The organism is Deinococcus sp. LM3, from assembly GCF_002017875.1.
Lineage (GTDB): Bacteria > Deinococcota > Deinococci > Deinococcales > Deinococcaceae > Deinococcus.
Genome location: NZ_MUFV01000001.1, coordinates 338,800 through 394,429, shown reverse-complemented (window position 1 = coordinate 394,429; position 55,630 = coordinate 338,800). Strand labels below are relative to the sequence as shown.

At 68.7% G+C, this 55,630-nt stretch carries 57 protein-coding genes (2 of these 57 running past the window's edge); 28 read left to right on the top strand and 29 right to left on the bottom strand.

Annotation, left to right across the window (positions count from 1 at the left end; all coding sequences use genetic code 11):
* Positions 1 to 1,494: the 3' portion of an ABC transporter ATP-binding protein gene (locus BXU09_RS01780; protein WP_078300194.1), read on the top strand. Its footprint begins 84 nt before the window's first position; 1,494 of the gene's 1,578 nt are visible here — the last part of the coding sequence; its start codon lies off the left edge, out of view; it ends in the stop codon at positions 1,492 to 1,494.
* Between the two features lie 334 nt (positions 1,495 to 1,828).
* Here the strand turns inward: BXU09_RS01780 and BXU09_RS01775 are convergent, their stop codons facing one another.
* The 3 genes from BXU09_RS01775 to glgP form a co-directional block, all read right to left on the bottom strand.
* Positions 1,829 to 2,677, bottom strand: coding sequence for an EamA family transporter (locus BXU09_RS01775; RefSeq protein ID WP_078304576.1), 849 nt, complete (start codon positions 2,675 to 2,677; stop codon positions 1,829 to 1,831).
* A gap of 169 nt (positions 2,678 to 2,846) precedes the next feature.
* Positions 2,847 to 3,281 (bottom strand): 4-carboxymuconolactone decarboxylase, encoded by a 435-nt coding sequence (gene pcaC, locus BXU09_RS01770; protein WP_078300192.1) that lies wholly within the window; start codon positions 3,279 to 3,281, stop codon positions 2,847 to 2,849.
* Between the two features lie 150 nt (positions 3,282 to 3,431).
* Positions 3,432 to 5,948, bottom strand: a complete 2,517-nt coding sequence (gene glgP, locus BXU09_RS01765; protein ID WP_078300190.1) for an alpha-glucan family phosphorylase — start codon at positions 5,946 to 5,948, stop codon at positions 3,432 to 3,434.
* A 113-nt stretch (positions 5,949 to 6,061) separates the two neighbouring features.
* Between glgP and BXU09_RS01760 the strand changes: the two genes are divergently transcribed.
* Positions 6,062 to 6,562 (top strand): hypothetical protein, encoded by a 501-nt coding sequence (locus BXU09_RS01760; RefSeq protein WP_078300189.1) that lies wholly within the window; start codon positions 6,062 to 6,064, stop codon positions 6,560 to 6,562.
* Between the two features lie 113 nt (positions 6,563 to 6,675).
* Here BXU09_RS01760 and BXU09_RS01755 read toward each other — a convergent pair whose 3' ends face one another.
* The 3 genes from BXU09_RS01755 to BXU09_RS01745 form a co-directional block, all read right to left on the bottom strand.
* Positions 6,676 to 6,945: a hypothetical protein gene (locus BXU09_RS01755; RefSeq protein WP_240500930.1), complete on the bottom strand. Its 270-nt coding sequence runs from the start codon at positions 6,943 to 6,945 to the stop codon at positions 6,676 to 6,678.
* Between the two features lie 139 nt (positions 6,946 to 7,084).
* The gene (locus BXU09_RS01750) at positions 7,085 to 8,173 is read right to left on the bottom strand and encodes an enolase C-terminal domain-like protein (RefSeq protein ID WP_078300185.1); all 1,089 of its coding nucleotides are present in this window, start codon (positions 8,171 to 8,173) and stop codon (positions 7,085 to 7,087) included.
* Positions 8,170 to 8,964 carry an ATPase gene (locus BXU09_RS01745; RefSeq protein ID WP_078300183.1) on the bottom strand — a complete coding sequence of 265 codons (795 nt, stop codon included), beginning with the start codon at positions 8,962 to 8,964 and terminating at the stop codon, positions 8,170 to 8,172. The genes BXU09_RS01750 and BXU09_RS01745 overlap by 4 nt, the downstream gene beginning before the upstream one ends.
* A 118-nt stretch (positions 8,965 to 9,082) precedes the next feature.
* Between BXU09_RS01745 and BXU09_RS20825 the strand changes: the two genes are divergently transcribed.
* The 3 genes from BXU09_RS20825 (at position 9,083) to cysK (ending at position 12,227) form a co-directional block, all read left to right on the top strand.
* Entirely contained in the window at positions 9,083 to 9,220 is a 138-nt protein-coding gene (locus BXU09_RS20825; RefSeq protein ID WP_168174540.1) for a hypothetical protein, read from the top strand.
* A gap of 39 nt (positions 9,221 to 9,259) precedes the next feature.
* Positions 9,260 to 11,149 carry a PRC-barrel domain-containing protein gene (locus BXU09_RS01740; protein WP_078300182.1) on the top strand — a complete coding sequence of 630 codons (1,890 nt, stop codon included), beginning with the start codon at positions 9,260 to 9,262 and terminating at the stop codon, positions 11,147 to 11,149.
* Between the two features lie 121 nt (positions 11,150 to 11,270).
* A complete protein-coding gene (cysK, locus tag BXU09_RS01735) occupies positions 11,271 to 12,227 on the top strand; it encodes a cysteine synthase A (protein ID WP_078300181.1) in 957 nt (318 codons plus the stop codon).
* A gap of 91 nt (positions 12,228 to 12,318) precedes the next feature.
* Here cysK and BXU09_RS01730 read toward each other — a convergent pair whose 3' ends face one another.
* On the bottom strand, positions 12,319 to 13,050 hold the full coding sequence (locus BXU09_RS01730) for a DUF937 domain-containing protein (protein ID WP_078300180.1): 732 nt from the start codon (positions 13,048 to 13,050) through the stop codon (positions 12,319 to 12,321).
* A gap of 182 nt (positions 13,051 to 13,232) precedes the next feature.
* Between BXU09_RS01730 and BXU09_RS01725 the strand changes: the two genes are divergently transcribed.
* From BXU09_RS01725 to BXU09_RS01705, 5 genes are read left to right on the top strand one after another with little or no spacing between them, the layout of a single operon-like run.
* Complete coding sequence (locus BXU09_RS01725; RefSeq protein WP_240500929.1) at positions 13,233 to 14,078, top strand: ABC-2 family transporter protein; 846 nt, start codon at positions 13,233 to 13,235, stop codon at positions 14,076 to 14,078.
* Positions 14,071 to 14,889 (top strand): ABC-2 family transporter protein, encoded by an 819-nt coding sequence (locus BXU09_RS01720; protein WP_240500926.1) that lies wholly within the window; start codon positions 14,071 to 14,073, stop codon positions 14,887 to 14,889. Before BXU09_RS01725 ends, BXU09_RS01720 begins: the two co-directional genes overlap by 8 nt.
* A gap of 34 nt (positions 14,890 to 14,923) precedes the next feature.
* Entirely contained in the window at positions 14,924 to 15,880 is a 957-nt protein-coding gene (locus tag BXU09_RS01715) for an ATP-binding cassette domain-containing protein (protein ID WP_078300178.1), read from the top strand.
* A 4-nt stretch (positions 15,881 to 15,884) separates the two neighbouring features.
* The gene (locus BXU09_RS01710; RefSeq protein ID WP_078300176.1) at positions 15,885 to 16,259 is read left to right on the top strand and encodes a hypothetical protein; all 375 of its coding nucleotides are present in this window, start codon (positions 15,885 to 15,887) and stop codon (positions 16,257 to 16,259) included.
* A gap of 34 nt (positions 16,260 to 16,293) precedes the next feature.
* Positions 16,294 to 16,860, top strand: coding sequence for a DUF5698 domain-containing protein (locus tag BXU09_RS01705; RefSeq protein ID WP_230271086.1), 567 nt, complete (start codon positions 16,294 to 16,296; stop codon positions 16,858 to 16,860).
* Positions 16,861 to 16,945: 85 nt separating this feature from the next.
* Here BXU09_RS01705 and BXU09_RS01700 read toward each other — a convergent pair whose 3' ends face one another.
* Positions 16,946 to 18,529 (bottom strand): BCCT family transporter, encoded by a 1,584-nt coding sequence (locus tag BXU09_RS01700; protein ID WP_240500924.1) that lies wholly within the window; start codon positions 18,527 to 18,529, stop codon positions 16,946 to 16,948.
* 249 nt (positions 18,530 to 18,778) lie between these two features.
* On the opposite strand from BXU09_RS01700, the gene BXU09_RS01695 reads away from it, so the two are divergent.
* On the top strand, positions 18,779 to 19,417 hold the full coding sequence (locus BXU09_RS01695; RefSeq protein ID WP_078300172.1) for a DNA-3-methyladenine glycosylase: 639 nt from the start codon (positions 18,779 to 18,781) through the stop codon (positions 19,415 to 19,417).
* Here BXU09_RS01695 and meaB read toward each other — a convergent pair.
* From meaB to scpA, 4 genes are read right to left on the bottom strand one after another with little or no spacing between them, the layout of a single operon-like run.
* A complete protein-coding gene (meaB, locus tag BXU09_RS01690) occupies positions 19,401 to 20,372 on the bottom strand; it encodes a methylmalonyl Co-A mutase-associated GTPase MeaB (protein WP_078300170.1) in 972 nt (323 codons plus the stop codon). The two genes, BXU09_RS01695 and meaB, sit on opposite strands and share 17 nt — an antisense overlap.
* Positions 20,348 to 20,884 (bottom strand): hypothetical protein, encoded by a 537-nt coding sequence (locus BXU09_RS01685; protein ID WP_078300168.1) that lies wholly within the window; start codon positions 20,882 to 20,884, stop codon positions 20,348 to 20,350. The genes meaB and BXU09_RS01685 overlap by 25 nt, the downstream gene beginning before the upstream one ends.
* Entirely contained in the window at positions 20,878 to 21,291 is a 414-nt protein-coding gene (locus tag BXU09_RS01680) for a hypothetical protein (protein ID WP_144011929.1), read from the bottom strand. Before BXU09_RS01680 ends, BXU09_RS01685 begins: the two co-directional genes overlap by 7 nt.
* A 37-nt stretch (positions 21,292 to 21,328) precedes the next feature.
* Entirely contained in the window at positions 21,329 to 23,479 is a 2,151-nt protein-coding gene (gene scpA / locus BXU09_RS01675) for a methylmalonyl-CoA mutase (RefSeq protein ID WP_078300163.1), read from the bottom strand.
* A 279-nt stretch (positions 23,480 to 23,758) separates the two neighbouring features.
* Here scpA and rpe point away from each other — a divergent pair, with 279 nt between their 5' ends.
* From rpe to nspC, 3 genes are all read left to right on the top strand, one after another.
* A complete protein-coding gene (rpe, locus tag BXU09_RS01670) occupies positions 23,759 to 24,433 on the top strand; it encodes a ribulose-phosphate 3-epimerase (RefSeq protein ID WP_078300161.1) in 675 nt (224 codons plus the stop codon).
* A gap of 1 nt (position 24,434) precedes the next feature.
* Complete coding sequence (locus BXU09_RS01665) at positions 24,435 to 25,163, top strand: 2-phosphosulfolactate phosphatase (protein WP_078300159.1); 729 nt, start codon at positions 24,435 to 24,437, stop codon at positions 25,161 to 25,163.
* 84 nt (positions 25,164 to 25,247) lie between these two features.
* Positions 25,248 to 26,471, top strand: coding sequence for a carboxynorspermidine decarboxylase (nspC, locus tag BXU09_RS01660; protein ID WP_078300157.1), 1,224 nt, complete (start codon positions 25,248 to 25,250; stop codon positions 26,469 to 26,471).
* Positions 26,472 to 26,841: 370 nt separating this feature from the next.
* Here the strand turns inward: nspC and BXU09_RS01655 are convergent, their stop codons facing one another.
* Positions 26,842 to 28,140, bottom strand: a complete 1,299-nt coding sequence (locus tag BXU09_RS01655) for a DUF4384 domain-containing protein (RefSeq protein WP_078300155.1) — start codon at positions 28,138 to 28,140, stop codon at positions 26,842 to 26,844.
* Positions 28,141 to 28,376: 236 nt separating this feature from the next.
* On the opposite strand from BXU09_RS01655, the gene BXU09_RS01650 reads away from it, so the two are divergent.
* On the top strand, positions 28,377 to 28,775 hold the full coding sequence (locus BXU09_RS01650) for a hypothetical protein (RefSeq protein WP_078300153.1): 399 nt from the start codon (positions 28,377 to 28,379) through the stop codon (positions 28,773 to 28,775).
* A gap of 28 nt (positions 28,776 to 28,803) precedes the next feature.
* On the opposite strand, the gene BXU09_RS01645 is transcribed toward BXU09_RS01650, so the two are convergent.
* The gene (locus tag BXU09_RS01645) at positions 28,804 to 29,580 is read right to left on the bottom strand and encodes a DUF554 domain-containing protein (RefSeq protein ID WP_078300151.1); all 777 of its coding nucleotides are present in this window, start codon (positions 29,578 to 29,580) and stop codon (positions 28,804 to 28,806) included.
* Between the two features lie 241 nt (positions 29,581 to 29,821).
* On the opposite strand from BXU09_RS01645, the gene BXU09_RS01640 reads away from it, so the two are divergent.
* The gene (locus BXU09_RS01640) at positions 29,822 to 30,025 is read left to right on the top strand and encodes a helix-turn-helix domain-containing protein (RefSeq protein WP_078300149.1); all 204 of its coding nucleotides are present in this window, start codon (positions 29,822 to 29,824) and stop codon (positions 30,023 to 30,025) included.
* 140 nt (positions 30,026 to 30,165) lie between these two features.
* Positions 30,166 to 30,906, top strand: a complete 741-nt coding sequence (locus tag BXU09_RS01635; protein WP_240501297.1) for a hypothetical protein — start codon at positions 30,166 to 30,168, stop codon at positions 30,904 to 30,906.
* Here BXU09_RS01635 and BXU09_RS01630 read toward each other — a convergent pair.
* Genes BXU09_RS01630 through BXU09_RS01615 form a run of 4 tightly spaced genes read right to left on the bottom strand, consistent with a single transcriptional unit; the run spans position 30,845 to position 34,679 of the window.
* Positions 30,845 to 31,822, bottom strand: coding sequence for a phosphotransferase (locus BXU09_RS01630; RefSeq protein WP_078300147.1), 978 nt, complete (start codon positions 31,820 to 31,822; stop codon positions 30,845 to 30,847). The genes BXU09_RS01635 and BXU09_RS01630 overlap by 62 nt on opposite strands.
* Before the next feature lie 6 nt (positions 31,823 to 31,828).
* Positions 31,829 to 33,118 (bottom strand): cytochrome P450, encoded by a 1,290-nt coding sequence (locus BXU09_RS01625; protein WP_240500921.1) that lies wholly within the window; start codon positions 33,116 to 33,118, stop codon positions 31,829 to 31,831.
* On the bottom strand, positions 33,115 to 34,032 hold the full coding sequence (locus tag BXU09_RS01620) for a DivIVA domain-containing protein (RefSeq protein WP_078300145.1): 918 nt from the start codon (positions 34,030 to 34,032) through the stop codon (positions 33,115 to 33,117). Before BXU09_RS01620 ends, BXU09_RS01625 begins: the two co-directional genes overlap by 4 nt.
* The gene (locus tag BXU09_RS01615; protein WP_078300143.1) at positions 34,029 to 34,679 is read right to left on the bottom strand and encodes an alanine racemase; all 651 of its coding nucleotides are present in this window, start codon (positions 34,677 to 34,679) and stop codon (positions 34,029 to 34,031) included. The genes BXU09_RS01620 and BXU09_RS01615 overlap by 4 nt, the downstream gene beginning before the upstream one ends.
* 301 nt (positions 34,680 to 34,980) lie before the next feature.
* Between BXU09_RS01615 and BXU09_RS01610 the strand changes: the two genes are divergently transcribed.
* The 9 genes from BXU09_RS01610 (at position 34,981) to BXU09_RS01590 (ending at position 45,002) form a co-directional block, all read left to right on the top strand.
* Positions 34,981 to 37,575 carry a POTRA domain-containing protein gene (locus BXU09_RS01610; RefSeq protein WP_078300141.1) on the top strand — a complete coding sequence of 865 codons (2,595 nt, stop codon included), beginning with the start codon at positions 34,981 to 34,983 and terminating at the stop codon, positions 37,573 to 37,575.
* A 65-nt stretch (positions 37,576 to 37,640) separates the two neighbouring features.
* Complete coding sequence (locus BXU09_RS01605; RefSeq protein ID WP_346417548.1) at positions 37,641 to 38,093, top strand: transposase; 453 nt, start codon at positions 37,641 to 37,643, stop codon at positions 38,091 to 38,093.
* 225 nt (positions 38,094 to 38,318) lie between these two features.
* Positions 38,319 to 38,468 carry a hypothetical protein gene (locus BXU09_RS20820; protein ID WP_168174539.1) on the top strand — a complete coding sequence of 50 codons (150 nt, stop codon included), beginning with the start codon at positions 38,319 to 38,321 and terminating at the stop codon, positions 38,466 to 38,468.
* Between the two features lie 227 nt (positions 38,469 to 38,695).
* A complete protein-coding gene (locus BXU09_RS20815; RefSeq protein WP_168174538.1) occupies positions 38,696 to 38,866 on the top strand; it encodes a hypothetical protein in 171 nt (56 codons plus the stop codon).
* A 67-nt stretch (positions 38,867 to 38,933) separates the two neighbouring features.
* Positions 38,934 to 39,815: a site-2 protease family protein gene (locus BXU09_RS20035; protein WP_144011927.1), complete on the top strand. Its 882-nt coding sequence runs from the start codon at positions 38,934 to 38,936 to the stop codon at positions 39,813 to 39,815.
* Entirely contained in the window at positions 39,808 to 40,593 is a 786-nt protein-coding gene (locus BXU09_RS20030; RefSeq protein WP_144011926.1) for a hypothetical protein, read from the top strand. Before BXU09_RS20035 ends, BXU09_RS20030 begins: the two co-directional genes overlap by 8 nt.
* Positions 40,594 to 41,253: 660 nt before the next feature.
* Positions 41,254 to 42,801 (top strand): NFACT family protein, encoded by a 1,548-nt coding sequence (locus BXU09_RS01600; protein WP_240500920.1) that lies wholly within the window; start codon positions 41,254 to 41,256, stop codon positions 42,799 to 42,801.
* Between the two features lie 139 nt (positions 42,802 to 42,940).
* Complete coding sequence (gene panD, locus BXU09_RS01595; protein WP_144011925.1) at positions 42,941 to 43,306, top strand: aspartate 1-decarboxylase; 366 nt, start codon at positions 42,941 to 42,943, stop codon at positions 43,304 to 43,306.
* Between the two features lie 340 nt (positions 43,307 to 43,646).
* The gene (locus tag BXU09_RS01590) at positions 43,647 to 45,002 is read left to right on the top strand and encodes an HD-GYP domain-containing protein (RefSeq protein WP_342446806.1); all 1,356 of its coding nucleotides are present in this window, start codon (positions 43,647 to 43,649) and stop codon (positions 45,000 to 45,002) included.
* A gap of 222 nt (positions 45,003 to 45,224) precedes the next feature.
* On the opposite strand, the gene BXU09_RS01585 is transcribed toward BXU09_RS01590, so the two are convergent.
* Complete coding sequence (locus BXU09_RS01585; RefSeq protein WP_078300137.1) at positions 45,225 to 46,118, bottom strand: carbohydrate kinase; 894 nt, start codon at positions 46,116 to 46,118, stop codon at positions 45,225 to 45,227.
* 218 nt (positions 46,119 to 46,336) lie between these two features.
* Between BXU09_RS01585 and BXU09_RS01580 the strand changes: the two genes are divergently transcribed.
* Together BXU09_RS01580 and BXU09_RS01575 are read left to right on the top strand one after the other, a co-directional pair.
* Complete coding sequence (locus BXU09_RS01580) at positions 46,337 to 46,651, top strand: hypothetical protein (protein ID WP_078300135.1); 315 nt, start codon at positions 46,337 to 46,339, stop codon at positions 46,649 to 46,651.
* 241 nt (positions 46,652 to 46,892) lie between these two features.
* Positions 46,893 to 47,945 (top strand): vWA domain-containing protein, encoded by a 1,053-nt coding sequence (locus tag BXU09_RS01575; RefSeq protein ID WP_078300133.1) that lies wholly within the window; start codon positions 46,893 to 46,895, stop codon positions 47,943 to 47,945.
* A gap of 30 nt (positions 47,946 to 47,975) precedes the next feature.
* Here BXU09_RS01575 and BXU09_RS01570 read toward each other — a convergent pair whose 3' ends face one another.
* The 10 genes from BXU09_RS01570 to BXU09_RS01525 all read right to left on the bottom strand — a co-directional run.
* Positions 47,976 to 48,506 carry a GNAT family N-acetyltransferase gene (locus BXU09_RS01570; RefSeq protein WP_078300131.1) on the bottom strand — a complete coding sequence of 177 codons (531 nt, stop codon included), beginning with the start codon at positions 48,504 to 48,506 and terminating at the stop codon, positions 47,976 to 47,978.
* Positions 48,503 to 49,090, bottom strand: coding sequence for a ubiquinol-cytochrome c reductase iron-sulfur subunit (locus BXU09_RS01565; protein WP_240500917.1), 588 nt, complete (start codon positions 49,088 to 49,090; stop codon positions 48,503 to 48,505). Before BXU09_RS01565 ends, BXU09_RS01570 begins: the two co-directional genes overlap by 4 nt.
* 2 nt (positions 49,091 to 49,092) lie before the next feature.
* On the bottom strand, positions 49,093 to 50,151 hold the full coding sequence (locus BXU09_RS01560) for a c-type cytochrome (RefSeq protein ID WP_240500915.1): 1,059 nt from the start codon (positions 50,149 to 50,151) through the stop codon (positions 49,093 to 49,095).
* Complete coding sequence (locus tag BXU09_RS01555) at positions 50,148 to 50,723, bottom strand: cytochrome c-type biogenesis protein (protein ID WP_078304558.1); 576 nt, start codon at positions 50,721 to 50,723, stop codon at positions 50,148 to 50,150. Before BXU09_RS01555 ends, BXU09_RS01560 begins: the two co-directional genes overlap by 4 nt.
* 5 nt (positions 50,724 to 50,728) lie before the next feature.
* Entirely contained in the window at positions 50,729 to 51,316 is a 588-nt protein-coding gene (locus BXU09_RS01550) for a TlpA disulfide reductase family protein (protein ID WP_078300130.1), read from the bottom strand.
* Positions 51,317 to 51,411: 95 nt separating this feature from the next.
* Positions 51,412 to 53,394, bottom strand: a complete 1,983-nt coding sequence (locus BXU09_RS01545; RefSeq protein ID WP_240500912.1) for a heme lyase CcmF/NrfE family subunit — start codon at positions 53,392 to 53,394, stop codon at positions 51,412 to 51,414.
* Between the two features lie 98 nt (positions 53,395 to 53,492).
* On the bottom strand, positions 53,493 to 53,972 hold the full coding sequence (gene ccmE, locus BXU09_RS01540) for a cytochrome c maturation protein CcmE (RefSeq protein WP_078300129.1): 480 nt from the start codon (positions 53,970 to 53,972) through the stop codon (positions 53,493 to 53,495).
* Positions 53,969 to 54,100 carry a heme exporter protein CcmD gene (gene ccmD, locus BXU09_RS01535; protein WP_078300128.1) on the bottom strand — a complete coding sequence of 44 codons (132 nt, stop codon included), beginning with the start codon at positions 54,098 to 54,100 and terminating at the stop codon, positions 53,969 to 53,971. Before ccmD ends, ccmE begins: the two co-directional genes overlap by 4 nt.
* The gene (gene ccsA, locus BXU09_RS01530) at positions 54,093 to 54,815 is read right to left on the bottom strand and encodes a cytochrome c biogenesis protein CcsA (RefSeq protein ID WP_078304554.1); all 723 of its coding nucleotides are present in this window, start codon (positions 54,813 to 54,815) and stop codon (positions 54,093 to 54,095) included. Before ccsA ends, ccmD begins: the two co-directional genes overlap by 8 nt.
* A 193-nt stretch (positions 54,816 to 55,008) precedes the next feature.
* Positions 55,009 to 55,630: the 3' end of a S8 family serine peptidase gene (locus BXU09_RS01525; RefSeq protein ID WP_078300126.1), read on the bottom strand. It continues 1,187 nt past the right edge of the window; 622 of the gene's 1,809 nt are visible here — the last part of the coding sequence; its start codon lies beyond the right edge, outside the window; it ends in the stop codon at positions 55,009 to 55,011.

The following is a 55,630-nucleotide window of genomic DNA, read 5'->3' as shown; positions in this document are numbered from 1 at the left end:
TTCCCCCTCGTACTCGCCAACGACGACATCTCCATGCAGGTCCGCTGGGGCAGCGTGCACGCGCTGTGCGGCGAGAACGGCGCCGGCAAGAGCACCCTGATGAAGATCGTGTACGGTATCCAGCCTCCCACCAGCGGCCAGATCGTCGTGGACGGCGAGACCGTCGACCTGACCGACCCCAGCGAGGCCATCAAACGCGGGATCGGCATGGTCTTCCAGCACTTCATGCTCGTCGAGACGCTCACCGTCACCGAGAACGTCATCCTGGGCATGGAACCCACCAGCGGCGGCGCCATCAACTACGCCGCCGCCCGGAAGCGCGTCGCGGAACTCATCAAGCAGTTCAACTTCGACCTGAACCCCGACGCCATCGTCGGTGAACTCGCCGTCGGCCTGCAACAGAAAGTCGAGATTCTCAAGACCCTGTACCGCGGCGCGCGCATCCTGATCCTCGACGAACCCACCGCCGTCCTCACGCCCAGCGAGACCGAGGAACTGTTCGACTTCCTGAAAAACCAGTACGCCGCCAGCGGCAACGCCGTCATCTTCATCAGCCACAAACTGCACGAGGTGCTGCACATCAGCGACACCATCAGCGTCATCCGCGACGGCCGCATGATCGGCACCATCCCCACCCAGGGCGCCACCACCGAACTGCTCGCCCGCATGATGGTCGGCCGCGACGTGTCCCTGAAAGTCAACAAGGCCCCCGCCCAGCCCGGCAACGTGGCGCTCGACGTGCAGAACGTCGTCGTGAAAGGCGAGTACGGCAACGCCGTGGACGGCGTGAGCTTCCAGGTCCGCGCCGGAGAGATCGTCGGCATCGCCGGCGTCGAGGGCAACGGCCAGAGCGAACTCGTCGAGGCCATCACCGGCCTGCAACCCTACCGCGGCCAGATCACCTACCTCGGCAAGGTCGCGCGCGGCGTGCGTGAAGTCGAGGCGTCCGGGCTGTCGCACGTGCCGGAAGACCGCAACGAACGCGGCCTGGTCCTCGAAATGACCACCGCCGAGAACTTCATCCTGGGCGAACAGGACCGCGCGCCGTTCGCCGGACCGCTGGGCCTGCTCAACCGCGAAGTCATCGAACAGAACGCCCGCGACCTCAGCGAGAAGTACGACGTGCGCCCCCGCTCCACCACCCTCCAGGCCGGACGGTACTCGGGCGGCAACGCCCAGAAACTCATCGTGGCCCGCGAGATGCGCAAAGGCCCCAAAATCCTGGTGGCCAGCCAGCCCACCCGCGGCGTGGACATCGGCGCCATCGAATTCATCCACGCCCGCATCGTCGAGGCGCGCGACCAGGGGCTGGCCGTCCTGCTCGTCAGCGCCGACCTGGGCGAAGTCATGAACCTCGCCGACCGCATCCTCGTCATGTACGAAGGCAAGGTCGTCGGCGAGGTTGACGCCGCGCACGCCACCGACACGCAGCTGGGCCTGCTCATGACCGGCAGCGGCGAGGCCATGAACACCCAGGTCAGCTGGCAGGAGTGACGCCGGGAGTGTAGGCCGCAAGCACTGGGCCGCAGGGGAGAGGTCCGCCCCACCCGCAAGGACCCAGGAGGAAGGCCCGCCAGCTGGAATGCTGTGCGGGCCTTCTTGTCATCAATGGTGCGGACACTGTTCAAGGGCCAGAGGGGGCAAGCATGGACACGTCTTCTGCAACGCCGTTCCTGCTCACCCCCTCCCGGCCTCCCCCCTCAAGGGGGAGGGGTCAACACGGCGTGTTCATCGCTGGTCTGCCCTGAAGGGATGAATCCGCAGGGGCGTTTCTCTCCTTCTCCGCTCAGACCCAGCGGCTTTGCAAGCCATTCCATCGGAGTCCGTGTCAGTTCACCGGTTCGGGTTCGCTGTGCGCGGTGGGTTTGCCGGTCAGGTTGATGCCGGCGCTGGCGGCGATCACGCACAGCATGGCGATCCACTGCGCGGCGCCCAGACGCTCGCCCAGGAACAGCAGGCCGCTCAGGGCGGCGATGGCCGGCTCGACGCTCATCATCACGCCGAAGATCCGGGCCGGAATGGCCCGCAGTGCCCGCATCTCCAGGGTGTACGGCAGGGCGCTGGACAGCACCGCCACGCCCAGCCCCAGCAGCAGCGCGCCGGGCGTCAGCAGGTCCGTGCCGGCCTCTGCCACGCCGAACGGCAGGGTGACGATGGCCGCCACGATCATGCCCGCCACCACCCCGGTTGTGCCGGGCACACGCCGCCCCACCGCGCCGCCCGCCAGGATGTACAGCGCCCAGAACGCCCCGGCCAGCAGCGCCAGCCCGATCCCGACCGGCGAGACCGGCGCGGCCGCCACGCCGCCCGTCAACTGCTGCCCCAGCGGCGAGATCAGCGCGATCCCCAGCCCCGCCAGGACCACCCACGCCACGTCCAGCGCGCGGCGAGACAGCAGCAGCGACAGCGTGAGCGGCCCGATGAACTCCAGCGTGACCGCCAACCCCAGTGGCAGGGTCCGCAGCGACTCGTAGAACGCGAGGTTCATCAGGCCCAGCGCCGTGCCGTACGGCACGATGGCCGCCCAGTCGGCGCGGGTCAGGGCGCGCAGGTTCGGGCGCAGCAGCACCACCAGCAGCGCGGCGGCCAGCGTGACGCGCAGGGTCGTGGTGCCGGCCGCGCCCAGCGTGGGGAACAGCGTCTTGGCGAACGCCGCGCCCCCCTGAATGCTGACCATGGCCAGCAGCAGCGCCGGAATGGGAGGCAGGCCCGGCCGGGGGCGCGCGGTGGAACGGGCGGCGGTCATGCCGGGCATTAGACCACCTGCGCCGCGCCCATCTGGGAAAGGCCCCTAGTCGGCCCGCGCCGCGCGTCTGTCCGGCCGGGACGGACCGGCAGCATCCGGTTCAGGTGCCTTCCGGCGGGTCCGGCCGCTCCGCCAGAACCGCTCCGGCCAGCCGGAAGCCGCTCAGCGCGGCGGGCACGCCCGCGTAGATCGCCACCTGATGCAGCACATCGCTCAGGTCGCGTTCGCTGACGCCGCTGCTGGCGGTGGCGCGCACGTGTCCCTCGAATTCCCGGTCGCGTCCCAGCGCGGCCAGGATGCCCAGCGTGATCATGTGCCGCTCCCGGTCGCTCAGGCCGCCGCGTCCCCACACGGCGCCCCAGGCGTACTCGGTCAGGAACCGCTGGAAGTCCGCGCCGAAGGCCTGCGGGTCGCCGGCGAAGGCGCGGTCCACGAACTCCTGCCCCATAATCTGCGCCCGCTTCTGTTTGCCGCGCGTGAGCATCTCGCTGTCCTGCGGGTCGGTCGCGGCCGGATCGTTCGTGTGGTCACTCATGCCCCACGCTACCTGCTGCGGGGGCGGCGGGGCTGTCACCCCGTGCAGGGCAGCGGGGGACAGTGGGGGAGCGTGCACAACGGCAACCCCCCGCCGGACTGGGCGGGGGGTTGCGTGTCGCTGGGCGAGCGGAGGCTCAGCTTGGTCTGATCAGGCCCACTTGATCAGGCCGGCTTCCAGGTCGTTGCTCAGGCCGTCCACGACGGGAATCATGCGCACGCCGACCGAGTACAGGCCGCTCTCGTTCAGCGGCACCTGGGCGCTGAAGGTGCCGTCGCCGTGGCTGGTCAGGGGCACGTGGGTGCGCTGGCCGGCGCGGGTCAGGACGGCTTCCACGCGCAGTTCGTCGAGGTTGATGCCCGCCGGGTTGACGGTCGCCGTGACCGGCACGGTCTGGCCGGGCTGGCTGGTGGCGGGCAGCTGGGCGTGGGCGCTGAGGGTGGTGTGCGGCCACTGCTGGCGCACCCAGCCTTTCCAGCTGGCGATCTCGCGGGCGCGGGCGCTGTCGCTGGCGGCCAGTTGCGCGCCGCGCGCGGCGATGGGCACGTAGTACTTCTGCACGTAGTCGATCACCTGACGCTGCATCGAGAAGCGCGGGCTGCACGTCTCGATGGCGCGGCGGACCGTGTGAGCCCAGGATTCGGCGCCCGCGCGCTGCCCGTAGTAGCGGGGCACGATCTCGCTTTCCAGCGTCTGATACATGCTGTAGGCGTCGGCATCGTCCTGCACGTTCAGGTCGGCGTACTCGCGTTCCTCGCCGATGGGCCAGCCGTTCGTGCCGTCGTACCCTTCGCGCCACCAGCCGTCGAGGATGCTGAGGTTGGGGCTGCCGTTGAAGCTGGCCTTCATGCCGCTGGTGCCCGAGGCTTCCAGCGGGCGGCGGGGGTTGTTCAGCCAGATGTCCACGCCCTGCACGAGGTGACGGGCGACGTGCATGTCGTAGTTTTCCAGGATCACGATCCGGCCGCGGAATTCGGGTTCCTGGCTGAGTCTGTAGATCTCCTGGATGAAGGCCTTGCCGGGGTTGTCGGCCGGGTGGGCCTTGCCGGCGAACACGAACTGCACCGGACGCTCCGGGTGGTTCACGATGCGGCTGAGGCGTTCGCGGTCACGGAACAGCAGCGTGGCGCGCTTGTACGTGGCGAAGCGGCGCGCGAAGCCGATGGTCAGGGTGTTCTCGTCGAGCAGCGTCTCAGTGGCGGCCACGTCGGCGGCGCTGGCGCCGTTGCGGACCTTCTGCTCGCGCATGCGGGCGCGCACGAAGGCGATCATGTCGCGTTTCATGTCGCGCTGCACGTCCTGAAGCTGCTGGTCGGTCAGCTGCTCGACTGCCTGCCACATCTGCTCGTCCTCGAGGCGTTCGGTCCAGTCGGCGGGCAGGACCGTGCCGAGCAGGTCGCGCATGGCCTGACTGGTGAAGGTCAGGTTATGCGCGCCGTTCGTGACGTGCCCGATCGGGACTTCCTCGGTCTGCGCGCCGGGGTACAGGAAGTTCCACATGTCGCGGCTGACCTCGCCGTGCAGTTCGGACACGCCGTTCGCGGCGCGGCTCATGTTCAGCGCGAACACCGTCATGGAGAAGGTGGGGACGAGGTGGCCGTCCCACAGCTGCTCGTGCTCGGCCAGTCGGTACAGTTCGTCGCGGCTGGTGGCGAGCTGCGCGGGCCACGCGCCGACGTAGCGGTCCATCAGTTCGTACGAGAAGGCGTCGTTCCCGGCGGGGACGGGCGTGTGCGTGGTGAACAGGGTGGAGCTGGCGACGGTTTCCACGGCGGTGCGGAAGTCCAGGCCCTGCGCCACGTACTCGCGGGTGCGTTCCAGGCCCAGCAGGGCGGCGTGGCCCTCGTTCATGTGGTACACGTCGCCGGGGATGTCCAGCAGCCTCAGCGCGCGGATGCCGGCCACGCCCAGCAGCACGTACTGCTGTACGCGCAGTTCCTGGTTGCCGCCGTACAGGCGGGCCGTGAGTTTGCGGTCTTCATCGCTGTTCTCGGGAACGTTGGTGTCCAGCAGCAGCACCCTGATGCGGCCCACGTTCAGGTTCCACACGCGCGAATGCACGGTGCGGCTGCCGATCACGACGCTCACGCGCGCCTCCTCGCCGCCGGGGGTCAGGGCGGGCGTGATGGGCAGGGTGGTCAGGTCCAGCTCGTCGTAGGTTTCGTTCTGCCAGCCGTCCTTGTCGAACAGCTGCGTGAAGTACCCCTGGTGGAACAGCAGGCCGACCGCCGTGAAGGGAATGCCCAGGTCCGAGGCGCTCTTGCAGTGGTCGCCGGCCAGCACACCCAGGCCGCCGGAGTAGATGGGCAGCGACTCGTGGTACGCGTACTCCATGCTGAAGTAGGCCACGGGTTTCATGTCGGGCACGTTCCGGGCGGCCCAGGTGTCCTTCTTGCCCATGTAGGCGTCGAAGTCGGCCATGACCTGCGCGTAGCGTTTCAGGTAGGCGGGGTCGGCCGCCACCTGTTGCAGGCGGGTCTGCGGAACCTCGAGCAGCGTGCGGACCGGGTTGTGCTGGAAGCGCTCCCAAATAGTGGAGTCCAGTTCCTGGTACAGCTCCTGCGCGCGGGGTGTCCACGACCAGTACAGGTTGTAAGCGAGTTCAGACAGCCTTGCGATGCCGGGCGGCAGCTGGGGCAGCACCGTGACCTTACCAATGACGTTCATACCAGATGAGCTTACACTAAGCCCATCTTGACCACCTAAATTCCCGGCAGGCGTGCAGCACGGCCCCCGGCGGCGGTTGTCCAGACAGCCGCCCGGCATGTCAGCATGACCCCATGACGCTTCCCGACCCCCCACCAGACACCGACTGGCCCGCCGATCCGCAGGCCGCCCTGATGGCCGAGGGCGACCGGCTGGCCCGGCACCTGACCCAGACGCTGGGCGCCACCCTGCCCGACCAGCCGCGCCTGACCCTGCTGGGCCGCAGCCTCGCCCTGAACCTCGTGAACGCCTTCGTGCCCACCCTGGAACACGTCTCGCGCCGCGCCGGGCGGCCCCTGCACGCCACGCTGAGCCTGGACGACCGGGGCCGCCCGCTGCTGATCACCGCCACGCCGGACGGCGAGAGCGGCCCGGCCCTCAGCGCCGACGACCTGCTGCGCGACCTGCTGTTCGTGCGCGGCCACCTGCACCCAACCGTGCGCGAGCACCTGCAGGGCGGCCTGCGCGGCAGCGAACATCAGGCCACCCGCGCCCTGGTCGCCTGCCTGAACAGCCGCCCCGTCCTGGACGCCATGACCCGCACCGTGCAGACCCTGATGACCACCCACCCCTGACGGTCCCGGCAGCAGAAGCCCTGACGGCTATCCGGGAAGAAGGACGACATCAGACAGCTGGCGCCTGATGTCGTCCTTCTTCCCGGTGCTTCCCGGTGCTGTGGGCGGGTCGCTCAGCGGTGCTGCTGCCGCTCTCCGTTTTCGCTGGCGACGGGCACCGGGCCCTGCAGGTGGCGGACCAGCATGACCAGCACGACGCTGGCGTGCAGGGACAGCAGCATCAGGAGTTCCAGGGTGGGCTGCATGACGTACCCGACCGCGCCGACCAGCTGAAACAGCGTGAGAATCAGCAGGCCCTGCGCCCGGCGGTCCGGCAGGCACAGGTAGACGTAGGTGCCGCCCGCCATGCTGAACATCAGCGGCAGCAGCAATGCGTTAAGCATTTCTTGATCCATACCTCATTATGTTGCGGTCATCATGACAGCGTCATGACCGCCGGCGCCGCCCGGACCTTCACAGTCGTTTCTGCGGCCGGAACTGCCTAAACAACCTGCCCCGCGCACACCCCGGTCCTCGCATCGGTCACAGGCGGTAGCGCTCCAGGCGGGCCGGGTCAATCCGGTGATCGCGGAGGCCGGTCACGTCCAGCCAGCCGTCCCGGAACTCGATGGGCGCGTTCAGCAGGTCGGCCTGCAACTTCAGCACGAAACTCAGCTCGCAGGGCTCGGTCACCTCGGCCTGGGTGGACAGCAGCGCCGCGTGCAGGGTGCCCAGGCCCGTGCTGGCCTGCGATCCCACCATGCCGCGCTTGCCGTGGGCGGCGGCCGCGCGCAGCATGTTCAGGCCGTCGGTGAAGCCGTTGCGGGCGGTCTTCACGTTCAGCACGTCGAAGGTATCGAAATCCAGTTCGCGGTCCAGGTCGGCCGGCGTGAAGCACGAATCGTCCGCCACGACCGGGAGCCGCCCCTGCGCGTGCAGGGCCGCGCGGGCGCGCAGGTTGCGGGCCGGGAGGGGTTCTTCCACGTACATCAGGCCCGCCTCGCGCATGGCGTCCAGCGCCGCCGGGGCCGACTCGGGCGTCAGGGTCTCGTTGCTGTCGGCGTACAGCAGCACCTCGTTGCCGAACTCCTCGCGTAGCGCCCGGATCACGCGCAGGTCGCGTTCGTGTTCGCGGCCCACCTTCACCTTCAGGCAGCGCACCCCGGCCTCCACGACCCGCCGCGCCTCGGTCAGCATCTCGTCCGGCGCGGCGATGCCCAGGATGAAACTCACGCGCACGCGGGTGTTCGGCCCGAGCAGCGTGTCGAACAGCGTGCCGCCACGGGCGCGGGCGCGGGCGTCGTGCAGGGCCATGTCCAGCGCGCCGCGCGCCGTGTGGTTGTTCGTCACGCTGCCACGCACGCGCTCCAGCGCCGCCGTGTCCGTGATCTCCAGGCCGCGCAGGCCCGCTTCCAGGTGCGCCAGGATGCCCAGCACGCTCGCGGTCGTCTCGCCGTAGATGGTGGGGCGCGGCGTCGCCTCGGCCAGACCCACCGTGCCGTCCGAGAGGATCACGCGCACCAGCACGTGCTCGGCGGCATTCAGGGCCGAGTGCGCGCCCCACGCCAGCGCCGAGGTCAGCGGCAGCCGGAAGGGAACGCCCTCGACCCGCGCGACGGTGGGGGCGTTCACGCCGCCCCTCCGGCCCAGGCGCGCACGGCCGCCGCCACGCCCGCCGGGTCCAGCGCCACGGTATCCAGCACCAGCGCCCGCGCGGGCGGCAGCGTCCGCAGGAACGCCTCGGCGGCCGCCGGGTCGTAGTTACGCCGCTCGGACACCACGATCCGCACCTTCGCCAGCACGTCGCCCGGCGCGAAGCCCTGGGCGGGCAACCCGGCCAGATCATCCAGTTCCGCCGGGGTGAACACGGCCTCCACATCCGCCAGCGCGGCCAGCTCCGCCCGCAGCGTTCCGCCGCTTTCGGCCGCCACCTGATCGAAGCTGTCCGCGCGGCCCAGCAGCCGCCGCACCCGCACCCCGTCCGGCGCGCCGAGCGCCACGAAGCGCCACGCCGGGAACGAATCGGCCGCGAAGCGCACCTCGTCCAGGCCGCGCAGTCCGTCGAACACCGGAGCCTCGCCCCAGTGCCGCACGTCGGCCACCAGCGACCCCAGCGCCTGCGCCATCCCGCCCGGCTGCTCCTGGCGGTAACGGGCGGTCAGCCGGAACCGTTCCTCGCGGTCCCGTACGGGCGCGCCGCCCGTGGCAGGCAGGATCATCACGGCGTCCGTCACCTCGCGCCGGTCCGGCAGGACCCGCATGGCCGGGTCCGCGCCGGTCAGGGCCGCCAGGGCCGTACTTTTTCCCACGCCGGTCACGCCGACCAGCACGGTCAGGGGCAGGTCGGACAGCCGCCGCTCGGGCGGGGCGAGGGGCGCGGCGTCGGCACGCAGGAACGGCAGGGACGGACCAGAGAGACTCACGGTTCCGAGCCTAGCCCCTGCGCCGCGTAAAGAGGGGACCAAGGTTCAGTCAAGTTGTCATGGTCGGCGCCGCACGAGAACGGCCCGGCCGCTCCATACACTCGGGAGTGGAGGCATCATGACCCGACTCAAAGGCAATTCCGGTGGCAACGGAGGCAAACTCCTGATCCTGCTGCTCGTGCTGATCGCACTGTTCCTGCTGCTGTACTTCCTGTACCTCAAGCCCCAGGGCCTGCTGGACCTCGGCTTCATCTGAACCCCAACGTGACCTTCCCCGCACTTCCCGGAGTCCCCCATGATCAAAGCTAAGGAAATCCTCGGCCGTCCCGTCATCGCCATCAGCACCGGCGAGAAGATCGAAACCGTTCACGACGTCATCTTCGACCATCAGGCCAATCAGGTGCTGGGTCTGCTGGTCGACGAGGGGGGCTGGTTCAGCGCCGCCAAGGCCGTGCCCTTCGTGCAGGTCCGCTCCATCGGCGAGGACGCCATCATGGTCGCCGACCCCGACGCCGTCACCACCACCCGCGAGGACGGCCGCCTGAAAGAGGCGCTGGACAGCAAGAGCAGCCTGATCGGCCTGACGCTGCTGACCACCGACGGGCAGAACCTGGGCCGCATCGCCGACGTGTTCTTCGACGAGCACACCGGCCGCGTGGAAGGGTACGAGGCCACCGGCGGCCTGTTCGCCGACCTCAGCAGCGGCCGCACCTTCGTGCCGGTCCCCGAGAGCGTGCAGATCGGCGCGGACACCGCCATCGTGCCGGTCGAGGTCGCCAGCGCCATGCAGGAACAGGACGACGGTGGGCTGCGCGGGGCGCTCCAGAGCGCCGGTCAGGCCGTTGCCGGGGCGTACACCGGCGCGGCCGACAGCGTGAAGGACGCCTACGAGAATATCGCCGAGGCCACCCGCGAACGCCAGAAGGAGTACGTGGTCGGCAAGACCGCCGGGGGCGACATCACCGCCGGGGACGGCCGCGTGATCGTCTCCAAGGGCGAAACCATCACCGCCGCACAGGCCGACGAGGCCGAAACCGCCGGGAAACTCGCCGCGCTCGCCACCGCCGCCACCGGCGGAGTGATCGCCGACGCCTACGGCAGCGCCCGTGACCGCGTGCAGGACACCTACGCCGACGTGAAGGACGCCACCGCCGAACGTCAGAAAGCCTACGTGACCGGCAAGATCGCCAGCAGCGACATCAGCACCGACACGGGCGAGGTGATCGTCGCCTTCGGGGACACCATCACCGCCGAACACGCCGCGCGCGCCGAACAGACCGGCCGCCTCGGTGCCCTGACGGCCGCCGCGACCGCCGGAGCCATCAGCGAGGCCTACGGCAGCGCCCGCGACCGCGTGCAGGAATCCTACGCCGACGTGCAGGACGCCACCGCCGAACGCCAGAAAGCCTACGTGACCGGCAAGACCGCCAGCCGCGAGATCGCCACCGACGCCGGTGAGGTCATCGTGCCGGCCGGCGCGACCATCACCTCCTTCCAGGCGGACCGCGCCGAGCAGACCGGCCGACTGGCCGCCCTGACCGCCGCCGCGACCGGCGGGGCCATCGGGAGCGGCGTGCAGGGTCTGCGGGAACGCGCCGCCCTGGACCCGAACACCCTGGAAGCTGCGGTGGGACGCCGTGCCCGCAGCGACGTGCGCGCCCCTGGTGGGAGCCTCGTGGCGGCGCAGGGGCAGATCGTCACGCCCGCCATCGCGGACCGCGCCCGGCACCTGGGCGTGCAGCAGGCCCTGATCGACGCCACCACCGGCGGCGCGTCCGGCCCGGCTGCCGGAACCGCCGTCGCGGGCGGACTGGCCAGCGTCGGCGAGGGCGCCGGGAACCTGATCGACCGCGCCAGGGCGTGGCTGGGCGACAAGCGCGAGCAGGCCAGTGAGGTCATCGACCAGCGCCAGCAGGAAGCCGAGGAGCAGAAGGTCCGCGACGCCCTGGGCCGCCCCGTGACCCGCGTGATCCTCGCGCCCGACGACTCGATCATCCTGAACATCGGCGAGATCGTCACCAACCGCGCCGTGCAGGCCGCCCGCGACGGGAACGTGCTGGACATCCTGGTCAGCAGCGTCAGCCGGGACATGCCGCACATCGACCCGCTGGCCAGCCGCCCCGACGCGACCGGCGAGGCCGCGCTGCCCGAACAGGACGCCCCGGACAGCCAGCCCCCCCGCTAGGCACCAGAGGAATAGGCAGGGAGCCGCGCGCCGTGATGGGTGCGCGGCTCCCTGTGCTGTGGGGCGCCCCCTGTCTGCTTCCCCCCGATTCCTGCGCCGCGCAGGGCCTATCCTGGGCGGCATGATCGAGTCGCTCATCGGCCACACGCCCCTGGTGCAGTTGCAACGCGTCACGGAACCCGGCATGGCCGACGTGTTCGTGAAACTGGAGGGCCAGAACCCCGGCGGGAGCATCAAGGACCGCACCGCGCTGGGACTGGTCGAGGACGCCGAACGGCGCGGCCTGCTGAAACCCGGCGGGACCATCGTGGAACCCACCAGCGGCAACACCGGCATCGGGCTGGCGCAGGTGGCGGCCGCCAAGGGCTACCGGCTGATCCTGTGCATGCCCGCCCAGATGAGCGAGGAACGCAAGCGCACGCTCGCGGCGTACGGCGCGGAACTCGTCCTGACCGACCCCGAGCGGCGCATGCTGGCCGCCATCGAGGAGGCCGAGGCCATCGCCGAGCGCACCGGCGCGGTCATGATGGGCCAGTTCACCAACCCCGCCAACCCCGCCGTGCACGAGGCCACGACCGGCCCGGAACTGTGGGAGCAGATGGAGGGCCGCATCGACGCGTTCGTGTACGGCAGCGGCACCGGCGGCACCATCAGTGGCGTCGGTCGTTACCTCAAGCGCATGAATCCGGCGGTGCAGATCATCGCCTGCGAACCCGCCCGCAGCAACGTCCTGAGCGGCGGCGAACGCGGCGAGCATGGCTTCCAGGGCATGGGGCCCGGTTTCGTACCTGCCAACCTGGACCGCAGCGTCATCGACGACGTGATCGCGGTGTGGGAGGAGGACGCCTACCCGCTGGCCCGTCGCCTGGCACGCGAGGAAGGCATCTTCGTGGGCATGAGCAGCGGCGCGATGGCCTGGGCCGCGCTGGACGTCGCCCGCCGCCTGGGGCCGGGAAAGCGCGTGGCGACCATCGCCTGCGACACCGGCGCCCGTTACCTGACGACCAGTCTGTTCCAGAGCGAGCAGGACACCCCGCCCGGCTACCGTCCCCGCTCACGCGAACGCACGGACAGCTGAGCGCCGCAAACTGAGGGCCGCCGACTGAACACGGGGAAACAGACGCCGGGGCGGGTGAGCGATGTGCCCACCCGCCCCGGCGCCGGTGGAGTCAGCGGCGCTGGCCGGAACCGCCGAACATGCCGATCAGGTCGTCCAGGGCGCTGCCGTCCCCGTCACTGTCCAGCGCGCGGTTCAGGGTGCCCATCAGGCCGCCGCCGGCCGGGGCCGTCTGCTGCTGCTGCCCGCCGCCCAGGACGCTGCCCAGCAGGCCGCCCAGGTCGCCGCCCGTGGAGGCCGGTGCGCGGCCGGTCTGCGCTTGAGGCTGTGCGCCGCCGCCCAGCATCCCGCCGAGCATGCCGCCCAGTCCACCGGCCGCGCCGCCACCGAGCAGGCCGCCCAGGACGCTGCCCAGGTCGGCGCCGCCACCCTGCGTTCCCTGCCCCTGCTTCTGGCGGCTCAGGTACGCCAGCACCAGCGGGGCCAGCATGCTCATGATCTGCATGGCCATCTGCGGGTCGATCCCGGCGCGTCGGCTGACGGCCTGCGCCGCCTGGGTCTGCTGCCCTCCGAACACGTGCCCCAGGATCTTCTGGCCGTCCTGCGTGTCGGGCGCCTGCCCCTGCGTGAAGGCGTCCAGGGCGCTGCCATCGTGGCGGTTCAGGGCGCCGCTCAGGGCGTCCAGGCCGCCGGGCTGCGTGGCGTTGCGGGTCAGGGCGCCCAGCAGCAGCGGCAGCGCCGCCTGCATGGCCGCCTGCGTCTGGTCCGGGCTGGCCCCGGTCTGCCGCGCGACAGTCTGCTGCGCCTGTCCCATTCCGCCGAGCATGTTGAAGATGTCCATCATGGTGTGTTCCTCCGGTTGGTGAAGTGCATTCAGCGTACCCCGCGCGCGCCCCGCCCCCGTCGGGGGTCCTTCAGGAATCCCTGACGTAGAACGCCGGTCGCTCGGCCACACGGCGTATTCCACGCCCATCCCCGCGCCTGTAGCCTGAACGCTTCCAGTTCGGCAACTGGAGGAGGGAACCTATGACCACCATGCCTGCCCCCCCCATGGGGGGCTGCCTTTCACGTCTGTCCCGGCTGGCGCTGCCCTGGGCGGTGGCGCGGCTGGGCTTCCGGCGGCAGTTCGCGTACCCGCAGGCGGCGCTGTGGGGCCTGATCACCAACGCGTTTTTCGGGCTGCTGCGCGTCGCGGTGCTGCTGGCACTCTTCGGCACCCGCCCGCAGGTGGCCGGGTACACCCCGCAGGACGCCATCACGTACACCGGCCTGACCCAGGCGTTCATCATGGCCTTCAGCCTGTTCGGCTGGTTCGACTTCATGCGCGCCGTCCACCGGGGCGAGGTCACGTCCGACCTGCTGCGCCCCGCCAGCCTGCTGGGCTTCTGGGCCGCGCAGGACGCCGGGCGGGCGCTGGGACAGCTGGTGCTGCGCGGCCTGCCGATGCTGCTGATCTTCCAGGTCATCTGGGGCCTGAACTGGCCGCCCGGCCCGCTGGCGTGGGCGCAGGTGATCCTGAGTGTCCTGCTGGCCTGGGCGCTGGGGTTCCTGTTCCGCTTTCTCGTGAACTGCGCGGCGTTCTGGTCGCCGGACGCCGTGGGCTTCGGGCGCTTCGCGTGGGCGCTGCTGGGTCTGGGCTGCGGGTTCCTGATGCCGCTGGCGTTCTTCCCGGAAGGTTTTCGCGCGGCGCTGGCCTGGACGCCGTTTCCGGGCATGCTGAACACCACCCTGGAACTCTGGGTGGGCGTCACCACGGGTGGCGCGGCGTGGGCGGCACTGGGCGCGCAACTGGGCTGGACGTTGGCGCTGCTGCTGACCTGCCAGTTCACGCTGCGCGCGGGCCTGCGGCGGCTGGAGGTCGCCGGTGGCTGACCTGAAATGGCACCTGAGCCTGTACGCGCGGCTGCTGGGCGCGCAGATCCGCTCGCAGGGCGCGCACCGCACCTCGTTCCTGCTGGACGCGCTGGGCAGCCTGCTGATCACCGCCGCCGAGTTCGCCGCCCTGGCGCTGGTTCTGCCGCGCTTCGGCGGGCTGGGCGGCTGGAGCTTCGCGGAGATCTGCCTGCTGTACGGCCTCGCGGAACTCGCGTTCGTCCTGATGGACATCCTGTTCGGGGGTTTCGACGCGCCCAACCTGTCCGCGCACGTCCGCAGCGGTTCGTTCAGCACCTTCCTGCTGCGTCCCGCCCCGCTGACGTTGCAGGTGTTCGCGTCGGACTTCGCGCTGCGCCGCCTTCCGCGCGTGCTGCTCGCCGCCGCCATTGTCGGGTACGGCCTCATGCACGCGCCGCTGGCCGCCAGCCCGGAAACGGCCGCGCTGCTGCTCGCCTCGGTGCTGGGCATGATCTGCTTCTTCGGCGGGCTGTTCGTCATCGGCGGCACCCTGACGTTCTGGACGGTGGACAGCGTCGAGGCCATGAACGTCCTCACCTACGGCGGCCGCACCCTGATCAGCTACCCCATGGACATCTACGGCGCGTGGCTGCGCCGCATCTTCACGTACCTGATTCCCGCCGCGTTCCTGTCGTACCTGCCCGCCCTGCACCTGCTTGGCCGCCCCCTGCCCGACGGTCTGCCCGAGGGGGCCGCGCTGCTCGGGCCGCTGGCTGGGCCGCTCGTGCTGGCCGGGGCCTTCGCGTTCTGGCGCGTCGGCGTGCGGCACTACCAGGGCACCGGGACATGAAACCGCTCGCCATAGACCCGAAAGGAGGCACCCCATGATTCACGTCGAGCACCTGCACAAGACCTTCACCACCCGCACCGGCCGCTTCCTGAGCGCGGGGCGGCGCACGCACGAGGCCGTCCGGGACGTGTCCTTCCACATTCCGCGCGGCGAGATCGTCGGGTACCTCGGGCCGAACGGGGCGGGCAAGAGCACCACCGTCAAGATCCTCACCGGCCTGCTCGTGCCCGACAGCGGCGTGGTCACGGTGGGCGGCCTGACGCCCTGGCAGGACCGCCGCCGCCACGTCGCGCGGCTGGGGGCGGTGTTCGGGCAGCGCACCACCCTCTGGTGGGACCTGCCGGTCATCGAGAGCCTGCGCCTGCTGCGGCACGTGTACCGCATTCCGCACGCCCGCTGGCAGGAGAACCTGGACACCTTCACGGACCTGCTGGACCTCGGGCCGTTCCTGCACACCCCCGCCCGCGCCCTGTCGCTGGGCCAGCGGATGCGCGCCGACCTGGCCGCCGCGCTGCTGCACGACCCGGAGCTGCTGTTCCTGGACGAACCCACCGTCGGCCTGGACGTGGTCGCCAAGGAACGCCTGCGTGAATTCATCGCGCATGTGGGCCGCGAGCGCGGCGTCACGGTGCTGCTCACCACCCACGACCTGGGCGACGTGCAGCGCCTCGCCGGGCGGGTGCTGATCATCGACCACGGGCAACTGCTGTTCGACGGCCAGCTGGCGCACCTGCAGGCGCGGTACGGCTCGCACCGCGAACTGCACGTGGAGTTCAGTGAACCCGTCCCGGACGCCAGCGTGCCGGGCCTGACCCTCCTGAGCAGCGACGCGGGCCGCGCCACCTACGCCTTCACGGGCGCCGCTGCGGACCCCATCGCCCGCGTCACCGCGCACGCTCCCGTCCGCGACCTGACCGTGCGCGAACCGGACATCGAGGCCACCATCCGCCGCATCTACGAGGGCGACCTGCTGCGCGCCGGGGTACGGTAGAGGCGTGACCGACGCCGACCACTCCGGCCCGCCCCCCAGCGTCAGCACCGGCACGCTGTTCCTGGTGGTCCTGACCTTCGCGGTGGCCGCCAACACCCTGTCCCTGATCCTCATCCCGGAGGACCGCGCCCTGCGGCTGGTACTCGCGGCGCTGCCGGTCGCCGGGCTGATCTGGAGTGCCGCCACCGTCTGGCGCACGCGAGCGGTCCCCGGCACATGGCCGGCGGGGCCGATCATGCTGACCCTGTGGACCGTGCTGGTGTCGCACACGACGCTGCAACTGCTCCTGGGACGGCCGGTCGCCACCTCCCAGTGGATAGGACTCGCACTGAACACGGTCGTCTGCGGGCTGCCGCCGCTGCTGTCGCGCCGCCGCTGACCCTTCTCATGGGGGCCTTACCTAGGCTGCGGGCGTGGAAGGCCTGACCCTGGACATGCTGCTGGGCGCACTGCTCATCTTCGCCCTGAGAATCGTGGACGTCTCGCTGGGCACGCTGCGTATCGGGATGCTGGTGCGCGGTAAACGCCGACTGGCGGGCGTGCTGAGTTTCTTCGAATCGCTGATCTGGCTGGTCGCGGCCGCGCAGGTGCTGGGCAAACTCGAGAGCCCCATCCAGTTTGTCGCGTACGCCGGCGGGTACGCCACCGGCACCATGCTCGGCGCGAACATCGAACGCTGGCTGGCGGTCGGGAAGGTCGTGCTGCGCGTCATCGTGCCCGTCAGCGCCCCGGACGTGCAGGACGCGCTGCGGCAGGCCGGATTCTTCGTGACCACCGTGAACGCCAGCGGCCGCGACGGCGAGGTCCGCGTGATGTTCAGCGTCATCGCCCGCAAGAAACTCCGCGCCGCGCTGCGCGTCATCGAGGGCACCTACCCCAAGGCGTTCATCACGGTCGAGGAAGTCACCACCGCGCAGCTTCAGGAGGTCGCCACCCGCGAGGACCGCCTGTCACGGCGCTTCCGGATGATCCGGAAATAGGCAGTGGGCAGCGGCCTGCCGGCACTGGACAGAAAGTGGGGCCGCCTCCGGTGGATGGAAGCGGCCCCGCCTGATCGTTCCCGGCTCAGTGGTTGGGTGGGGTTACCGGGTCGGTGGGGGAGGGGGCCGCGCTGGCGGGGCGGGGCGTGCGGTTCTCGCTCTGCAGGGCGCGCATCAGCGAGACGCACATGCCCAGCATGATCACGCTGAACGGCAGGGCCGCCACGATACTGGCGTTCTGCAGCCCGCTCAGGCCGCCGCTGAGCAGCAGCGCCACCGCGATCAGGCTCTGCAACACACCCCAGCCGAGCTTCACGCGGCCGCTGGGGTTCTCGCTGCCCTCGCTGGACAGGCTGCCCAGCACGTACGTGGCCGAGTCGGCGCTGGTAATGAAGAACGACGCGATCAGCAGGGTCGCCAGGACGACCAGCACGCCGCTCAGCGGGAAGTGCCCCAGCAGCGCGAACAGCGCGGTAGACACGTCTGCTTTCGTGGCGGCCATGACGGCGCCGTCACCGGCGAGGGATTTCTGCAGGGCGCTGCCACCGAACACGCTGAACCACGCGAAACTGACCAGACTGGGCACCAGCAGCACGCCGGTCACGAACTCCTTGATGGTCCGCCCGCGCGAGATGCGCGCGATGAACAGGCCCACGAACGGAGCCCAGGCGATCCACCACGCCCAGTAGAACAGCGTCCAGCCGCCCACCCAGGTGTTCCCGCTGAACGGGGTCAGGCGGGTACTCATGTTCACGAGGTCCTGCGCGTACCCGCCGACACTGGTGGTGAAGGTCTCCAGCAGGAAGCGCGTGGGGCCCAGCACGAACACGGCCAGCATCAGTAGCGCGGCCAGGACCATGTTGGTGTTCGAGAGAATCTGAATGCCCCGCGTCAGCCCGGTCGAGGCGCTGATCAGGTACAGGACCGTGACCACCCCGATGATCGTCAGTTGCGTGGGCACACCCACGCTGAGGCCGAAGGCGCTGTTCAGGCCACTGTTGATCTGCACCGCCCCGAAACCCAGCGAGGCGGCCACGCCGAACACGGTCGCGATGATCGCCAGCACGTCGATCAGTTTCCCGATCGGACCCTCGACCCGGTCGCCCAGCAGCGGCCGGAAGGTGCGGCTGATCAGGGCCTTCTCGCCGCGCCGGAACGAGAAGTAGGCGATGCTCAGGGCGACCACGCTGTAGATCGCCCAGGGGTGCAGGCCCCAGTGGAAGAACGAGTACTTCAGGGCCGTGCGGGCCGCGTCGGCCGTCTGCGCTTCCACGTTGCCGGGTGGGGTCAGGTAGTGCGAGACGGGTTCGGCCACGCCCCAGAACACCAGCCCGATGCCCATGCCGGCACTGAACAGCATGGCGAACCACGAGGAGCGGCTGAACTCGGGTTCCGCGTCGTCCCGGCCCAGCTTCACGCTCCCGTGACGGCTGAACGCCAGGTACACGCAGAAGATCAGGAAGGCCAGCACGGCCAGCAGGTAGTACCAGCCGAAACTCTCGGTGGTGAAGGTCATGGCGGCCGTGGCGGCGGCGCCGAATCCGTCGGGATTCAGCAGGCCCCACAGCACGCAGACGGCGATGATCGCCATGGAAAGGGACAGAACCACGGAATGAACCTCCAGGGTCAGGGTCGCGGCAGTCGGGACGTCCGGGAGTCGGGTGGGCACTGCGGGGCAGTGTGTCCGGGCGCCGCCGCGCGACGGGAAAGGCAACGGTCCGTCTGGCTTGCCCGGTGACCCTGCCGGGCCGTGGACCGGTCCGGTGTGGTTTCGTGGCGTGCCGCGCGGAGAGGCGGATGGACCCCCCTGGCTGACCGGTGGTCACGGGGGCGGCCCGTCACCTTACCCACGCCTCATGAGGGTCATGAGGCGGTTCCCTGAAGGCCGACCTGACTGACCGCGCGGTAGGCTCGGGGCATGACCGCCCCCCTGCCGCCCGCCCATTTCAACGGGAATCCCGTGCAGATCGCCCGGAACCTGCTGGGCGGCACCCTGATCCGCCACCTGCCCGACCATGAGGGCACGGTGGGAATCAGCCTCATGGGCACCATCGTGGAACTCGAAGCCTACGACTGCCCCCGCGACCCCGCCTGCACCGCCGGACGTTTCCACGCCGCCCGCAGCGCCGACATGGCCGTGCGGCCCGGCCAGTGGCTGTTCTGGACCGCGCACGGCCATCCGCTGCTTCAGGTCGCCTGCCGCGAACAGGGCGTGGCCGCCAGCGTCCTGATCCGCGCCCTGCAACCCACCCACGGCCTGGCTCAGATGCTGAACTTCCGGCCCGTCACCCGCGAACGGGACCTGACGAACGGCCCCGCCAAACTGGTCTACGCCCTGGGCCTGGACCCCGCGCAGATCACCGGGCGGCCCGTGAACGCCCCGGAACTGCACCTGCTGCCACCCCCCGCCCCCCTGCCGGACGAGCAGGTGGAGGTCACGGCCCGCATCGGTATCCGCGAGGGTCGCAACCTCCCGTGGCGCTTCACCATTCGCGGCAACCCCTGGGTGTCGCCCGCCACGCCCAGCATGGACCTGAGCGTCAGCTCCGGGGAGTAGGGGCAGGGCCACCCAGCAGCGCCGCCACGCCCTGCACCGCCGTCAGGCGACCCTCCGCCACTTCCGCGCGCAGCCCCTGCAGCCGCGCCGGGTCGAGGCCCGTCTGGAACGCCCGCCACGCCGCCTCGCGCAGCAGCTCGTCAAACCACTGCGCCGCCTGCCCCTGGCGTTTCACGCGCAGATCGACCGCCTCGCGGTAGGCCTCCACGGCGTCCCACACCCCGTCCAGGCCCTCACCCGTCAGCGCGGACGCCCGCAGCGCCACCGGCCGCCACGGCGCGTCGTGCGGCGTGAGCAGCGTCAACGCCGTCCGTAACTCCGTCTGGGCGCGCACCGCCGCCTGCGGGTTCGTGTCGGCCTTGTTCACCACGCACACGTCCGCGAGTTCCATGATCCCGCGCTTGATACCCTGCAACTCATCCCCCGCGTTCGGGAGGGTCAGCAGCACGAACAGGTCGGTCATGGCCGCCACCTGCGTTTCACTCTGACCCACACCCACCGTCTCGACCAGGATCACGTCGTACCCGGCCGCCTCGCACAGCGTGACCGCCTCCCGCGTGCGGCGCGCCACGCCGCCCAGCGTGCCCCCGCTCGGGCTGGGGCGGATGAAGGCATTCGGATGCACCGTCAGCCGGGGCATGCGGGTCTTGTCGCCCATGATGCTCCCGCCCGTGCGGGCGCTGCTGGGGTCCACCGCCAGCACCGCCACCCGGTGCCCCGCGTCGGCCAGTCGAACGCCCAGCGCCTCGATGAACGTGCTCTTGCCCACGCCCGGCACGCCCGTCAGGCCGATCCGTACCGACCGCCCCGCACGCGGCAGCACCTCCGAGAGGAGTGCCTGCGCCTGTGCCTCATGCTCGGGCCGCGTGGACTCGGACAGCGTGATCGCCTTCGCCAGCGCCCGCCGGTTCCCCGACAGGAGCGGCAGGGTCAGGGGATGCGGAGCGGCGGGCACGTGAACCTCTCTATCAGCTCGGCGGGACGCAGTTCCCGCTCCAGGGTCGGCCAGGGGATGCGGTCCTGGGGCTGCACGTCGCCCCACTCGCGGGTCTGCACGACCTGCCCGTCGGGGCCGATCAGCAGCTCTATCCGCGCGGCCACCGTGTCCTGACCAGACACGCGGCGCAGCGCCCAGCTGTACGCGCGGGGGCGGCCCGCGTCGTCCCAGTCGATGCGCTGCTCGGTCCGGTCCGGGTTCCAGCCGGACGCGGCGCGCAGCACCAGTCGCCGCACCGTGCCGCGCGTGTCCGTCCAGGTCTGCACGTCGAAGAACGCGTCCATGATGCAGGGCATGGACGAGCCCTGGAACGCCCGCCACCCGCCCAGCGCCGCGTCGTTCCCGGTCACGACCGCCCGCGCGGACGCGGCAGGGGAAAGGGTGACCGGGCCGCCCGTCCCGCCCGCCAGGGCCGCCCCACCCGACAGCGGCGCGGTCAGGCACAGCGCCAGCAGCGTCTGTTTCAGCATTTCACTCCTTTCGGCACCGCGCGCAGGTACGACCCCAGCGGCGTCGTCACGTCCCGCGCCCGGAAGCCCGTCTCCTTCACCAGTCGCCCCTGCGCGTCGAACGCGCCGCGCACGTCCAGCAGGCGACCCGAGAAGCCACTCCAGTTCACGCTGAGCCCCGTCAGACGCCCGGCGCGGTCGTAACTCTGCCGCACCCACAACCGGTTGTCCGGCACCAGCCGCATGTATGTCAGGCTCCGCACCCGGCCCGAGCGGTCCAGCAGGTACGTCGTGTCGCCCCGCTCGCACACCCGCAGTCCGCCCACCTGCGCGGGCGGCCCCGCCGGCGGCGCGGGCAGGGTTGTACCTACCGCACCCGCCATGCCCAGCACGGCACACGCCACCACAGCCCTCAGTCGCTTCAGCATGCGGGCAGGTACGCGGGGGAGGCGGCAGAGGTTGCACTCATGCCAGTTCGCGTTCCCGCAGCAGTCTCAGTACCTCGCGGGCGCTGCTGAGGATGGGCGTGCCGGGGCCGAAGATGCCGGCCGCGCCCGCCTCGCGCAGCGCGGGGTAGTCCTGCTGCGGGATCACGCCGCCCACGACGACCAGGATGTCACCGGCGCCCTGTTCGCGCAGCGCGGCGATCAGCTGCGGGACCAGGGTCTTGTGTCCGGCGGCCTGACTGCTCACGCCGACCACGTGCACGTCGTTCTCGACGGCCTGCCGCGCGGCCTCCTCGGGCGTCTGGAACAGCGGGCCGACGTCCACGTCGAAGCCCAGGTCGGCGAATCCGGTGGCGATGACCTTCGCGCCCCGGTCGTGGCCGTCCTGGCCCATCTTCACGACCAGGATGCGGGGGCGGCGGCCTTCGGCCTCGGCGAAGGCTTCGATCTCGCCTTTCAGGGCGTTGAAGCCCTCGTCGCCGTCGTACCCGGCGGCGTACACGCCGCTCAGGGTGCGGATCTCGGCGGCGTGGCGGCCCCAGACGCGTTCGAGCGCGTCGCTGATCTCGCCGACCGTGCAGCGGGCCTGCATGGCGGTGACGCTCAGGGCCAGCAGGTTGCCTGACCCGGTGCGGGCGGCGTGTTCCAGGGCGTCCAGCGCGGCCTGCACGGCGGCATTGTCGCGGCTGGCCTTCACGCGGTTCAGGCGTTCGATCTGCGAGTCGCGCACGGCGGCGTTGTCGATGTCCAGCACGTCCACCGGGGTGTCCTGCGTGGGGCGGTACTTGTTCACGCCGACGATCACGTCCTCGCCCCGGTCGATGCGGGCCTGCTTGCGCGCCGCCGATTCCTCGATCCGGAGTTTCGGCACGCCGCTCTCGATGGCCTTTGCCATGCCGCCCAGTTCCTCGACTTCCCGCATCAGTTCACGGGCTTTCTGAGCGAGGTCGTGCGTGAGGCGTTCCATCAGGTAACTGCCGCCCCAGGGGTCGATGACGTGCGGGATGCCGGTTTCCTCCTGGATGACCAGCTGCGTGTTGCGGGCGATCCGGGCGCTGAAGTCGGTGGGCAGCCCGATGGCCTCGTCGAAGGAATTGGTGTGCAGGCTCTGCGTGCCGCCGAACACGGCTGCCATCGCCTCGACGGTCGTGCGGATGACGTTGTTGTAGGGGTCCTGTTCGGTCAGGGACCAGCCGCTCGTCTGGCAGTGGGTGCGCAGGGCGCGGCTCATGGGGTTCTGCGGGCCGAACGGGGCGATCAGTTCGCTCCAGAGCAGCCGCGCGGCGCGCAGTTTGGCGACCTCGGTGTAGAAGTTCATGCCGATCCCAAAGAAGAAACTCAGGCGCGGCGCGAACTCGTCGATGTGCAGGCCCTTGCCCAGCGCGGCCTTCACGTACTCCAGCCCGTCCGCGAGGGTGTAAGCGAGTTCCAGCGCGGCGTTCGCTCCGGCCTCTTGAATGTGGTACCCGCTGATGGAAATGGAGTTGAAGCGCGGCATCTGCTGCGCCGTGAACTCGATGATGTCCGCGATGATCCGCATGCTGGGTGCCGGCGGGTAGATGTACGTGTTGCGCACCATGAACTCTTTGAGGATGTCGTTCTGGATGGTGCCCGACAGCTGATCCAGCGTGGCGCCCTGCTCCAGCCCGGCCACGATGTACCCCGCCAGGATCGGCAGGACCGCGCCGTTCATGGTCATGGACACCGACATCTCTGACAGGGGGATGCCGTCGAACAGCACCTTCATGTCCTCGACGGAGTCGATGGCGACCCCGGCCTTGCCCACATCCCCCACGACGCGCGGGTGGTCGCTGTCGTACCCGCGGTGCGTGGCGAGATCGAAGGCCACCGACAGGCCCTTCTGCCCGGCCGCAAGGTTCCGGCGGTAGAAGGCGTTGCTGGCCTCGGCGGTGCTGAAGCCCGCGTACTGGCGGATGGTCCAGGGGCGCGCGGCGTACATGGTGGCCCTGGGGCCGCGCGTGAACGGTGGCAGGCCCGGCACGGTATCGGCGTCCAGACCGTCCGTGTCGGCGCGGGTGTACAGGGCCTTCAGGGTCAGGCCCTCGGGCGTCACGCGGTTCAGGCTGTCGGGTTCCGCGCCGCGCAGGTCCTTGCGGGCCAGGGTTTTCCAGGCGTTCAGGTCGGCCGGTGGGTGGGCAGAATCGGTCATTGAGGGGGACCTCCGGCGGGTCGGGAATGGAGGGGAAGCGCCGCGCCGCACAGGGCGCGCCGGGCGTGCAACTTGATGCGTCCATCATGCCACGCGGCCAAACGTGCGTTAGGGTCGTGCGCGTGGTCCGGCGTTCCCGGCGGCGTGACAGCCGGGGCCGGACCAGGGCCGGGGCGGGGGTTGGCAGTTGCGTGCAAACCCGCCGGATTTCATTTCACGTAGAACAAAGCCCGGAGGGTCTGTTCCAGACGTAACGTGAGGAATGTTAGACTGACCGGCGTGACTGCCGAATCCGACACCCCCCGGCGCGTACTTCTCGCCCCGAGCCTCCTCGCGAGCGACTTCAGCCGCCTCGGCGAGGAACTCCAGGCCATCGCCGGCGCCGACTGGGCGCACGTTGACGTGATGGACGGCCAGTTCGTGCCGAACATCTCCTTCGGCCTCCCCATCCTCGCCGCCGCCCGCGCCGCCAGCCCCCTGTTCATGGACGTCCACCTCATGATCGACCGCCCCGAACGCTACCTGCGCGACTTCGCCGACGCCGGAGCCGACGGCCTGACCGTCCACGTCGAGAGCACCCCGCACATCCACCGCGCCGTCCAGCAGATCCGCGAACTCGGCAAGAAGGCCGGCGTGACCCTCAACCCCGGCACGCCCCTCGAAACGCTCCGCCCCCTCCTGCCCGACGTGGACCTCGTCCTGATCATGAGCGTCAACCCCGGCTTCGGCGGCCAGAAATTCATCCCGCACAGCCTCGAGCGCATCCGCACCGTCCGCCGCTGGCTGGACGAACTCGGCAGCGCCGCCGAGTTGCAGGTCGACGGCGGCGTGGGCCCCACCAACGCCCGCGCCGTCGTGAACGCCGGGGCGAGCAACCTCGTGGCGGGCAGCGCCGTCTTCGGTCCCGGCGGCGCCCAGGCCGGCCTGGAACGCCTGCGCGAGGCCCTGAAGTAACATGCGCCTCCGCGTCGATCTTCTTCCCCACGGCAACTACCCCGACGTGGTCGTCATCATGGACGTGCTGCGCGCCACCACCACCGCCGTCGCGTACCTCGAACGCGGCGCGGACGCCCTGCTCCTGACCGCCACCCCCGAAGTCGCCCTGGCCCTGCGACCCGAAGGCGAAAGCACCCCCTACCTGCTCGGCGGGGAACGCGGCGGCCTGCCCATCCCCGGCTTCGACTTCGGAAACAGCCCCGTCGAGGCCGCCGGGCAGAACTTCACCGGCAAGACGGTCGTCATGAACACCACCAACGGCACCGGCGCCGCCCACACCGCCGCGCAGAGCGGCAAGCACGTGTTCCTCGCGGCCCTCACGAACGCGCACGCCGCCGCCCGCCGCGCCCGCGCCACCGCCACCGAGGAAATCGCCATCGTGTGCGCCGGCACCGACAACCACGTCGGCCTGGAAGACGTGTACGCCGCCGGGGTCATTGCCGAGTACCTGCTCGCCATGGGTGAATTCAGCATCGACGACGGCGCCCGCATCGCCCTGACCGTGCGCCGCAACGGCGGCAACCCCCTGGAGGCGCTGGGCAGCAGCGGTCACGGCGCCCACCTGAGCCGCCTGGGCCTCAGCGAGGACGTCCGCTACGCCGCCGGCCTGAGCACCAGCACCATCGTCCCGACGCTGACCCGCGACGACAGCACCCCCGAACAGACCCTGAAATTCATTGCCGGGTGATCTGCCGGGCGGCGCCCCTGATCCCAGGGATCACTGAACGCCCGCTGACCTTCGGCGCGCCCCGCAGCGGTTAGGCTGTGGGGCGTGACTGTAATTGATTTTGCCCTGCCTGCCGTGACGCCCGTGGATTCCGTGGACTGGGCGGCGATTCCCAGTCCAGCGTTCGTACTGGACGAGTCCCGCCTGCGCCGGAATCTGGCCCTGATCTCGCATGTGCAGCGCGAGAGCGGCGCGCAGATCATCGTGGCGTTCAAGGGCTTCTCGATGTGGTCGGCGTTCCCGCTGCTGCGCGAGTACGGCATCACGGGCGCGACGGCCAGCAGCCTGAACGAGGCGCGTCTGGCGCGCGAGGAGATGCAGGGCGAGGTGCACGTGTACGCCCCGGCGTACAGCGACGCGGAGTTCCCGGCGGTGCTGGAACTGGCGGATCATCTGGTGTTCAACTCGTTCAGTCAGTGGGAGCGCTTTAAACCGCAGGTGCTGGCAGCGCGTGAGGCGGGCCGGACGGTGCATGTGGGCATCCGCGTGAACCCGGAGTACGCCGAGGTCGAGACCGACCTGTACAACCCGGCCGGGCCGTTTTCCCGTCTGGGCGTCACGCGCCGGGAGTTCCGCATGGACCTGATGGACGGCGTGGACGGCCTGCACTTCCACACGCTGTGCGAGAAGGACAGCGACACGCTGGAGCGCACGCTGGAGGTGCTGGAACGCAACTTCGGGGACGTGCTCTCGCAGGTGAAGTGGGTGAACTTCGGGGGCGGGCACCTGATGACCCGCGAGGGCTATGACATCCCGCGCCTGATCCGCGTGGTCCGCGCGTTCCGCGAGAAGTGGGGCGTGCACGTGATCCTGGAGCCCGGCAGCGCGTTCGGCTGGCAGACCGGGTGGCTGGTGAGCAGCGTGCTGGACGTGGTGCATAACGTGAAAGACGCCCTGCTGCTGGACATCAGCGTGTCGGCGCACATGCCGGACGTGCTGGAAATGCCGTACCGGCCCCGCATCCTGGGCGCAGGCGACCCGCCGGAACTCGACCATCACCGCGAGACGAGCGAGGGCGTGGGCGGCCACCCGTACCTGATCGGCGGGACGACCTGCCTCGCGGGCGACGTGGTCGGCGAGTACGTGTTCCCGCAGCCGCTGAAGATCGGGGACCGCGTGGTGTTCGACGACATGATCCACTACACCATGGTCAAGACCACCTTCTTCAACGGGGTCAAGCACCCGGACATCGGCATCCTGCACCTGGACGGCACGTACGAGTGCGTGAAGTCCTTCGGGTACGAGGAGTTCAAGGCCAAACTCAGCTGAACGCGGCGGATCGTGTGTGCGGCGCACTCCCGGGGGTGGGGGGTGCGCCGCCGTCTGCTGGGGGCTGATTGGCACCCGCCGGGGGCCGCGCACAGTGCGGCGCCGGTGGGGTTGCGGTGGAGGCCGGGGGGTGGCGGGGGCGCAGGTGAGGGTGTCCCCGGATCGGGCGCGTGGTACCCAACAGCCGGGCTGACTGGTATTAACCTGTTGGGGTAGCGTCAGAGTAGTTCTGCTGCCTGACCCGCACCTGAACACCCGGTTCATGGCACTCATCACCGGAGGGCCGGTACCCCAGACACGCCGCCACCCCGAACGACAGTGGGGTGGCGGCGTGTCTGGTCGGCAGGCAGGAGCCCCGCCTGGACCTGGATTACTTGCGGTAGACCTTCACGGCGCCGTTCACGGTGCGGATGGTGCCGCCCTCGAAATCGGCGGCCCAGGCCCCGCCGATCTGATACTGGTCACGGGTGGGGAAGCCCAGGAACGAGCCGCTGCCGCCCAGCCCCTGGTAGGTCCTGAGGACCGCGCCGGTCAGCCAGAACGTGCCGTACTTCTCGGTGCCGTACAGCGCGCCGTTCTGGAAGAAGCCGTACAGGCCGCTGGTGCCGTAGGTGTTGCGCGGGATGACCTTCTCGTCCCCGGCGGCCCAGCCCAGGCGGCTGGGGGGGCGGGTCGCGCCGTTCTCGGCTTTCGCCAGCGCCAGGTAGCGCTCGAGCAGCATGCCGTGCACGGCGTACGAGCGGCTGCTGCCGTTCGCGCGCAGCAGTACCGCGTCGCCGTACGCGCCGACGCCACGGAACTTCTGCCACAGGCCGTCACCCCACGGCACGGCGTACGTGGTGGCCTGCCCGAGGCTCTCGCTGCCCTTCAGGCGGGCGTAGGCGTCCACCATCGCCTGATCGCGCGCGGCGTTCTGGCGTTCGCCCGGCTGGATCTGCCCGGTCGGGGTGGGCTGCGGCGCGGGGGTGGGTTGCGGGGCCGGGGTGGGCTGGGCGGGCTGACCCTGGCCGGGCGTGATGGTCACGCTGCCGGTCGCGCCACCGGGCGCCGGGGCGGGCGGGGTGACGGCCTCGCCGCCCACGCGGAAGGTGACGGTATCGGTCGTCCAGCCGTCGGCGGGCAGGGGACTCACGACGATGCTCAGCGCCCGGGCGAGGTTCTCCTGCCCCTGCACCCGCACCTGCGCGAAGCCCTGCCCCTCGGCGAAGCGCGCCACGTCCTTCAGGTCCAGTTCACGGGTGCTGGCGACGGCCAGCAGGCGGTCCTGGCCGTTCGGGCCGCCCACCGTGAAGTTGTACTTCGCGCCCTGCGACGGGAACACGCGGGTCACGCCGGCCTGCACGAAGTTGCTCTCCTCGAAGGTGTTCGGGAAGAACAGGTCGATCTGCCCGTTGGCGTTCACGTTGAACAGGTACACGTAGGCGTCCTGGTTGGTTTTCAGGCCGACGCTCAGCTGCTCGCCCTTGCGGTACACCGGGTTGCCCCGGCCGCCCGCGTCGCGGTTCACCCAGACTTCCACGTTCAGTTTCGTCTCGACGGGATTCACGATGATGCTCTGGGCGGTGATCTTCGCGGGGCTGGCGCCCGCCCAGGCGCCCAGGCCCAGCAGGCCCGACAGGATCAGGGTGGCGGTCTTCAGCGGACGTTGGAACTGGTGATCGGTACGCATGGTGTCTCCTTTGTGAACGCATGGATTCCTCGGGTGAGGGGTGCTTGAGGAGTTCACCGTAGGGCGCGAAACTGACGCACAGCTGAGCAGCGCCCACGCCGCAAGGAATCCCGAAGGTCAACTGAAGGGCGGCTGGCCGTTCAGTGCGGAGCATGAGGAGCCGCTGGCACAGTCCTGAAGGCCCGTTCATCCCGCTGCCCCCGCGCCGGCGCTCCCGGCAGCGGTAGGCTGACGGCATGGTCACCCGCCGAACCGCACTGGGCGCGCTGCTGGGAACGCTGCTCTGGAACGCGGGAGCGGCCGGGGTGCTTCCGGCAGGCCGCCCCGCTCCGCCGGACCCCTGGCCCGCCGCGCCGGTCCTGACCCGGCTGTTTCGCCTGCCGGCCGGCCGCGCCGACGCCCAGGCGATGATCGCCACGCTGGACCTGACGGTCGCGCAGGTCTGGGAACTGCGGCGCCTGGCGGGCAGCGAGACCCTGTCGGCCAGCGCGCCGGACTCCGGGACGGCCCGCGCGAAGATCGCCGCCACGAACGCCGAGAAGGACCGCAAGGTGCGCCTGCTGCTCGGCGCGGACTACGCCCGGTTCCGCGAATGGGTGCGGGTCTGGTGGCGCGAACAGCTGCGCCGCTTCTGACGCCGACCACAGCGGCCGGGGGGTGTCCTCATCCTCCCAGGCGGGTCACGGCCCACAGCGCCAGCGGCGCGAGCAGCAGCGCGGGCAGCAGGCTGCCGACCCGCACTCGGCGGTCCTCGAACCCCAGCCCGGCCAGCATCAGGTTCCAGCTGATGCCGATGATGGTCAGGCCGCCCGCCCCGGTGATCAGCAGCACGTACGGGTTGGTTTTCAGCACCTGCGGGTCCGCGCCGCCCAGCAGCCCGGCCGCGAACGTTCCGGCCAGCAGGCTGATGCCGCCCTGCACCAGCAGGACCGTCAGGGCGCTGAAGCCCACCCCCACCCCGTACGCACCGGCCAGGGCCAGCGCGGCGATGCCGTCCAGGGTGCTTTTCAGGACGTAGGTGCTGCTGTCGCCGGTCAGGCCGTTCTGCAGGCCGCCGATCACGGTCATGGGCCCCACGCAGAACAGCAGGCTGGCCGCCACGAACCCTTCCGTGAACCGCCCGCCACCCCGGAACCGGCGCTTGAGGGTCTGCCCCAGGCGCTCGAGGGCCTCCTCGACTCCCAGCGCCTCGCCGATCACGGCGCCGGCGGCGAGGCTGATCAGGGCCAGGATCACGCCCGGCACCGCGCCGCCCTGCACGCGGTTCAGGCTGCCTGCCATGTCCAGCCCGATGAACAGCGTCACCAGGCTCAGGGTCTGAAGCAGCGTGCGCTGCGTGCGTTCCGGCAGTCGCCCGCCGATGGTCAGGCCCAGCAGGGTGCCCAGCAGCACCGCGCCCACGTTCACGAACGTTCCGGAAAGTTGCGTCAGGAGACTCATCGGCCCCGACTGTAGCGTCCCGCCGATTCTGAAGGTCCGGGTAAGGCAACCCTGACTTGCACTTGACGGGGGCTGTGGTAAGTTCTGTGCAAGTTGAAACGAGTGACCGCCCACCTCCCGAACACGCCGCGCCGATGCGGCGGGCCGGGCGGCGCGGGCAAGACCGCCAGCGTGAAGAATCTGAACTTGTGTGTGGGGCTGCCGTGTGGTGGCCCCACGTTCGTTTGAGGAGGCCAGCACCATGACCTTATCCGACCAGTACCAGAACATGCCCAAACTCCTGAAAGTCAGCGAAGTGGCCGATTTCACCGGCACCCACGAACGCACCGTCCGCCGCTGGATCCGCGACGGTCGCCTCGGCGCGGTCGAGCATCCCAGCGGCCTGCGCGTCCCGCGCCGCTCGCTGTGGCGTTTCCTGGGACTGGATCTGGCCCTCAGCGCCTGACCCCGTTGCCGGGCCGCATCCGCCCCGCGCACATCGCGTCCGGGTATGGCGCTTGCGCTCCCGCGTGACCCTCTGCGGCTGGCCCTCTGCCAGTGGCCTCGCGCCGGTGGCCCCTTGCCGGTGGCATAGTGTCGGGCGTGATGGACCTGACGGCCGCCCTGACCCTCGGTGACTCGGAGGCCCGCGCGGCCCTCGCGATCCTGCCCCCCGGCGACCGCACCCACGCGGGAGCGCACGCCCTGCGGCTCGGCCGCCCGCACTTGACCCTCGACTGGTCGGCCGAGCCGCTGCTCCGCGCGGCCGCGTACCTGCGACTGGGGAGCACCGGAGCGGCCCGGCAGGAACTGCGTGGCCAGCCCGATACGGCCCGCCCGGCGGTTCTGCATGCCCGAGCGGCCCGTCTGGACCGCGCCCCGGACGCCGCCGCCCTGGCCGCGCACGCCGCTCGGCTGGCCCGCGCGGAAGGCGACGGGAACGCCCTGATCGCCGCCGCAATCCTGAACGCCGAGCAGGACCTGAGCGGCGCCGATCGCGCGGCGCACTTCGCGGCCCTGCGCTCCCTGGCCGAGGGCCTGAAGGTCGCCGAACTGACCGGCCAGCCTGCCGACCCGCACCTGCTGGCCGTCCTGGCACACGCGCAGCGGCCCCTGAACGCCCGTAAGGCTGCCGCGACCGCCGCCAAGGCCCTGGACCGGGGCGAACCCGGCAGCCCGGCGCGCGTGCTGGCCCTGCTGGCCCTGGACCGCCCCGACGAGGCCCACGCGCAGGCGCAGCGCGGCTCGCTGGCAGCGGCGTGGTGGGAACCGTTCGCCGGTCTGGTCAGCGCAGCCCGGCCTCCTGCCACAACGCCGGGAACGGACGGTACGGCGGCGGACGGATGAACGCACGCGGCGCCGGGTTTCCCTCCAGGTACACGCTGCGGTACGTCCAGACGTTGCGTTCCTGAAGCGCGCCGTACAGCTCTGCACCGGCGCGCAGTTCATCTGCCGCCAGTGGCTGGTGCGCCCGGTAGGCGCGCAGGAACGCAGTCCCCAGTACGGTGTCCAGCGCAAAGCAGAAGTGCAGGGCGCGCACGATCTCCCAGGCGCGCGGGGCGAGGCGAGGCTGCTCCCAGTCGATGATTGCGGCCGGACGCTCCCCCAGGAAGAACACGTTCCCGTCGTGATAGTCACCGTGCAGGAAACGCCGGGGCAGGTGGTCGGCCACCGGAGTGTCATCGGGCGCGGAGTGCAGGTGCGCCAGGCGCTCGCGGGTGCGGGCCAGCGCCCAGCTGTCCACCGTATCCGGGTGGGGGAGGGCCAGGATGGCTGCCTCGACCTGCCGTAATTCCTGTCGGGTGGCCCCGGCGCTGGTGGGCGGGCCGAGCACCGACACGGGAAAGTCCACGCGGCGCGGCAGGCGTGCGTGCAGGTCGGCCAGGAACGCGCCCAGCGCCGCTGCGTGGGTGGAGGTGAGAGTGGCTCGCGGGATGGGCGCACCGGGGGCCACCTCGAACAGCGCCGCCCAGTGGCCGTTCAGGTCGGTCACGGTGTCGCCGGAGTGGGTGGGCAGGACGCGCGGCGTGGGAATCCCGGCGGCGCGGGCTACCCCCACGGCCGCGTGTTCCCGCCGCGCCCGGTCCAGGCGCGGGTCGCGGTACACCCGCAGGTGAAAGACTCCGGCCTGGGCCTGCACGCGGTACGCGGCGTTCACGCTGCCGCCGCCCAGCGGCGTGACCGACCCCACGGAACCGACCGGCCACCGCGCCTCTATCCCTGGCACCGTGACCTGCGCCGCTGTGGGTGCAGCCGCGTTCACGGTGGGCTACCCGACCTGCACAGTCAGGCGGTCCAGGCCGCGAATCACAAAGCCGCCCGTGTACTGCGCGGCGTCCGGGCCGCCCAGGTGCAGGTCCGGCAGGGCGCGGCACAGGGCGCGCAGGCTCATGGCGAGTTCCAGGCGGGCCAGTGGGGCGCCCAGGCAGTAGTGGATGCCCAGCCCGAAGGTCAGGTGCGGGTTCGGGTCGCGGTCCAGGCGCAGTTCGTCCGGCGCCTCGAAGCGCTGCGGGTCGCGGTTGCCGCTGGCGTACAGCAGCGCGACCCGGTCGCCGGGGTTCAGCGCCGCGCCGCCCAGTGTGACGGGGTCCAGCACGATCCGCTCGAACATCGGCAGGGGCGTGTCGAAGCGCAGCAGTTCCTCGACGGCGCGGCGGAACACCGGCAGACTGCCTTCATGTGGCGCGGCCTGCACCAGCGTCTCCCAGTGCCGCCGGTCGCGCAGCAGGGCCTGCACGCCGGCACTCAGGCCGTTCACGCTGGCCTCGTGCCCGGCATTCAGCAGCAGGATGCAGGTGTCGATCAGTTCCTGAGCGCTCAGGCGGTCGCCGTCCTGTTCGACCTGCACGAGCGCCGTGATCAGGTCGTCACGCGGTTCGGCCCGGCGTTCGGCGGCCAGTTCGCGCAGCAGCGCACTGAAGTCCAGCACGGCCTGCTCGGCCGCCGCCTGATCTGCCGCGCCTGCCGACGGTTCGTACAGTTTCACGATGGCCGCCGACCAGGGCCGCAGCTGCGCGCGGTGTTCCTCCGGCACGCCCAGCAGCTCGGCGATCACCGTGACGGGCAGCGGCTCGGCGTAGGCGCTCACCAGATCGAAAGAACCCTGCTCGCGCAGGCCGTCCAGTTGCGCCGCCAGCAGCGCCTCGATGCGGCCCTGGAGCGCCTCCACGCGCCGGGGCGTGAACGCCAGCCCCACCAGCGAGCGCAGGCGCGTGTGCTTGGGCGGTTCGCTGTCCAGCAGGTGGTTGGAGTTGAACGCATCGAAGTTCGCCTGCGCTGGGTCCGGGCGCGGCCAGCCCAGCTCGTCCCGCGAGTAGCGGTGCAGGGCGCTGCGGCCCAGCCGCCGGTCGCGCAGCGCGGCGCTGATGTCCGCGTGGCGGGTCAGCACCACCCGGTCCAGCGCCGGGTCCACGAACACCGGCGCGTCGGCGCGCAACTGCGCCAGCAGCGGGTACGGGTCGCGCACGAACGCCGGGTCCGACACCGGCAGCGTGCGGGTCGGGACGCTACCCGACAGGCGCCCGTGCAGCGGGGCGCGTTCCGGGGCGGCGCCACTCACAGGAACTGCTGCCCCTCGACCCGCAGTGGCGTGTCGCCGCTGTCGGCCTGACTCCCCGTGGGGTGGGCGCCAGCCAGTTTGACCCCGCCGGACGGCGTGACCAGCGCGTGACGGGTCAGGTCGGGTTCCGCGCGGGGAGCGGGCGCGTCGGTATTCCCGGAGTCGGGCGTACTGGCTGGTGCGGCGCTGGCCGGTGCGGTGTCCGGCAGGGGCGCGGCAGCCGCTTCCGGCGCCAGTGGGGGCAGCGGGGTGGCCGACAGCGGGCCGGTGGGCAGCGGCGTGGAGGGCAGCGGCGCCTCCTCGGACAGCACGTGCCGGCCGGACAGGTCCGTGAAGGACGACATCAGCGCCCGGTAGCCGCTCAGGAACTGCGAGTACTCCTGACGGGCCGCCGTGAGCCGCGAGGTCAGCTCGGCGTGCCGTTCCGAGAAGGCCCGCTCCAGTTCCGCGAAGCGTTCGGCCTGTGCCCGCTCGCGCTCGCGGATCAGTTCGTGATGCTCGCGTTCCATGTCCGCGAAGCGCCCCCGGAACGCCGCCTCCAGCGCCGCCAGCCGCGCCTGATGCCCGGATTCCAGTTCCGCGCGGCGGCTCTCGGCGTCCCGCAGGGTCGCGTCGCGTTGCAGGGTGGCCTGGGCGATCATCAGCTCCGATTCCCGCACGGCGTTCTCGCGCAGTTCGTGCGAGATCCGTTCGGCCGCCACGACCGCGCGGCGGATCTCGTCCTCGTTCTGCCGCTGCTCCTCGAGTTGCCGCTCCAGGCCCGTCAGCTGGTCCCGCAGCGCCTGATGCTGTTGCAGCAGCGTTTCCATGTCGTCGGACAGTTCGTTCAGGAACGCGCGGACCGAGGTGCGGTCGTAACTGCCCAGCCGGGTCGGGAATTCCTGATGACGCACGTCGAGAGGGGTGAATTTCACGAGAACAGACTCCTTCCCACCCGGACGAGGGTGGCTCCTGCGCGAACGGCCAGCGGGTAATCCCCGCTCATGCCCATGCTCAACTCTGACAGACCCAGATCATGCGCCCGCCGGGCCGTGTCCGTAAACAGCGCCAGCAGCCGCGCGTCCCGCTCGGCGTCCTCCAGGCCCCCGACATCCGGGGCCATGACCATCAGGCCGCGCACGGTCAGGCCGGTGGCCTGCACCTCGCGCAGCGCGCCCGGCAGTTCCGCGCCGCTCAGGCCGTGCTTCTGGGCCTCGCTGTTATGCACTTGCAGCAGCACGTCCGGCGCGCGGCCCCACCCCTGCGCGGCCTGCGCGATCGCCTCGGCCTGCCAGACAGCCTCGATGGAATGCACCAGCGTGACCGGACGCAGGTACTTGACCTTGTTACGCTGGAGTGTGCCGATGTAATGCCATTCCAGGTCCGGGCGCACGGCCGCCTTGTCCCGCAGTTCCTGCGCGCGGCCCTCGCCCAGCGGGAACGCCCCGAATGCCAGGACGCAGCGTTCGATGCTGGGCAGGTCCTGGCCCTTGGTCACGGCCACCAGCCGCGCGCTGCCGGAGGGCCGCCCGGCCTGCGCTTCGGCCTGCCGGATGGCGGCCAGAACCGCCGGGACGCTCAAGGTGACCCCGCCGGGGCCTGTTGCCCGGCCGGACCGGCGGGGCGCTGCTGATAAACCGTCACGTCCGTTATTCTCACCCAATCGGCGGACGCACTCAAGCCTGCGCCGGAGGCGGCGGCAGCGCGCTCCGGCTGCGGCGGGGGCCACGCCCGCCCACGGTCCTCGCAAGCCATCCGCAGAGAACCTTCACCCTTCTCAGGGACGCAGCGGCAAGTGTGAGCGCAGTGCTCGCCGTCCCCAGCCCCCAACCTTTCTCCCCGGTGGGGGCGATTTCAGGGTTCCGTGCGAAACTAGGAGAAGAATGCGACACCCCATGACGCTCGCCGTGACCGTCCTCCTCGCCGCGCCCGCCGTCGCACAGACGACCGGGACCGTGCAGGACGTGACCGTGGTCGGTACCAGTGAACTGCTGGCCAACTTTGTCCGTGCCACCCTCAGCGTCCAGAGCGGCGCGCCCCTATCCAGCATCAACCTGCGGCAGGTCGAACAGGAAGTCGTCGCCAGCGGCTACTTCAAGAGCGCCACCGCCGAACTGCGCAGCGTGGGCGGCAAGGACAGCCTGTTCATCACGGTCGTTCCGAACGCCACCATCAAGGACGTGACGGTCACCGGCCTGACGTTCCTGCCCGCCGACGGCTTCAAGAAGAGCGTCGGGGACCTGCTGAACATCGCGCCGGGCGCCACCCTGAACACCCAGCGAATCGACGAGGCCAAGACCGCGCTCGCCAGCAACTTCCAGGGCGAGGGGTACCCCTTCGCGCCCAGCATCAGCGCGGCCGTGAAGACCGAATCCGACGGCACCGTCACCGTGAACTTCGTCGTCGACGAGACCGCCCCCCTGACCCGCGTGGAAGTGCAGGGCGTCACGCTGCTGCCCGCCAGCACCGTCACCTCCATCTTCAAGCCGCTGTACGACGCCCGCCGCTTCACCCCGGACGCCTACTTCGCCGCCGTGCAGCAACTCCAGCAGGCCTACGACGCCGCCGGCTACCTGCAGTCCGGCGTGAACCCCCAGGCCAGCACCCTGGAAGGCGGCGTGCTGAAGATCGGCGTCATCGAGGGCCGCGTCTCCACCGTCGACCTGACCGACTTGGGCGTCACGAACCCCACCCTGCAGACCCGCGCCGGGCAGCCCATCAGCCTCCCCGCGTTGCAGGCCGACGTCCGCACCCTGGCCAACCAGACCGGTAAACCCGTCGGGTTCGCCATCCAGCCCAACCCGCAGAACCCCGCGCAGGTGACGGTGCTGTTCGGATCGGCCGGCGTGGCCACCGGGCCGGTCAAGAGCATCGAGGTCAAGGGCAACACCCTGGTCCCCGCCGCCGACCTGCTCGCCGCCGTGAAGACCAAGACCGGGGACGTGTACAGCCCCCAGCTCGCCCAGGACGACTTCCTGGCCATCCGTGACGTGTACCGCAAGGCCGGGTACGAGATCAGCACCCGCGACGCCATCAGCTTCGACGGTGGCGTGCTGACCTTCAACACCCGCGAGGTCCGGGTCGCCGGGTACGAACTGCAGTGGCAGGGCAAGCACAACACCAAGGACCGCGTGATCCTGCGCGAACTGCCGGAACCCGGTCAGGCCTTCAACCAGAAGGACCTGTACGCCGCGCTGGGCCGCATCAGTCGCCTGGGCTTCGTGCGCGTCGTGACCGAGAGCGTCCGCAGCGACCCCGCCAACCCCGAGAATGTCACGTACGTGCTGGGCCTCGCCGAGACCACCACCGGCATTCCCGTCAGGCTGGGCCTGACCTACGATGCCTTCGCGGGTGGCTTCGGCGGTGACGCCGGGTACACCAACAGCAACGTGTTCGGCCTGGGCCACAACTTCACGGTCTCGGTCGGCGGCGTGCAGAACGACGCAGGGCAGAACCTCCTGGGGAACGTCTCTTACGCCATTCCCTGGCTGGACCTGGACTTCCTGGACTTCCGCAAGACCCCCACCAGCCTGTCGGTCAGCGCCGGATCGAACGTGGTCAGCAACAACCCCCTGATCAGCACCGACACCGACACGCCCGCCAAGACCGACACCGGCTGGGACTACACCACCCGCAACAACTCTTTCAGTGTCAGTGCCGGGCGCAGCCTCGCCACAAACCTGTACGGCCGCGTCAGCGTGGGCACCGGATACTCCACGTACTACCTCGAGGCTCTGAAGGACAAGGAAAACGTCGTCAAGTACAAAGACGCCAGCGGCACCGAACAGACCCGCACCTTCGATCAGGCGTCTGCGGCCGCGCTGGTCCCGGACTCCTCGCTGACCACCCGCGTCAGCACCGGCCTGAGCTACGACAGCACCACCAACCCCGAGTTCCCCGACCGCGGCGTGCGCGCCGGCGTGACCGCCGGGTACAACTTCGGCCGTCAGAACAACGAGAACGTCCGCTGGGGCGACCTGGAAGGCGGCGTCAGCACCTACTACGGCCTGGGCCGCACCCTGGAGAAATCCCTGGGCGTGACCAGCAAGCAGCAGGTGTTCGCCGTGCGCGCCAACGCCGGCACCACCCTGGGCGTCGGCACCGCCCCCACCGGCACCGGCTACTCGATCGGCGGCGGCAGCAGCGCCAACGCCTCCCGCCAGATCCGCGGTCTGGACGACGGCGCGCTGTTCGGCACCAACTACCTGACCACCAGCGCCGAGTACCGCTACGACTTCGGCCTGAACTCCGGCATCGCGCAGGGCCTGTACGGCGTGGTCTTCGCGGACGCTGGCAGCGCCTGGGGCAGCGCCACGACCGCCAACACCAGCTTCGACCTGAAGTACGGCGTCGGGGCCGGCGTGCAGCTGAACCTCGGCATCGGCGGGGCGCTGCTGCCCAGCCTACGCTTCGACTACGGCTTCAGCCCCCAGACTGGCACCGGGCGGTTCTACTTCCGTTTAGGTAATTTTTGGTAACTGGCTACAATGGCTGTAAGTCTGAAAGCTTAAGCTGGACTTTGGCCATTGACAGGGGGAGCGGCATGCCGCTCCCCCTGTCAGACTTGAGCATGACACTGCTGCCGAACTGGTTCACTGGAGTCCTGCAAGGATTCGCCCCGCTCTTATCGGCACGGGTCTGGCCGCAGGTCCAACTCCTTGTGGTCGGGGCAATATTGTCGCCTGGGAAGCGGACGGTGACCGCCGCTCTCCGGGTACTCGGATTGGCCGACGATCCCAGGTTCGGTACATTTCACCGTCTGTTGAGTCGGGCGCGCTGGTCCAGTCTTCAGGCCAGTCAGGTGCTGTTCAGCCTGCTCCTGACTGCCTTTGTGCCCTCTGGACCGCTCGTTCTAGGCTTGGACGACACCATCGAACGACGGACCGGCAAAAAGATCAGCGCCCGAGGCATCTATCGTGATCCGGTGAGGTCCAGCCATGGGTACTTCGTGAAAGCCAGTGGTCTCCGCTGGTTAAGCCTGATGGTCTGTGATTAGCGGGGGGAGCTAGACAAGTTGCCAGAAGTGCTATTTGACGTCCCAGCGCTAAAATATCCGAGGCATCTCCAAGGAATAATACCCCAGTGTACCGATTGTAATCCAGACTATTATTTCTAAAAACCGCGTCCAGCACGCTTATGTTTTTAGCTAAAAAGGCAAAGTGTCTTTAATGGGTAGTCATTTCTAGCGTCTTGGACGGCAAATTTGGTGCCGACTTTACAAATGATACCCGCTAATCACAGACGGAAGGTCTCGCAGTGCAGCAAGAATGCGGTGGGTGCGCAGACGTACATGCGGATCAAGTCCACCGTGGAGACCGCGCAGTTGCGCGGTCAGGACCCCGTCGCGGTCCTGACCAGCCTGATGCGCTGACTGGGCACTTGACCTTTCGGCCGACCGCTAAGCACAGACGTTGACTTTTTGATGCCGTCCCACACGAACTTTTCGAAAAGTCTCGGGGATTGAGATCTGATGTATAGACATGTTGCGTCAATCTAGCGCACGGCTGAAATGTCACAGTTGTAAGCTTTTTGAGCGGTGAGTAAACGTGGTAAAAAAGTAAACGGCCACCTTTCTTTTATTTCATCGCAGGGAGAATAATGAAGAAGCTTGATATCGTGTCCGATGTTATTGATTTCGACTTGGTTGAGATTCTTGAAGAGCGCTTGGATATGTGCACTGCGCCAATCCCTACTCCTGGGGCACCTGTAACTGGATGCGGCGGGGGAAGCGAGGACGGCGTGGATGTTGGAATTCGCATCGGAATTTAAAGTCTCCATAGAGTAAGTTAATTTTGAGGAATCGTGAGAGGGTTCGTCTCTCTCACGATTAAAATTTATGAAGATAAAAGATGAAGTAAGAATTTCCAAAAATCAGAACGGCGACATGATACTGACGCTGGCTGAATGTGTGCCTTTAAAAATAAGGTTCGAAGCTGTTGAGTACTTCACTGATATTTTTATTAACGGCAACCATAACATTCAGCTCAACGATCATAAATATGACTATTTTGTTAAATTGCTGTGGGACTCTGGTTATATTGCTGGGGGCTCTATAAGCACTAGTTCCAAGCGAAAAATATTTCCTTTATTTGAATTGTGTTCGCTTAAAATTAATCCTCCAATACTTAGTAAATTTGGTGCTATGCATGCAGTGCTGAGTCTTATAGTTTCTACATTATTATTTTTTTTTGCACTTATTATTCACTTTGAAAATCCAATTCACGGCGAAATAAATTATTTAACCGTGTATATATTAGTGCTGATTTATATTTTTATACACGAGTTAGGGCATATAGCTTTTGCATCATTCATGGGTATAAAGGCAGAAAGAGTGGGGCTTGGGCTTCTTTTCTTCATATACCCATCAGCATTTGTCAAGATCAATCAGATATACCACCTCAAAAGAGAACAGGCGATGTTGGTAAATTTTGGGGGAATAGTTTTTGGAAATTATGTCTTTTTTATTGCATCATTGGTCAAAGTGCATACTAATGTGCCTGGCATAGAATGGGCAATGAACTCCGTACTTGCTATTATTGTTTTCAATTTAGTGCCGCTCAATCAGGGTTCAGATGGGTACTTAATTCTTACAAGTATAATTAAAAGCCCTTTTTACAGGAAAGGATATATAATGATAGCGAAATTATTCGCAATTGTTATCATATGCAGATTTATATATACGCAGCTCATATACTTCTGGGGGAAATTGCATGGTTGATGAAGTCAGGATGATACAAGCGAAAAGAAATGCTTATATTAAAAATATAATCAAAGAGATAGGCTTAAGCGATGAGGATACAAGCGCATTATCAGATAAGCTAGAATTAAATCTAGAAAGTCCTCAGATATATAATCTCATTATCTATGAACTGGCGAAAAGTAACAGTAATTATACTGAGATCGAAAAAATAACCGAGTCAGCCTGTTATTTCATAGATAGTCAATTAGTACTGGATGATATTATAGATGAGAGGATTTCTGATCCAAAATACTTAGCACTGTATGATATTCTAGTATCTAAATCTGTATCTATCTGGCCTAATATTGTTTCCTCATCCCGTTATACTATAGATAGATTAGATTTACTCGCATCCCATTGTAATACGATCAAAAATTCCAATCTTAATCCATATATCTTATATAAGAACGACTCTGTGAGAAAATCCGCCATGTTTCACGCTATTATAAAAGAAATTGACCCGCACGCTTGTCCTATCATAATAGAAAAAATACGAATGATTTTATTTGGCACACAAATAATTGACGATCTAAAAGATCTGAAAGATGACATTATGCAGTCCAAAGTATCCGGATTAATTTGTTACAAAAACCAGAATATTAGTGTGTCGGGGGGCTATAAAGAATCTATAGAAAAACTGGTAATATCTTTTCTGGATGATATGTCTAGTATTGACGAAGAAAGTAGGCATATATCAGTAGACTTAGCTCTTTCTCATATTAAAAAAACATTTGAAAAGATTGTATCAAAATTATAACATTAAACTATATCTTCATATGCTTTAATTATTTCCTTATATACAGGAGGGAGGAATAATGGCTGCAATTTTTGTGGGAGGCGTATTTTGGATCGCCACATATGTATTATCTATTATAATATCTATCAAAAATCAAAAAATAAACATCCCAATCTCCGCCATTTGTCTAAATATATCTTGGGAGCTTGTTTACTCCTTGAAACTGCTATCAAGGCCTCCAACTATTCAGCTTGCAATTGATATTCTTTGGCTAATTCTGGATTTTATCATCTTAATCTACGTATTTAAGAATCTTATTATTTATAAGAGTAGCTCTATACTTTTGTCGATAGTCATCATGTTGGTTTCATTTATTGCTATTCAGATCTCAATAATTGAAATCTACGGAATTGACTATGGTGGCCGGTACTCTGCATTCCTACAAAATTTATATATGTCCATTGCTTTCATTTTTACTGTAGGTGCTAATTTCTATAAGTCATATCTATTGGCGGTAACGAAGCTTATCGGGTCGCTTCTTTATTTGATAGGATTTTATTATCTAGAGAGGATGAATTTCATACTAATCACTGGAATTTTAACTTTAATTGCGGATGTGATATATTTGATTATGCTAAAAAGATTGTATGCGAAGCCAATGGTGATGCTATCGAAGGCCTGATGCTCGCGCGAGTGCTGCGTGACCTGAGTCCGCAGTTGCCCCTGCGCACCCTCGGCTGGGTGTTCCCGGACGAGACCACGGCCGCGCTGCTGCTGGAAGGCGCGGGCCTGAGCCGCACCAATCTGGTGCTGTCTTACCGGCCGCCGCAACCCGTGGTGTTCCTGTCCCGCGAACGCCTGCGCGGCGACCCCCGCAGTCCCTTTCAGCGGTTCCTGGCGAACCGGGTGCGCGGGGACCTGCTGGCCGCCGAGCAGCTGAAACTCGACCGGGTGATCGCCCTGCACTTCTCCGGTGAGACGGGCTTCGTGGACCAGCCGCCCACCCGCCTGCTGTTCGAGGTGACGGGCCGCAACGCCAACCTGCTGGTCCTGGACGCCGGCGAGGGTTTCGGCGGGCGGATCGTGATGGCTGCGCGCGAGATCACGAACAGCCGCAACCGCTTCCGGACGATCCGCACCGGCGGGCCGTACACGCCCCCACCCCCCTACGACAAGCTCGACCCGCGCAGCCTGAGCCCCGACCAGGCGCGCGAACTGGCCGCGCTGCCCATCGGCCGCTGGCGCGAGCGGCTGGACGGACTGGGGCCGCTGCTCAGCGCCGAACTGGCCCGCCGCGCCGACCTGAGCCCCGACCAGCCGCCGGGCGAGCGCTGGCCGGAGGCGCTGAAGGCCGCGCAGTCGGTCGTCAAGGACCCGACCGTCAGCGAGGGGGTCATGGAGGGCGGCGCGCGTGAGGCCGCCCGCAGCGAGAAGGCCGCGAACCTCCGCAAGGCGCTGCGCGAACCGCTGGAAAAGCGCGTGACCCTGCTGCGCAACCAGCTGGCCGACGTGACCCGCGCCGAGGCCGGCCTGAGCGACGCCGCGCAGGACCGCGAGGAGGCCGACCTGCTGATGGCCTACGCGCACACCGTTCAGCCCGGCGCGGCCAGCGTCCTGCTGAGTGCCTTCGACGGCAGCGGCGAGCGTCCCGTCGCGCTGGAACCGAACCTGAGCGCCGTGCAGAACGCCGAGAAGCGCTACACCCGCGCCCGCCGCCGCGAGGACGTGTACCTGCGCCTCGCCGAACGCGAGGGACCGCTGCGCGCCGAGCTGGCCGAAGCCGAGGCCCGCGTGCACGACCTGGACCTCGCGCCGCTGGAACAGCTGAGTGAACTGGCCGCGCAGGTGCAGAGCGAGAAACCCGAGAAGAGTCCCTACGGCACCCGTTTCACGAGCCCGTCGGGCCTGGAAGTGCTGGTGGGCCGCAACAACAAGGAAAACGCCACCCTGACCCACCGCGTGGGGCGCAGCATGGACTTCTGGTTCCACGCGCAGGGGTACCCCGGCAGTCACGTGCTGGTCCGCAGTGGCCCGCGCGAACTGGACCTGCCGGACATCCTGTTCGCCGCGCGGCTGGCCGCCGCGAACAGCAAGGCGCGCGGCAGCAGCAACGTCCCGGTGGACTACACCCGCATCAAGCACGTCTGGAAGCCGCGCGGCGCGCCCGCCGGACAGGTCCACTACACCGACCAGAAGACCGTGTTCGTGGACGGCACCCTCCCGGACTGATCCGCTCCCCCTCGCCTCCGCCCGGAGGGAATGGTGGTTGCCCGCCGGTCTATCCGGGGCCGGGTCAGTCCGCCCGTCCCTGGCGGGCTGGTGAGCGGGCTCGCTGTTCGCCGCTCCGGGACGGGTACAATGCCCGCTCGTGGAACGCATCATGTTCAGGGCCAAGATTCACCGCGCGACCGTCACCCAGGCGGACCTCGACTATGTCGGCAGCGTCACCATCGATCAGGACCTGCTGGACGCCGCAGACATCCTGGTCAACGAGCGCGTCGACATCTACAACATCACCAACGGCAACCGCCTGAGCACCTACGCCCTCAGCGGCCCGCGCGGCAGCGGCGTGATCGGCATCAACGGCGCGGCCGCCCACCTCGTGCAGCCCGGCGACATGGTCATCATCGCCGCCTACGGCAACTTCAGCGAGGAGGAGGCCCGTCACCTGGAACCCCGCGTGGTGCTGGTCGACGCGCACAACCGCGCCCTGCCTACCCTGCAACCCGCCTGATCCTCTTTCCGCGTTGTCTGGTGTGACGGCGCCGCACGGTCCCGCCTGTTGCGTGGCGGGTGGTGCGGTGACAGGGTTCACGTCAGCTCCCGGTCAGATGAAGCATCGATGAAGTTCACCGGCGCGCCGATCTGAACCACAAGGGGAGCCGGCCACCAGGAGTGCCAGGCAGCCGCCGGGGCGCAGATGCCGTGCTGGCCACCGCCATCCGCTCAGGCTGCCCAGTCCGGCCGGGCCGTCCGTTCAGTCTGGCCGACACCCACGTCGGGTGGTCCTCTCCACTGCCGCTGCGGCCCCCGCGACCTTTAATCAAAGTTCATGCTGGTGCTACACTCCGCGTGTGTCCCGCCCGAACCCCTGGAGTACCCTGCTGCTGCTCTTGGCCGCAGCCCTGCTCGGTTACGCCGCCTACCAGGGTCTTCAGGGACTGATGGCCGCCGGCGCCCTTCTGATGGCCGCCGTCACCATGAACCGCAGCGGCGCGCTGCGCTGGAGCGCCCTGGCCGCCTACTCGGTCGCGTTCGTCGTGTCACTGACACTGCCCGGCTCGTCGGTCACGCCGCTCGACCTGCTGGGCGCGCTGCTGGTGCTGGGCGCCACCGGGTACATGATCCTGCGCGAGCAGGGCGTCGTGCGGGAACTCGCGTGGCAACGCAACACCATCACGGCCCTGCGCGCCGGCAGCGAACGCCTCGCCGAGGCCCGCGACGCCGACGCCATCATCCGCGCCGGCATCGGCATCCTGGACAAGTTGCAGGTCGCGCCGAACCTCGCCTTCGTCGCCTACCGCCAGGGCACCCCGCACATCCTGGCCGCCAAGGGCGCCTTCGAACCGTTCCTGGAACGCCCCATCCACCCCAGCGACAACGACAGCCGCAGCGTCCAGGCCGACCACTGGGTGGCCGAGGAAGCCCTGGCGCTCCTGAAGAAACCCCAGCGGCAGAGCTACCACGTCGCCCCGGTGTACGGCCGCGCCTCCACGCACCTGGGCGTCCTGATCCTCACCCGCAACGACGGCAGCGCCTACGACGAGGTCGAGAAGAGTGTCGTGGCGTCCTTCGCGCGGATTCTGGGCGCGCAGCTCGGCCAGTGGAACGCCATCCGCGACCTGCGCGACGCGAACGACCTGACCCTGCGGTCGCTGGGCGCCGCACTCGAACGCCGCGACGACGACACGGGCGGCCACACCACCCGCGTGGTCAGCATGAGCGTGCGCCTCGCGCGGCGTCTCGGCTGGGACGAGGATCAGGTCAAGGCGCTGCGCTGGGGCGCGTACCTGCACGACCTGGGTAAGCTCGCCATTCCCGACAGCGTGCTGCACAAACGCGGCCCCCTGGACCCGGACGAGCGCAAGGTCATCCAGACGCACACCACCATCGGGTACGACATGCTGCAGGACCTGCACTTCCTGCCCGCCGAGACCCTGGACCTCGTGCGGTACCACCACGAACGCTGGGACGGCACCGGCTACCCCAGCGGCCTGCGCGGCCCCACCATCCCCGACACGGCCCGCCTGTTCACGATCATCGACGTGTTCGACGCCCTGACGAACGCCCGCCCGTACAAACCCGCCTGGACCCGCGAACGCGCCGTGAACGAGATCCGCATGCAGGCCAGCCGTCAGTTCGACCCGCAGTACGTGGACGCCTTCCTGCGCATGATGGCCGAACACGACGACGCCCACCTCGTGCTGTAAGCCCGGCAGGCGTCGAAAGTCAACGGTCGATGGTCGATAGAGCGGGCCTTCCCTCTGTCGACCATCGACTTTCAACCATCAACCCTTATACGGATTCCGTTTGTTTCGCCAACAATCCGGAACTTCACCGGATTGCCGGCTCCACGTCCGGAACCCGTTTCTCTCTTACTCGCATCCGCTCGGATTGAACGGGCTTTGCAGCCCATTCAATCCGAGTCCGTATTACAGGTTCAGGTCGGCCCGTGTGGGGGCGTACGCGCCGGCGTGGGCGCAGGCGGCGGCGGCGGCGGCCAGTCCGACGCGCAGGTGCTCGCTCCACAGGGCTTCGGGGCGTTCGGCGGCGCTGACCAGCAGGCCCGCGCACAGGGCGTCCCCGGCGCCCACGGTATCCACGACCTGCACAGGCGCGGCGGGCAGGTTCGCCTGTCCGGCCGCGTGGTACAGGGTCGCTCCCTGCGCGCCGCGCGTGACGATGATGGGCGCCTGGGCGTTCAGGCCGCGCAGGCGGCGCAGCACGTCCGCCTCGCTGACGCCGGGGAAGAAGAACGCGAGGTCCTCGTCACTGAATTTCATCAGGTCCGCGCGGCGGGCGACCGCCTCGAATACCTTCGGGTAGTCCGGGTGGCGGTGCGTGATGCGGGCGTTCGGGTCGAAGCTGATCTTCACGCCGGCCGCGCGGGCCGTCTCGATCAGGCCCAGCAGCGTGTCCGCCAGCGGCCAGCGCGCCAGGCTGATGCCGCCCACGTGCAGCCAGCGGGCCTCGCGCAGCCACCCGGCGGGCAGGCGCGTCGGGTCGAAGTGCAGGTCGGCGCTGTTCTCACCCAGGAAGCGGTACGCGGGCGGGTTGGCGCTGTACACCACCGCCAGCAGCGTCGGGGCGGGCACGCGCTGCATGAACCGCAGGTCCAGCCCGGCCTCCACGGACGCGCGGATCAGGTCGTCCCCGAAGTTGTCCTGCCCGACCGCTCCGGCAAAGGCGCTGGGCACCCCCAGCGACGCGCAGGCCCGCGCGACGTTCCAGGCCGCGCCGCCCGGATGGGCGTGCCAGGCGTTCCCCCCGGCGGTCACGAGGTCAGTCAGGGCTTCCCCGGCACTCACGATGAACGGTAGTTGCATTCCCCCAAATCTACCGTGCCGCGCAGACGGCCGGGCCGGGTCGCGCACACAGGTGGCCGCTGTCCGGTCATGGGGAGGGGCCGACCTGATCACGGTCTGATCACGGCCCGTGCCGAAGATGAATGCAGGCGAGGTTCAGTGCAACTTCCGGGGGGGAGTCAACGGCCTGAACCCGCCCCCCACCGCGCACCACGCACGTTCACCCAGGAGGAACCAGCATGAAGGACGAGGTCACCATCTCCACAGCCGCCACACCCGCAGCGCCCGCCCCGGCAACCGCCATGACCCGCGTCACCCACGACCTGAAAGGCCTTACCCGCGACGTGGAAGCCCTGCGCGGCGACCTGCGCGCCCTGGCCGACACCCCACACCTGGAGGAACTGCTGCGCCTGATTCCCCGGCCCGGCTGGACCACGCCCGCCGAACTGGAGCTCGTCCGGTCGGGCGTGGCGCAACTGAGCAGTCAGGTGAAGCTGTTGCGGGTCGCCCAGGACGACCTGCTGCGCGGTGCCCAGATGGTCGGGCGCACCTGATACGGATTTCGTCTGTTTCGCTGACAACCCGGAACATCACCGGATTGCCAGCTCCACGCCCGGAACCCGTTTCTCTCCCACTCTGCAGGGCAGCTCTACGAGTCGCATCCGCTCGGATTGAACGGTCTTTGCAGCCCGTTCAACCAGACTCCGTATGACACGGCTGCACCGGATCCTGCCCGTCCACCTGCACCCTCCGCCCCGACCATCCATGGTCACGCGCCACCCAGGAGAACCCACCATGCCCCAGCGCACCCAGTCTGCCCGGCCGTCCCTGTCCACCGCTCCGCTGTCCCGCCGCCCACTGCCTCGCCGCACCTGGGGCGCGCTGATGGGAGCGTCGCTGCTGCTGGCCTCGTGCGGCGGCCCCGCCGGAACGCCCGCTCCGACCACGCCCACCGCCACGACCATGCAACTGAACGGCACGCGCGTCCTCAGCCCCACGCAGGTGCAGTTCGGGGTGACGCCCCTGAGCGGCACGCAGGCCGCCACCGGCACGCTCAGCAACCCGTCCGTGACGTTCAGTACCGCCGGCGTGAGCGGCACGGTCAGCGTGTGCGGGCAGGTCAGCGTGCAGAACACCGTGACGGCCGCCGTCACCCTCGACGCGACCGGCAGCATGCGCAGCACCGACCCGGACGGGAAACGCCGCGCGGCCGCCAAGGCCTTCGTGGCGCGCATGACCGGCGGCAGTCAGGCGGCCGTGCTGTCCTTCGAGGCCACCAGTACGCCGTCGGCCGGCATGCTCGGCAGTGTGCTGCACCAGGACCTGACCGCCGATCAGACGGCGCTGAACACCGCCATCGACAGCGCCACGTACGCCAGTGGCGGCACCAACTTCTACGACGCGGTCGTGGACGCCGTGAAGGTCGCCAGCCGCGCCGGACGGCCCAACCCCATCGTGCTGGCCCTCACGGACGGCATCGACAACAGCAGCAGCAACTCGCCGGACGACGCCATCGCCGCCGCGAAGGCCGCCGGTGTGCCCGTGTACGCCATCGGCCTGGACGCCACGGGCAGCCTCGACTTCACCGAGATGGAACGCATCGCCAGCGAGACCGGCGGCCTGTTCCGCAGCAACGTCGCCGCCGGGGATCTCGACGCGTACTTCTCGCAGCTGTACAACGCCTTCACCGCGCAGGGCTGCCTGGAACTGAACCTCGCCGCAGCCCCCGCCCCCGGCACGACCGTCGCCGGAACCCTGTCCGTGGACGTCACCGACTACGGCAAGGCCACCTCACGCCTGAGCGTTCCGTTCAGTTACGCCGTCCGGGACACCATCGCGCCCAAGTAACGACACCTGTGCAGCGGGCAGCGGTTTCCTTCACGGGAGGCCGCCGCCCGCTGCGGGGACAGGCAGGCGGTACAGGATGACGGTCAGGCCGAACACCTCGCGCTGCCCGCAGCGTTCAAACCCGAACGAGTCGTACAGGTGGTGCAGGGCGGGCCGCGCAGCGTCGGTATCCAGTTTCAGCCAGGGACGCCCGGCCAGGGCGGTCACGCGCGCCGCCTCGCGCAGCAGCGTGTGCGCCAGCCCCTGCCCCTGCGCAGACGGATGCACGGCCAGTTTGTGCAGGTACAGCGCCTCGCCCGGCGGATCGTCCGGCCAGAAGGGCGGGTCGCTGGTCAGCAGGCAGAAGCACCCGACGGCCTCGCGGGTCGCCGCTGCGCCGGTCCAGGCGACGTGCCATCCGCCGGGCGGGTCGTGCCGTTGCAGGTGCTGCGGCGTGAGCCTGTCGGGCGGCCAGAGCGTGTGCCCGCGCGCCTGCAACTGCGTGGCGGTGGCCTGGAGCACGGCACTGGCGGCCTGCACGTTCCCGGTGGTGAAGGACAGGGGGGCGTGGGTGGGCGTCATCCCGTGAAGTCTGGGGCAGGTTCGATCCCGGTGGCCCACAGGTCCGCGCCGCGCCGCTGCAACTGCACGCGTGGCAGCGGGAGCAGCGCCTTGCCGAACACGGCCTCGCCGGAGCGCAGCGGATCGAACACGCTGTAATGGCAGCGGCAGCCCAGTTGCGGGTGCTGCTCCTCGCGCGGCGGACGGTAATTGAACGCGAAGGCCAGGATCTCCGGGTCGCGCACCAGGTTCACGTTGCAGCCCAGGTGCGTGCAGACCCGCGAGTAAGCGATCAGGAACGACCCGCCGTCCGGCAGCGCCCCCGGCACGTCCTGCGGGACGCGCAGCACCGTGCAGGGCCGCCCGGCGAAGGTGAAGGTCTGCTCGGCCCACTCGCCGCTCAGGTCGCTCAGGGCCGCCACGCGCTGCGGGGTCGCAGGCCGGAAGTCGGGTGCGCCTGCCGTGCGTTTCCCGGTCGTGACGCGCGTGGCGTACCAGCCCATATATCCGAACGTGCCGGCCGTGCCCGCCACCGGCAGCAGCCACCAGCGTTCCAGCAGCGCGCGGCGGGTCAGGCGGCGGGCCGGGGTCCTGTCACCCGGCACGTTCAGCGGCTCCCGGTGTCCTGCCAGCTTTCCAGCAGGTCCAGCAGGGCGTTCAGGTCGTCCGTCTTCAGGTCCGGGTAGGCGGGCATGGCGCCCTGGCCCTGCACGATCACCTGCCGCGCGGCCTCGCGGGTCAGGGCCGAGTCGCGCAGGCTGGGGCCGATACCGCCGCCGCCGCTGGGGCCGTGGCAGCTGGCGCAGCTGGCGGCGTACACGCGCAGCGCGGGGTCGCTGTCGTTCTGGCGGGCGCGGATGGCGGTGATCAGGTCGTCTGCGTCGCGGCCACTGGGGTCCAGGGTGCGGTAGCGTTCCAGCGCCGCCAGCGCCTGATCGTCCTGCCCGAAACGGGCCAGTGCGAAGCCCAGCAGCAGCTGCGATTCCGGTTCGTCCGGCGCGAGTTGCGCGCCCGTGCGGATCAGCAGCGCGGCCCGCTGCGCGTCCTCGGCACTCAGGGTCTCGCCGGTCTGCTCGCCGCGCGTGAGGAGCAGGATGCCCAGCCGGCGCAGCGCCTCGGGTTGCCGGGGGTCGAGCTTCAGGGCGTTCCCGTACGCCGTGACCGCCTGATCGTACCGGGAGGAATCGAAGGCCGCCTTGCCCCACGCGAGGTAATCGGCGGCCGCGCCGGTCCGCTCGGCCTGCGCTTTCAGGCCCGGCAGGCGCAGTGTGGCCTGCACGTTCGCGGCCTCGGCCGGTTGCAGGGACGCCAGCTGCCAGCGCGGCACGAAGGTCACGGCGCCCACGGCAGTCAGGAGGAAGGCGGCGGCCAGCGCCCCGAGGGCCAGGGTGCGGGTGCGCGGCGCGGGGCGCGGGCGGGGCGGCAGGGCGTCCAGGGCGCGCAGGGTCAGCGCGGCGCGGCGTTCCAGGTCCGGACGGCGGCGCTGCGACTCGTCGGTGTCGGGCAGCGCGGCCAGTTCCGCGTACAGCGCGTCGCGGTCCTGCTCCAGCCGGGCGCGCGGTTCGGCGTCCGGGTCGCTGGGCTGACCGGACCGCAGGGGTTCCAGCACCAGCCATAGCGTGACCCCCACGACCAGCAGCAGAAGCAGCAGGCTCACGGCGGTCACGCCGGGCCTCCGTCCGTGGGGCCGCCGGGCGCGCGGGTGTCGGTGCCGGCGCGGGTGTCACGGCGCACCTGTTCCAGGAACGGATCGAACGGTTCGTCCGGCAGGCCCGTCACGGGAGCGCTGCTCGGCGCGCGCCGCAGGAACGACCACAGGACCGCCCCGCCCAGCGCCAGCGCCAGCAGGGGCGCGCCCCACAGCAGCAGGCCCTTGCCGGTCCGGGGCGGGTCGAGCAGCACGAAGTTCCCGTAGCGCTGCGCGAAGAACACGTAGATGTCCCCGTCGGTGCGTCCGGCGGCGACCTGTTCGCGCACGGACTCGCGCATCTTCACGCTGATGTCGCTGCGGGAGTCCGCGATGGACTCGCCGGTGTCGCACAGCGGGCAGCGCAGGTTCTTCTGGATGGCGACCGCGCGCTGCTCCTGCGCGGGCGTCAGGGTCGGCGCCCCGGTCTGCTGGGCTCCGGTCTGCTGGGCGCCGGTCTGTTGTGCTGCTCCCCGTCCGGTCAGCAGGGTCAGCAGGCACAACAGGGCGACCAGCACGCCGCGCACCGGGGACAGGGGTGAGGTGGTCATGACCGTCACAGGGCGGGCACGCCGATCTTCTCCAGGCCGACGTTCAGGCGCTCGCGCGTCAGGCCGCCCCGGTCCATGTGCTGCACCACACCCTCGGCATCGATGAACACCGTCTCCGGAATGCCGCTCACGCCGTACTCGACGCCGGTGTCGATGCGGGGGTCTTTCAGGTTCGGGTACGCCAGCGCGTACTCGCGGATAAAGTCCCGCGCGCTCTGCTCGTTCGTCTCCTGAAACAGGATGCCCACGACCGCCAGTCCGTCGCCGCTGCCCTGCCGGGCGCTCAGTTCGCGGAACATCGGCGCTTCCTCGCGGCACGGGCCGCACCATGACGCCCAGAAGTTCAGCACGACCGGACGGCCCCGCAGGCCCTCCAGGCTGACCGGCACGCCGTCCAGGCTTTCCAGGGTGAAGGCCGGGGCGGGCTTGCCGATCAGGGGGCCGCCGGTCGTGGCGTTGCGCGCGGGTTGCAGCAGCGCGGCGCCCAGCCCGGCGACCAGCGCCGCCGCGATCAGCGGGGGCAGGAACCGCCGCCAGGCGGGCGCGGCAGGAGGCGGGGTGGAGGGCTGGGCCGGGGGAGGAGTGTGGGTCATGGAAGTCCTTTTCGGTCTGGCGGGTCGTCACGGGCATTCAGGCGGGGGCCGCCAGGGCAGGGGAGGGGCCGGGACGTGGAGGGGAGTGCCGGGATTCAGTCGGTCGCGGGGGCCAGTCCGGACGGCGCGCGGACGGCCGCCCGGCGCGGCGAGATCAGCGTGAACGACGCGCCCACGCAGACGATCAGCGTGCCCCACCAGATCCACGACACCAGCGGCGACTCGATCAGGCGCACGCTGGCCCACTGGCCCTGCGGGTCCACGCTGGTCATCACGACGTACGTGTCACCCAGCGGGCCGTAACGCACGGCGGGCGACGGGAAGGCCGTGTCGCCGCCCTGCGTGTACGTGTTCAGCCGCGCCTGGAAGGGCCGGCCGTCGATCTGCACGGTCGCCACGTCGGCCGCGCCGTCGCTGCGGCGCACCGTGCGCAGGTCCGTCAGTTGCAACTGCTCGTTCAGCAGGCGCACCGGCGCGGCGTTCAGGTTCAGGGTCACCTGCGCGTCCCGGCGGTACGTGCCGCTGAACGCCAGCCCCAGCGCCAGCACGATCAGGCCCACGTGCGCCAGGTACGCGCCGTAGCGGCGCGGTTGCGCGCCCAGCGCCGCGCCCAGACTGCCGGCCTGCCGGGCGGCGCGGGCGGTCAGCAGCGTCAGGCCGACCACGTTGTACGCCGAGAGGGCCAGGGTCGCCAGCACCCCGGCGTGCCGCACGCCCAGCCCGAACGCCACGGCGGCCGTGACCGCGCCACTCAGCAGCAGCGGCGTCAGCGCGCGGCGCAGGCTCTGGCCGTCCGCGCGGCGCCACGGCAGCAGCGGACCCACGCCCATCAGGGCCAGCAGGCCCAGCCCCAGCGGAATGGCGAAGGCGTTGTAGAAGGCCGGGCCGACGCTGGAATCCCGGCGGCCCTGCACGGCCTCCACGAAAGTGGGAAACAGCGTGCCGACCAGCACCATCACCGAGAACACCACGAACAGCCAGTTGCCAGCCAGGAACGCGCCCTCGCGGCTCAGCGGGGCGGGCGGGTCCGCGTCGTCCCGCAGCGCCGGGGCGCGCCACGCGGCCAGCAGCGTGCCAGCCAGCAGCAGGAACGCCAGGAAGCCCAGGAACACCGGCCCGACCGGCCCGCCCGCGAAGGCGTGCACGCTCTGCACGATGCCGCTGCGGTTCAGGAAGGTGCCCAGCACGGTGCTGGAGTACGCCAGCACGATCAGCCACACGTTCCACGAGCGCATCAGGCCCCGGCGTTCCTGAATCTGGATGGAATGCAGGAACGCGGTGGTCAGCAGCCACGGAATCAGGCTGGCGTTCTCGACCGGGTCCCACGCCCAGTACCCGCCCCAGCCGAGCGTCTCGTAACTCCACCAGCCGCCCGCCACGATCGCGGCGGTCAGGAACGCCCAGGCGATCAGCGTCCAGCGGCGCGTGACGACCACCCAGTGGTCCGACAGGCGGCCCGTCACGAGCGCCGCGACCGCGTACGCGAACGGCACGCTCAGGCCCACGAAGCCCAGGTACAGCAGGACCGGGTGCACCGCCATCATCCAGTGGTTCTGCAGGGCGGGGTTCGGGCCGCGCCCGTCGAGCGGCACGGTCGCCACCGGCGTGAACGGCGAGGCGACCGTGGCGACCACGCCCACGAAGAACAGCAGGCTCACGAACATCGCACCCAGCGCCCAGGGCCGCAGCGCATCGCGGCGCAGCGTGAGGCTCAGAATGAACGTGAAGCCGCCCAGCAGCCACGCCCACAGCAGGATGCTGCCCTCCAGCGCCCCCCACAGGGCCGTCACCTTCACCCAGGTCGGGGAGGCCCGCATGGAATGCTCGGCCACGAACCGCACCGTGAAATCGTCACGCAGCAGCGCCGTCATCAGGACCAGCAGGCCCAGGGTCAGCAACGCGAACACCGCCCAGGTGGCGCGGCGGGCCGCCTCGGTCACGCGGGCGTCGCCGCGCAGGCCGCCCAGCACCGACAGCAGCAGCCCCGCCACGCTGAAGGCCAGCGCGCCCAGCAGGCTCAGCTGCCCCAGCGCGCCCAGCGGACTGGAGGAGAACGAGATCAGGTTCAGCGGATTCACAACGGGTTACCTCTCTGGTGGGGCCGCGCGGGACGGCAGGCCCGGCCCGCGTGGGTGGGCCGGCGATCCGGCGGGGTCGGACAGGGGCGGCGTCAGACTTACTCGGTGGTGTTCAGCAGGTCCTTGAGCTCCGCCTGCGTTTTCGGGACGTTGTACTCCTCGGAGTGCTTGACGACCAGATCCGACGCCTGGAAGGTCCCGTCCTGGAACTCGCCGCGCACGACCACGCCCTGGTTCTCCTTGAACAGGTCGCTGACCGCCCCCTGGTACTGCACCGGGAAGCTGGCCCCGCCGTCCGAGACGACGAAGCGCAGGTTCAGGGACTGCGGGTCGTACTGCACGTCCCGGACCAGCCCGCCGATACGGATGGCGCGGCCCTGCAACTGCGCCTGCTGCTGCCGGTACTCGGTGGGCGTCACGAAGTACTCCAGCGAGCGGTTCAGGTTCCCGAAGGCGATGAAGCCCGTCAGGCCCACCAGGGCCGCCACGCCCAGCACGGTCGGCCAGGGACTGCGCCGGCGCCGGCGCGCCTGCCCCAGCGGGGTGGGGGGCGGCGGGAAGGAGGAGGGGTCGCTCACTGCGGCGCTCCGTCGGCGGGCTCGTCACGCAGGGCGCGCAGTCGCCACCACATCCACCCCAGGTACCCGAACAGCAGCGCGAAGGTCACGACGTACACGATCACGACGTAGGCGGTGTACTTATCCACGGGCCACCTCCGCGCGGGGCTGCGCCGCGCCCAGTTCGTTCATCAGTTCGCGTTCCTCACGGGCTTCCTCGCGGGCGGCCATAACGCCCCGCACGCGCAGCAGCAGCGCGTACAGCAGCGTGAACGCCCCCAGCGAGATGAACAGCGTCGGCAGGTACACCGGCGCGGCGTCCCAGCGGATGCCGTCCAGCAGCTTCAGCGTCTGCGTCTGGTGAACGCCGCGCCACCACTCGACCGCCATGTAGTTCACGGGCACGTACAGCGTCCCCACGATGCCCACCACCGCCGATACCCGCGCCCGGCGTTCCGGATCGTCGATCAGCGTGCGGATCAGCAGGTACCCGCCGTACACCACGAGGCTCAGCGCGGTGGTCGTCAGGCGGGCGTCCCACACCCAGTACGTGCCCCAGGTCGGTTTGGCCCACAGCATCCCGCCCACGATGGTCACCACCGTGAACAGCACCCCGATCTCCGCGCTGGCCATCGCCAGCCGGTCCCAGCGCCGCTGACGCCGGATCAGGTACAGCAGCCCGAACAGGCCCGTCCCGCCGTACGCGAGGTAACTCAGCCACGCGCTGGGCACGTGCACGAACATCAGCCGCACCAGCGACCCCTGATTGATGTCCAGCGGCGCACTCAGCCCCAGCCCGACCGCGACCAGCAGCGTAACCGCAGTCGCGCCGCCCAGCAGTGTTGTCGTGAGGTCTCTTTTCATGTCGCTCCCCATTCTGAACCCCGGACGTGAGTCAGGACCGTGACGGTCGCCGCGCCGGGCAGTCCATACCGAATGCCCGCAGCATCCCGCCCAGACGCCCCGCCGGGCAAGTGCGAGTGTCCCCGCGCGGCGCAGAGCGGCGCGGCCGGAACCCCCGCACAGGGGCTCCGGCCGCGCCGCCAGGCACTCGCCGTTACTGCTTGACGATCCGGTCCACGGCCGCCTTGCCGGTGTACGTGGTCGGGGCGTTCAGGTACCCCTTGAGCACCACGCGCCAGTTCCCCGCGACGGGCCTGGGAATGCTGACCGCCTCACCCGTGCTGGCCCCCTGGGCGCTGGACCCCACCAGTTGCCCGGCCGGGTTGTAGACCTCCAGGTCCAGGTCGAAGGCGGGGTTGCCCCACTCGGTCGAGACGCGCAGGACGCTGGCGCCCGAGGGCACGTTCAGGGTGTAGCTGTCCTGGGCGTTCTGCACGCAGTTCACGGTGGGGGCACACACGGCGGTCTGCACGGTGCCGCTCCAGCCGGGCAGCGCGGTGGTCTGCACCGTGAAGCGGCTGGGGTTCAGCTTGGCTGCCTCGCGCACCGCGGCGTCGGCGTTCACGTACCCGTACCCGACCTCCCACTCCTCGCGCTGCTTCACGACCACCTGGGCGGGATCGAAGCCGTTCGTGGCGGTCGCCACGTAGTACATGTTGCGGCTGGTCTTGCTGAAGATCTTCATGACGCCGTCCAGGTTCAGTTTCGGGTTGGCTTCCAGCATCAGCGCCACCACGCCGCTGATGTGGGGGGTCGCCATGCTGGTCCCGCTGATG

What these genes read in the sequence shown, in the direction of transcription:
- BXU09_RS01775 (WP_078304576.1), bottom strand. Translation starts at nt 2,677, where the DNA reads ATGGTCAGCATTCAGGGGGGCGCGGCGTTCGCCAAGACGCTGTTCCCC.
- pcaC (WP_078300192.1), bottom strand. Translation starts at nt 3,281, where the DNA reads ATGAGTGACCACACGAACGATCCGGCCGCGACCGACCCGCAGGACAGC.
- glgP (WP_078300190.1), bottom strand. Translation starts at nt 5,948, where the DNA reads ATGAACGTCATTGGTAAGGTCACGGTGCTGCCCCAGCTGCCGCCCGGC.
- BXU09_RS01760 (WP_078300189.1), top strand. Translation starts at nt 6,062, where the DNA reads ATGACGCTTCCCGACCCCCCACCAGACACCGACTGGCCCGCCGATCCG.
- BXU09_RS01755 (WP_240500930.1), bottom strand. Translation starts at nt 6,945, where the DNA reads ATGCTTAACGCATTGCTGCTGCCGCTGATGTTCAGCATGGCGGGCGGC.
- BXU09_RS20825 (WP_168174540.1), top strand. Translation starts at nt 9,083, where the DNA reads ATGACCCGACTCAAAGGCAATTCCGGTGGCAACGGAGGCAAACTCCTG.
- BXU09_RS01740 (WP_078300182.1), top strand. Translation starts at nt 9,260, where the DNA reads ATGATCAAAGCTAAGGAAATCCTCGGCCGTCCCGTCATCGCCATCAGC.
- cysK (WP_078300181.1), top strand. Translation starts at nt 11,271, where the DNA reads ATGATCGAGTCGCTCATCGGCCACACGCCCCTGGTGCAGTTGCAACGC.
- BXU09_RS01730 (WP_078300180.1), bottom strand. Translation starts at nt 13,050, where the DNA reads ATGATGGACATCTTCAACATGCTCGGCGGAATGGGACAGGCGCAGCAG.
- BXU09_RS01725 (WP_240500929.1), top strand. Translation starts at nt 13,233, where the DNA reads ATGACCACCATGCCTGCCCCCCCCATGGGGGGCTGCCTTTCACGTCTG.
- BXU09_RS01715 (WP_078300178.1), top strand. Translation starts at nt 14,924, where the DNA reads ATGATTCACGTCGAGCACCTGCACAAGACCTTCACCACCCGCACCGGC.
- BXU09_RS01695 (WP_078300172.1), top strand. Translation starts at nt 18,779, where the DNA reads ATGACCGCCCCCCTGCCGCCCGCCCATTTCAACGGGAATCCCGTGCAG.
- BXU09_RS01685 (WP_078300168.1), bottom strand. Translation starts at nt 20,884, where the DNA reads ATGCTGAAACAGACGCTGCTGGCGCTGTGCCTGACCGCGCCGCTGTCG.
- BXU09_RS01680 (WP_144011929.1), bottom strand. Translation starts at nt 21,291, where the DNA reads ATGCTGAAGCGACTGAGGGCTGTGGTGGCGTGTGCCGTGCTGGGCATG.
- scpA (WP_078300163.1), bottom strand. Translation starts at nt 23,479, where the DNA reads ATGACCGATTCTGCCCACCCACCGGCCGACCTGAACGCCTGGAAAACC.
- BXU09_RS01665 (WP_078300159.1), top strand. Translation starts at nt 24,435, where the DNA reads ATGCGCCTCCGCGTCGATCTTCTTCCCCACGGCAACTACCCCGACGTG.
- BXU09_RS01655 (WP_078300155.1), bottom strand. Translation starts at nt 28,140, where the DNA reads ATGCGTACCGATCACCAGTTCCAACGTCCGCTGAAGACCGCCACCCTG.
- BXU09_RS01650 (WP_078300153.1), top strand. Translation starts at nt 28,377, where the DNA reads ATGGTCACCCGCCGAACCGCACTGGGCGCGCTGCTGGGAACGCTGCTC.
- BXU09_RS01645 (WP_078300151.1), bottom strand. Translation starts at nt 29,580, where the DNA reads ATGAGTCTCCTGACGCAACTTTCCGGAACGTTCGTGAACGTGGGCGCG.
- BXU09_RS01640 (WP_078300149.1), top strand. Translation starts at nt 29,822, where the DNA reads ATGACCTTATCCGACCAGTACCAGAACATGCCCAAACTCCTGAAAGTC.
- BXU09_RS01635 (WP_240501297.1), top strand. Translation starts at nt 30,166, where the DNA reads ATGGACCTGACGGCCGCCCTGACCCTCGGTGACTCGGAGGCCCGCGCG.
- BXU09_RS01610 (WP_078300141.1), top strand. Translation starts at nt 34,981, where the DNA reads ATGCGACACCCCATGACGCTCGCCGTGACCGTCCTCCTCGCCGCGCCC.
- BXU09_RS01605 (WP_346417548.1), top strand. Translation starts at nt 37,641, where the DNA reads ATGCCGCTCCCCCTGTCAGACTTGAGCATGACACTGCTGCCGAACTGG.
- BXU09_RS20820 (WP_168174539.1), top strand. Translation starts at nt 38,319, where the DNA reads ATGATACCCGCTAATCACAGACGGAAGGTCTCGCAGTGCAGCAAGAAT.
- BXU09_RS20815 (WP_168174538.1), top strand. Translation starts at nt 38,696, where the DNA reads ATGAAGAAGCTTGATATCGTGTCCGATGTTATTGATTTCGACTTGGTT.
- BXU09_RS20035 (WP_144011927.1), top strand. Translation starts at nt 38,934, where the DNA reads ATGAAGATAAAAGATGAAGTAAGAATTTCCAAAAATCAGAACGGCGAC.
- BXU09_RS20030 (WP_144011926.1), top strand. Translation starts at nt 39,808, where the DNA reads ATGGTTGATGAAGTCAGGATGATACAAGCGAAAAGAAATGCTTATATT.
- BXU09_RS01600 (WP_240500920.1), top strand. Translation starts at nt 41,254, where the DNA reads ATGCTCGCGCGAGTGCTGCGTGACCTGAGTCCGCAGTTGCCCCTGCGC.
- BXU09_RS01585 (WP_078300137.1), bottom strand. Translation starts at nt 46,118, where the DNA reads ATGCAACTACCGTTCATCGTGAGTGCCGGGGAAGCCCTGACTGACCTC.
- BXU09_RS01580 (WP_078300135.1), top strand. Translation starts at nt 46,337, where the DNA reads ATGAAGGACGAGGTCACCATCTCCACAGCCGCCACACCCGCAGCGCCC.
- BXU09_RS01575 (WP_078300133.1), top strand. Translation starts at nt 46,893, where the DNA reads ATGCCCCAGCGCACCCAGTCTGCCCGGCCGTCCCTGTCCACCGCTCCG.
- BXU09_RS01570 (WP_078300131.1), bottom strand. Translation starts at nt 48,506, where the DNA reads ATGACGCCCACCCACGCCCCCCTGTCCTTCACCACCGGGAACGTGCAG.
- BXU09_RS01555 (WP_078304558.1), bottom strand. Translation starts at nt 50,723, where the DNA reads ATGACCACCTCACCCCTGTCCCCGGTGCGCGGCGTGCTGGTCGCCCTG.
- BXU09_RS01550 (WP_078300130.1), bottom strand. Translation starts at nt 51,316, where the DNA reads ATGACCCACACTCCTCCCCCGGCCCAGCCCTCCACCCCGCCTCCTGCC.
- ccsA (WP_078304554.1), bottom strand. Translation starts at nt 54,815, where the DNA reads ATGAAAAGAGACCTCACGACAACACTGCTGGGCGGCGCGACTGCGGTT.